Annotated in this window: 35 protein-coding genes, 1 pseudogene and 1 other annotated feature; of the genes and pseudogenes, 20 read left to right on the top strand and 16 right to left on the bottom strand. The window is 40.2% G+C overall.

Translation table 11 applies throughout. The features are described 5' to 3' along the window. Positions 1 to 449 precede the first annotated feature (449 nt). A complete protein-coding gene (locus I3254_RS02470) occupies positions 450 to 872 on the top strand; it encodes a DUF4172 domain-containing protein (protein WP_227522987.1) in 423 nt (140 codons plus the stop codon). Positions 873 to 1099: 227 nt separating this feature from the next. Here the strand turns inward: I3254_RS02470 and I3254_RS02465 are convergent, their stop codons facing one another. Next, a complete protein-coding gene (locus I3254_RS02465; protein WP_238050901.1) occupies positions 1100 to 2080 on the bottom strand; it encodes a GlxA family transcriptional regulator in 981 nt (326 codons plus the stop codon). Between the two features lie 227 nt (positions 2081 to 2307). On the opposite strand from I3254_RS02465, the gene I3254_RS02460 reads away from it, so the two are divergent. The 4 genes from I3254_RS02460 to I3254_RS02445 all read left to right on the top strand — a co-directional run bounded on the left by I3254_RS02460 (position 2308) and on the right by I3254_RS02445 (position 7511). Further along, on the top strand, positions 2308 to 3564 hold the full coding sequence (locus I3254_RS02460) for a M24 family metallopeptidase (RefSeq protein ID WP_346015366.1): 1257 nt from the start codon (positions 2308 to 2310) through the stop codon (positions 3562 to 3564). A gap of 280 nt (positions 3565 to 3844) precedes the next feature. Next, positions 3845 to 5308, top strand: a complete 1464-nt coding sequence (locus I3254_RS02455) for a sodium:solute symporter family protein (RefSeq protein ID WP_238050897.1) — start codon at positions 3845 to 3847, stop codon at positions 5306 to 5308. Between the two features lie 222 nt (positions 5309 to 5530). Then, positions 5531 to 6484 (top strand): EamA family transporter, encoded by a 954-nt coding sequence (locus I3254_RS02450; RefSeq protein WP_238050895.1) that lies wholly within the window; start codon positions 5531 to 5533, stop codon positions 6482 to 6484. 799 nt (positions 6485 to 7283) lie between these two features. Beyond that, positions 7284 to 7511, top strand: a complete 228-nt coding sequence (locus tag I3254_RS02445; RefSeq protein WP_075107579.1) for a helix-turn-helix transcriptional regulator — start codon at positions 7284 to 7286, stop codon at positions 7509 to 7511. Between the two features lie 1144 nt (positions 7512 to 8655). On the opposite strand, the gene I3254_RS02440 is transcribed toward I3254_RS02445, so the two are convergent. The 6 genes from I3254_RS02440 to I3254_RS02415 all read right to left on the bottom strand — a co-directional run bounded on the left by I3254_RS02440 (position 8656) and on the right by I3254_RS02415 (position 13238). After that, complete coding sequence (locus I3254_RS02440) at positions 8656 to 9330, bottom strand: hypothetical protein (protein WP_179798462.1); 675 nt, start codon at positions 9328 to 9330, stop codon at positions 8656 to 8658. Positions 9331 to 9365: 35 nt separating this feature from the next. Next, complete coding sequence (locus tag I3254_RS02435) at positions 9366 to 10205, bottom strand: DUF3658 domain-containing protein (RefSeq protein WP_179798461.1); 840 nt, start codon at positions 10203 to 10205, stop codon at positions 9366 to 9368. 296 nt (positions 10206 to 10501) lie between these two features. Next, a complete protein-coding gene (locus tag I3254_RS02430) occupies positions 10502 to 11029 on the bottom strand; it encodes a hypothetical protein (RefSeq protein ID WP_238050893.1) in 528 nt (175 codons plus the stop codon). Between the two features lie 39 nt (positions 11030 to 11068). Next, the gene (locus I3254_RS02425; protein WP_238050892.1) at positions 11069 to 12055 is read right to left on the bottom strand and encodes a hypothetical protein; all 987 of its coding nucleotides are present in this window, start codon (positions 12053 to 12055) and stop codon (positions 11069 to 11071) included. A gap of 199 nt (positions 12056 to 12254) precedes the next feature. Then, complete coding sequence (locus I3254_RS02420; protein WP_238050890.1) at positions 12255 to 13070, bottom strand: zinc-binding dehydrogenase; 816 nt, start codon at positions 13068 to 13070, stop codon at positions 12255 to 12257. Positions 13071 to 13079: 9 nt separating this feature from the next. After that, positions 13080 to 13238: a hypothetical protein gene (locus tag I3254_RS02415; RefSeq protein WP_238050888.1), complete on the bottom strand. Its 159-nt coding sequence runs from the start codon at positions 13236 to 13238 to the stop codon at positions 13080 to 13082. A gap of 168 nt (positions 13239 to 13406) precedes the next feature. Here I3254_RS02415 and I3254_RS02410 point away from each other — a divergent pair, with 168 nt between their 5' ends. Together I3254_RS02410 and I3254_RS02405 are read left to right on the top strand one after the other, a co-directional pair. Beyond that, positions 13407 to 14300, top strand: a complete 894-nt coding sequence (locus I3254_RS02410) for a LysR family transcriptional regulator (RefSeq protein WP_179798457.1) — start codon at positions 13407 to 13409, stop codon at positions 14298 to 14300. A 233-nt stretch (positions 14301 to 14533) separates the two neighbouring features. Next, on the top strand, positions 14534 to 14758 hold the full coding sequence (locus tag I3254_RS02405; RefSeq protein ID WP_238050886.1) for a hypothetical protein: 225 nt from the start codon (positions 14534 to 14536) through the stop codon (positions 14756 to 14758). A 126-nt stretch (positions 14759 to 14884) separates the two neighbouring features. Here I3254_RS02405 and I3254_RS02400 read toward each other — a convergent pair whose 3' ends face one another. Then, positions 14885 to 15760 (bottom strand): LysR family transcriptional regulator, encoded by an 876-nt coding sequence (locus I3254_RS02400; RefSeq protein ID WP_238050884.1) that lies wholly within the window; start codon positions 15758 to 15760, stop codon positions 14885 to 14887. Between the two features lie 258 nt (positions 15761 to 16018). On the opposite strand from I3254_RS02400, the gene I3254_RS02395 reads away from it, so the two are divergent. The 6 genes from I3254_RS02395 to I3254_RS02370 all read left to right on the top strand — a co-directional run bounded on the left by I3254_RS02395 (position 16019) and on the right by I3254_RS02370 (position 23122). Then, complete coding sequence (locus I3254_RS02395; RefSeq protein WP_238050882.1) at positions 16019 to 16897, top strand: ABC transporter ATP-binding protein; 879 nt, start codon at positions 16019 to 16021, stop codon at positions 16895 to 16897. A gap of 56 nt (positions 16898 to 16953) precedes the next feature. Next, on the top strand, positions 16954 to 18636 hold the full coding sequence (locus I3254_RS02390; protein WP_238050881.1) for an iron ABC transporter permease: 1683 nt from the start codon (positions 16954 to 16956) through the stop codon (positions 18634 to 18636). A 77-nt stretch (positions 18637 to 18713) separates the two neighbouring features. After that, positions 18714 to 19700, top strand: coding sequence for an ABC transporter substrate-binding protein (locus I3254_RS02385; RefSeq protein WP_179798452.1), 987 nt, complete (start codon positions 18714 to 18716; stop codon positions 19698 to 19700). Positions 19701 to 19808: 108 nt separating this feature from the next. Continuing rightward, positions 19809 to 20945 (top strand): TIGR03364 family FAD-dependent oxidoreductase, encoded by a 1137-nt coding sequence (locus tag I3254_RS02380; RefSeq protein ID WP_238050880.1) that lies wholly within the window; start codon positions 19809 to 19811, stop codon positions 20943 to 20945. Continuing rightward, positions 20945 to 21718 (top strand): phosphonatase-like hydrolase, encoded by a 774-nt coding sequence (locus I3254_RS02375; protein WP_179798450.1) that lies wholly within the window; start codon positions 20945 to 20947, stop codon positions 21716 to 21718. The genes I3254_RS02380 and I3254_RS02375 overlap by 1 nt, the downstream gene beginning before the upstream one ends. Before the next feature lie 235 nt (positions 21719 to 21953). Further along, positions 21954 to 23122 (top strand): IS3 family transposase gene (locus I3254_RS02370; RefSeq protein WP_238050878.1). Its coding sequence is split into 2 segments (ribosomal slippage): positions 21954 to 22230 and positions 22230 to 23122, totalling 1170 coding nucleotides; the frame shifts between segments, so codons are not numbered across the junction. Next, positions 22229 to 22345: a sequence feature (AL1L pseudoknot), on the top strand. Its footprint overlaps the gene before it by 117 nt. A 213-nt stretch (positions 23123 to 23335) precedes the next feature. On the opposite strand, the gene I3254_RS02365 is transcribed toward I3254_RS02370, so the two are convergent. From I3254_RS02365 to I3254_RS02345, 5 genes and pseudogenes are all read right to left on the bottom strand, one after another. After that, positions 23336 to 23914 carry a biliverdin-producing heme oxygenase gene (locus I3254_RS02365; RefSeq protein ID WP_179798448.1) on the bottom strand — a complete coding sequence of 193 codons (579 nt, stop codon included), beginning with the start codon at positions 23912 to 23914 and terminating at the stop codon, positions 23336 to 23338. A 142-nt stretch (positions 23915 to 24056) separates the two neighbouring features. After that, complete coding sequence (locus I3254_RS02360) at positions 24057 to 26543, bottom strand: TonB-dependent hemoglobin/transferrin/lactoferrin family receptor (RefSeq protein WP_238050877.1); 2487 nt, start codon at positions 26541 to 26543, stop codon at positions 24057 to 24059. A 236-nt stretch (positions 26544 to 26779) separates the two neighbouring features. After that, positions 26780 to 27220 carry a YbaN family protein gene (locus I3254_RS02355; RefSeq protein WP_045456021.1) on the bottom strand — a complete coding sequence of 147 codons (441 nt, stop codon included), beginning with the start codon at positions 27218 to 27220 and terminating at the stop codon, positions 26780 to 26782. A 614-nt stretch (positions 27221 to 27834) separates the two neighbouring features. Beyond that, positions 27835 to 28269 (bottom strand): annotated as a pseudogene (locus tag I3254_RS02350) (recombinase family protein); the annotation flags it as partial. 350 nt (positions 28270 to 28619) lie between these two features. Next, positions 28620 to 29510, bottom strand: a complete 891-nt coding sequence (locus I3254_RS02345; protein WP_218870039.1) for a LysR family transcriptional regulator — start codon at positions 29508 to 29510, stop codon at positions 28620 to 28622. A gap of 157 nt (positions 29511 to 29667) precedes the next feature. On the opposite strand from I3254_RS02345, the gene I3254_RS02340 reads away from it, so the two are divergent. The 6 genes from I3254_RS02340 to I3254_RS02315 all read left to right on the top strand — a co-directional run bounded on the left by I3254_RS02340 (position 29668) and on the right by I3254_RS02315 (position 37149). After that, positions 29668 to 30057, top strand: coding sequence for a RidA family protein (locus tag I3254_RS02340; protein ID WP_179798446.1), 390 nt, complete (start codon positions 29668 to 29670; stop codon positions 30055 to 30057). Between the two features lie 59 nt (positions 30058 to 30116). Beyond that, on the top strand, positions 30117 to 31592 hold the full coding sequence (locus I3254_RS02335) for an aldehyde dehydrogenase family protein (RefSeq protein WP_179798444.1): 1476 nt from the start codon (positions 30117 to 30119) through the stop codon (positions 31590 to 31592). Positions 31593 to 31699: 107 nt separating this feature from the next. Further along, positions 31700 to 32689 carry a membrane dipeptidase gene (locus tag I3254_RS02330; protein WP_238050875.1) on the top strand — a complete coding sequence of 330 codons (990 nt, stop codon included), beginning with the start codon at positions 31700 to 31702 and terminating at the stop codon, positions 32687 to 32689. Positions 32690 to 32885: 196 nt separating this feature from the next. Next, complete coding sequence (locus tag I3254_RS02325; protein ID WP_238050873.1) at positions 32886 to 34565, top strand: BCCT family transporter; 1680 nt, start codon at positions 32886 to 32888, stop codon at positions 34563 to 34565. 135 nt (positions 34566 to 34700) lie between these two features. Then, positions 34701 to 36440: a hypothetical protein gene (locus I3254_RS02320; RefSeq protein WP_238050871.1), complete on the top strand. Its 1740-nt coding sequence runs from the start codon at positions 34701 to 34703 to the stop codon at positions 36438 to 36440. Next, positions 36424 to 37149, top strand: coding sequence for a DUF3726 domain-containing protein (locus I3254_RS02315; protein ID WP_179798438.1), 726 nt, complete (start codon positions 36424 to 36426; stop codon positions 37147 to 37149). Before I3254_RS02320 ends, I3254_RS02315 begins: the two co-directional genes overlap by 17 nt. A 59-nt stretch (positions 37150 to 37208) precedes the next feature. Here I3254_RS02315 and I3254_RS02310 read toward each other — a convergent pair whose 3' ends face one another. The 3 genes from I3254_RS02310 to I3254_RS02300 form a co-directional block, all read right to left on the bottom strand. Continuing rightward, complete coding sequence (locus I3254_RS02310; RefSeq protein ID WP_238050869.1) at positions 37209 to 37517, bottom strand: hypothetical protein; 309 nt, start codon at positions 37515 to 37517, stop codon at positions 37209 to 37211. Between the two features lie 172 nt (positions 37518 to 37689). Continuing rightward, positions 37690 to 41028 carry a tyrosine-type recombinase/integrase gene (locus tag I3254_RS02305; RefSeq protein WP_238050868.1) on the bottom strand — a complete coding sequence of 1113 codons (3339 nt, stop codon included), beginning with the start codon at positions 41026 to 41028 and terminating at the stop codon, positions 37690 to 37692. Next, a complete protein-coding gene (locus I3254_RS02300) occupies positions 41015 to 43501 on the bottom strand; it encodes a hypothetical protein (RefSeq protein ID WP_238050866.1) in 2487 nt (828 codons plus the stop codon). The genes I3254_RS02305 and I3254_RS02300 overlap by 14 nt, the downstream gene beginning before the upstream one ends. Before the next feature lie 1064 nt (positions 43502 to 44565). On the opposite strand from I3254_RS02300, the gene I3254_RS02295 reads away from it, so the two are divergent. Further along, positions 44566 to 45036, top strand: a complete 471-nt coding sequence (locus I3254_RS02295) for a hypothetical protein (protein ID WP_238050864.1) — start codon at positions 44566 to 44568, stop codon at positions 45034 to 45036. The last annotated feature ends 229 nt before the right edge of the window (positions 45037 to 45265 follow it).

Below are 45265 nucleotides of genomic sequence, written 5' to 3'. Positions count from 1 at the left end.
GGGTTTGGGCTATAAAACGCCAAGACAGGTGTGGTTTGATTTTTATCGTCAAGCTGCGTAACTAAAATCTCCCAAGTTTAAGTCTACGGGATTGACGGCAGGGGTCAATCACCCTCTACCATGTCAAAGTAGGTCGACTAAAGTACATGTTGTGACAATGTCTTACATGTATTGATATATATAGCCTGTATATATTGTACGACTGAATAATTACAATGTAAATTGTAATAGAATAAAATTTAACTCGTATTTAGGCACTGTGTTTTTATAGTATTTTTACCTCTACTCAAGCCCTTATTAGAATAAAAAATATGTGTGTTCGTTGAAAATCTATTCTTATTGCATCTACTATTGTCATTTTTGAGTTTCTACGTATTGTTTCTACTACTTATTCTCTGCATATTATAAGGAGATTACTGTCCTAATCTCTGCATATTTCTGAGGAACATATGAAGCATGTTACTTATATTCATGAACATCTAAACTGGACTGAATGGCAATGGTCGGACAAAAAGCTATTGCCACTTGTTAGTCGTGTGCGGATATTACAAGGCCATTTACTAGGAAAGCTGCTAACACTAGGGTTCGATCTGAATGTTGAGGCACAATTAGATGCGGTGACCTTAGAGATTATCAAAACTTCTGAGATAGAAGGTGAGACACTAAATGATGAGCAGGTTCGTTCTTCAGTTGCGCGGCATTTAGGGCTGAATAATGCCAGTATGCCAACCAATACTCGTGAGATCGATGCAGTGGTAGAGATGATGCTAAGTGCTACCTATCATTATCAACAGCCGTTATTATTAGATGATCTACTCGGATGGCATCGAGCATTATTTCCAGATGGATATAGTGGGCTTTATGTGGGCTAGTTTTAGGTGTGCTATCTGGTGCACAAAATGAGCAGCAGCTGGTGAAATATGAACCTGATACAGTGTTAAGCAAGCTGACTGAATTAAAAGCGCTTATTTAACTCAAAGCTAGGTTTAAGCTTCAAAATATACAACAGAGCAGTAAAGCCATAAAAGTAATGACTTTTATGGCTTTTTTTAATTTTGGAGAGACCATTCTTATAGTTGCTGCGCCAAGATTAAATAGGCTATACCAGCTGATTCTCTTGTCTGTAATGGCTTGGCGTCATGCCATAGTTTTTTTTGAAGGTGCTAGAGAATGCACTGTTATCGATAAAGCCGCTTGCTAGTACGATTTGGCTAATAGGCAGCGTAGTATGTTTAAGAATATATTTGGCGTGTTCAAGGCGCAATCGCACGTAATACTGTTGCGGTGAACAACTAAAATTTTTGTTAAATATGCGCTGTAATTGTCTACTTGATAATCTAAGATGACGGGCAATATCCTTAACGCTTAAAGGCTCTTCAAGATTGGTTTTCATCAATGCAATAGCATCTATTACATTGGTATAGCTACTGCTCAGTATTTTTGGCTTGGGCATATGCTGTACGTAAGTAGGCTCACGTATAGAGGTGATAATAAACATGTCTTGTATCTTGGAAACGATATGATGACCATGATGCTTATTGATGATATGTAAAGTCATATCCAATGCGCAAGCTCCACCTGAACAAGAATATAGCTGCGGTGCTATTGTAAATATTTGGTCATTAAAAATAACACCTGGATAGCTTTCTTGGGCTACGCTGATGTTCTCCCAATGCAATGAGGCTGCTTGCTGCTCAAGTAAGCCCGCAGCAGCCAATGCTAGCGCTCCTGTACACAAACCGCCAAGTGCAATATCCCGTACTGCCAATCGCTGAATTAAGGTAATGAGCTTACTAGATTCCAAGTAATCTGTTTGGTGTCCTCCGCATACAAATACCAAGTCGCAGGTTAATAAGTAGTCGAGTGGTGCAGTATGACTTAACTTAATACCGTTACTACTACTGGTTTTATTGTCATCGAACCCTGCCACCACCCACGAGTATAAGAGTTGCTCGCTCACATAATTCGCCATTCGAAGTGGCTCAATGATATTGCTGAACGCGAGCATGGTAAAGCCATTGATCAGTAGAAACCCAATACGCCTAGGCTTGTCTATCATCTTTTCCGTTATCTGAGTCATTTTTTGTCGCCTTCAGAACATACCTAAAATTCTGGCTAATGTTAAGTTGTTTGTCTATATGTCCGATTATAAACATAAAATGTCGCTTATGAAAAAATACCTTATTAATTTTACCTCTATTATCGAACGTGTTCTCAGTTAATTATTACCTACTTTGGAGACGTTCCATGTCAGCACTAAAAGACCTTACTAGCACGTTATCTTCTACAGATTTTTCTCGAAAATCGATGAATTCATTAAACCTAACCTCTTTAGATGGCTCATTAGATAATCTGCATCTCCCAAGTCTAATCGAAATTAAAAACGGCCAGAAAGTGCAACCGACTTTTAGTCATCAAGAATATGCAAATCGTCATGAGAAACTTCGTGAGTATTTAGATAATCATGGCATTGTGGCGGCGCTTTTCACCTCGATACATAACATCAATTACTACTCTGACTTTATATATTGCTCTTTTGGGCGACCTTATGGACTAGTCGTTACTTCAAAAGAAGTTGTGTCAATCTCTGCCAATATCGATGGTGGACAGCCTTGGCGGCGTACTGTGGGCGACAATAATATTGTTTACACTGATTGGCAGCGTGATAACTATTTCAAAGCCATTGCTCAACAAATTCCTCATCACGGACGTGTAGGTATTGAGTTTGATCATTTACCAATGGATCGCTTTGCTAAGCTCAAAGCTATCTTACCCAATATAGAGTTTGTTGATATTAGCCTAGCATGTATGACCATGAGAATGGTTAAGTCCTCTGAAGAGATAGCGCTAATAACAAAGGGTGCTCAGGTCTGTGATATTGGTGGAGCTGCATTGGTACAGGCTGTTTATGATGGCGTGCCCGAATACGAAGTTGCCTTGGCATCTACACAAGCGATGGTGAAGGCTATTGGTGAGCAGTTTGGTCAAGTGGAACTCATGGATACATGGACATGGTTTCAGTCAGGTATTAATACGGATGGTGCCCACAATCCAGTGACCAATCGTCTTGTCCAATCGGGTGATATATTGAGTCTTAACTGTTTTTCTATGATAGCAGGCTACTATACCGCGCTTGAACGCACATTGTTCTTGGATAAATGTGATGCAGATTCACTACGCTACTGGCAGATAAATTGTGAAGTACATGAAGCAGGTCTTGAGCTTATCAAACCTGGCGTGCGCTGCTGCGATATCGCACATGAGCTGAATAAAATTTATGCAAAATACGACTTATTAGAAAAACGCAGCTTTGGTTATGGCCATTCTTTTGGTGTGCTCAGCCATTATTATGGACGCGAGGCAGGACTTGAGCTACGTGAAGATATTGAAACAGTGCTTGAGCCAGGTATGGTCATCTCTATGGAGCCGATGATTATGATTCCAGAGGGCATGCCGGGTGCTGGCGGTTATCGAGAGCATGACATTTTAGTCATCAATGAGACGGGCGCTGATAATATCACAGGCTTTAAGTACGGCCCTGAGCATAATATTATCGGTCGTTAATGTAGGGGGGTGTCATCAATAAATACTGTCTATATCGAGTGGGCTACCATGAATAATTTTCTTATTTTAAGCTCACCAACATAGATGATGATGCGCCTCGCACGATGCAATTATTTTCACATTTTACTTATTAAGGAAATAACATTATGGACCTGTTTCTTAACAGCTGGACGTTATTTTGGTTCTTGACCATTAATGTACTGACGCTATTACTGGCAGTGAGTTATTTCTTCGTAGAGCGTCATAACAAGTAATGTAGTAAACGATACGAGGAATCGACATGTTTATTAATTGGATGATATTGTTAGCAGCAATTGCGCTTCTCATTGTATTGGCTAGTAAAGCGTCAAAAGTCATGTCAGCAGATGAGGAAAGTGGTTTTTTAGTAGCCGGTCGCTCATTAGGGCCTTTTGTTATGGCAGGTACTGTCGTGGCGACTGGGTTTAGTGGTTGGGGCTTTATGGGTTCACCTGGTGCCGCATACCAATACGGGACGATTGAGCTTTTAGGTAATTTCTTTTTTGCACCAGCCATGGTCGTCGCCGTACTATTCTTTGCGGTCTATTTGCGTAATAGAGCCATGAAGATGGGTAGTAGTACCATTCCTGAATTTATCGTTAACTTGCACTGTAATGATCGAAATTCAATATCTGCTCGCACTTTGCGTATTGTCACGTCTTTGGGCATGATTATATTTTTGACCGTATTTTTGACGGCTCAGATTAGAGCGCTTGGTATGTTAGGTAGTAGCTGGCTCGGTATTTCACCTCTTCTGGCTTCTGCGCTTTTATTGGTAATTATTACTATTTATACCATGGCAGGCGGATTGCTCGCCGTTGCTTGGACCGATACTTTTATGGTGATTGGGATGGCCACTGCTGCCATTTATATAGTGGTTCAAGTGTTCACTGACATTCCGTTAGCAGATATGATGACGCAGCTGAATGCGATAGATCCAAACCTTGTCAATCCAGAAAATTCTAACCCATATGGTAATGCCAAAGCTTCTGTTTTTCTAGTATTTGTCTATGCGCTTATCTTTAGTACTGCATTGCCCTATATGTCAGTACGTTTTTTGGCGATGAAATCTAATATCAGTATTGCCAAAACAGGCTTTTATACGGCCATTCTAGGGTGTATTTTGAGTTTGGTGCCTATCGTTGGCTTATATGTTCGTATCAAAAACCCCGGTCTGATCAATCCCGATGAAGCAATGCCTTGGTATTTAGCCAATGCTATTCCAAGTGTAGTGGGCAGCGTGATCACTTTGTTTATTCTTTTTGCTATGAAATCTACGGCAAACTCTATCTTGCATACCTTATCAACTGCTGCCTCACATGATTTGCGTTTGGCAGTATTTGACAATAAACCTCGCACTGAGGCTGAGCTATTGAAACTGAATAGATTGTGGGTCGCTATTGTGGCTGCTATCGCCTTCATTTCTACCTTCTTCTTACCTGAAGCGATGCTTAGCTATCTAGGAATATTCTCTAGCGGTACCTTAATGGCAGCTTTATCTGGCGTGCTTTTAGTGACTATCTTTTATAAAGGCTCAACGATGGCTGCTATTGCCTCTATTATCATCGGTGCTGTTTGTAGTAGTTATCTCTTAACATCAGGTATTGTCGGCTGGGTAGAGGGACCTCTTATCGGATCAGCTGCATCAGCCATCACTTACTTGGTCGTTAGTGTGTTGGTTCCTAATAGAGTCAAAGCCATATCAGAAGAATCTGTCAGCGCTTAGATATAGATACTTATATTTATGAATACTTAACAGAGCCTAAACTAACCGCTGAGTTTATTGACTGATAGTCATAAATTCAGCGGTTTACGTATTCAGTAAGGCTGGCAAGTATGAGTTGTATAGATAAGCTAATGCTGATTAACACTCAGTTATTTTGTACCAGTTTATATTTACTCAATGATATTACGAACATTTTATGTTCAATAATAGAGGTGACTAGTCGTGGAAGTATTGAAAACCAGACCTATAGCGGTTGATGTCAAGCCATGGATTGGCACCATACAAATTGTCATGGCGGCCATATGTTGGGGCACACTTGGTATATTTTCGACTTATCTTAGTCAATTAGGTTTTAGTAGTTGGCAAATTACGATATTGCGTATCATAACGGCAGCTATTATTGCTATAACGATGTTGCCTAAGATCTGGAAACCATTAAGTAGGCTAACACTCGGTCAATGGTTTGGGCTTGGTCTACAATCCCTAATTGGCGTACTGGGTATGACGGTTTGCTACTTATTTGCAGTGCTTCATGTGGGAGCAGGCACAGCAGTCGCATTGCTCTATACGGCGCCGGTCTTTAGCTTGATATTCTCGCACCTGTTATTAGATGAGCGAATTACTTATAAAGCTGCATTATTAGCAGTTGTAGCAGTGATTGGCGTTGGTATGACTACGATGGGTGGCACTACTGAAGGGAAGTTGGGTATTGCCGTTGGGCTGCTCTCTGGCGTTTGTTACTCTTTGTATGGTGTGCTTGGTAAACGCGCCATGCATCATAAACACTCTGCACCGCTTGTCTTTTTTACGTCAATTTTGTTCAGTGGCATTGTATTATTGTTCATTCCTACCACGTATACAACTTATTATAAGCTGATACAGCTTCCCGTTATTAGCTGGATATATGTACTGGGCTTATCTTTGGTGGGTACGATTGCACCTTTTGCATTATATATGAAAGCATTAGAAAAACTACCAGCCACACGCGCGTCAGTATTTACTATCTTTGAACCTTTGACCGCAATATTTTTGGCAGTGTTGCTCCTGCATCAAATGTTATCAGGTGTTCAATATATAGGTGTTTTTTTGATTTTGCTCGTTGCTCTATTAAATGGGCTAACAAATTCGACCAATGTACAACTGCCGAGATGGTTTAGAAGACAAAAATTATCGTAATTTAGTTTTATAGACATTATTATTTATAATACAACTATCTCAAATCAGTTGCTGAGCTCTCAAAAATATTGAGTTGCGCTACGAGTTAATAGACAGTTATTGAAAGCACTCTAAATATTGAGTATATAGCTTAGAGCTCGATTCCTGTATAGCGCATCGATCACGATTGCATACTATTTTCGGGCTTGTGAAGCGCATTAGTCAATATAAGGTGAATTAAATAAATGGCTCATTTGGATATGATAGTCAGTTCAAAATAAAACTGTTTCATGATATGGGCTGTATCTCTTTTATTCTGGATTGACTATAGCCAATGTTTCAAAGGCAGCATTTTTTTGGCAATCTGTTGCTTCTAAAAAATAATTTGATATAAGAGCTACGACTCTAATGGCGGGATGGTTATCATTTCTTCTTAAAGTATGCAGCGTAGAAACTCAGCTCAGATGAAATAGGTATATTCTGGTATATTCTGGTATAAGTTACTGAAATTACTTATTATTTTATAATAATTACTTGCAATTTCTGTAGATAACAGTAGATTAAATTATATAAGATTTCAGTAAGTATGATTGGATTTCACTATTTATGAAAAAGACTTACCTAAACGATATAAAGCAAAAAGAGCTAAGTGTTCATAAAGCTAATATTGGCTACTATAAAATATTTAATCACCTTATTTTGCCTTACATGTTAAAGAGCGATATTGAATTTTGGACTCGAATTCAGTGTTCGCAAGTGTTTCAAGTAGAAAAGCAAGGTAGTAGAGGGTATTTATTCTACGACAATTGGAGTTTGTAAGATGATAGTTAATCATCTCCCAACTTTACTAGCTGAAAGAAGGCTAAAAGTAGCGGATGCCGTACGAGCAACAGGGGTAAGCAAGACGACATTACATAAGATATATAACGATCAATCATCTAGAATTGATTTTGATACTATAGATAAGCTTTGTGAGTATTTAGAAGTAGAGGTGGGGGATATTTTTGAATATGTAAAAGAGGATAAAGAGAAAAATACTCAGAAATAGGTTTTAGCTTACAGTTTAAAGTAGAGGTCAAAAAGAGGGTTTTAATTTTAATGGTTTTTAAGGGTCGGTCACGTTTTGGTCACCATTTGGTCACCATCACTTTTTTGAATGATTTAAATCTGATTGCATAATCATGACTATGAGGTGATATAAGAAAGTATTTTTCGCTACAGCCCATATATTACAGACAAAAAAAGCCCCAATCTTAAGATTGGGGCTTTTCGAATCTGGTAGGCGTAATCGGATTCGAACCAACGACCTCTACCATGTCAAGGTAGGTCGACTAAAGTACATATTGTGACAATATCTTACATACATTGATATTTAAGGCCTATAGATATTATACGATTGAATACTTACGACGTAAATTATAATCGAATAAAATTTAACTCGTATTTAGGCACTATATTTTTATAGTATTTTTACCTCTACTATATTGTTGGATTAGACCAATAATATTGAAAGCGAATCCCTAAATGATAAGTAAGTAGAGCCTTCTCATGCTTGATATTCAGAGAAAGGTGACAGGAGGGCTATCTGCTGCTTTTGAGGTTGATATAGTAATGGAGACTATTCAGTCGGTGATAGTATTAAATATCTATAGTTTGAAGACCAAAAAATAGACTATGGTCTAGCCTGTTTTCTACAGTGATGAGAGGATTAGTTACTACAAGATAATGATTTGATAGAGAAGGGCATGATGCAAAAATCTGAGGCTTCAGGACGTAATACGAGCTATGAGTTAACTCTGGAGAGGTTTTATAATGTCAAGTCTATCGTGTTAAGACAAGGTATATGAGCAGATTCCTGTTAATACGCTTGGTTTATAAAGTGCGGTTCTAAGGTTTCTTCAGCATAGCTCAAATACTTTGCTGACTAATTTTTATAGCAAGCTCAGCACTAAAAAATGGGCGACAATAACCAAGTGCTCTATAGACACTGCACTACGAGATATTAATGATTTAGTAGAGAAGGGTATGATACAAAAATTTGTAGCATCAGGGCGTAGTACGAGTTATGAGTTGGTTCTATTATAAAAATCATATTTTTCAAGTCTACTATTACAGAAAATAAATAGTCTGTTAATAGGTTTAAAAGGCTTTATAGACGGTTCCGCTGGGATATACCCAAAGCCAATAAATAATTATTCTACAATCACATTTTCAATCAGGGTCATCTCTTCGCCCACTTTAAACGTCAGGTCGTGAAAACTGGATCTGACATTTTTATTTTGGTCAGTCTCTGTTGGGTACTGACGTATGTTGATATTAACAGTATCTTGTCCATCATAGCTTATCGCAGTCAGAGTGCTGTACTTGCCTAGGAGCTGTTGATCGTATTGAGTAATATTATTGGTAATATAATCTAGCTCGAAAAATCCTAAATACAGTGAGTTGCTGGGTAGGTTTGGATTATCTAGAGTAGACAGTGTTTCATCTGACACAGCGTTACTATTGGTTAATGTATAAGGAACGATGAACTTAACAATATTTTGATTTTTTGAGCCATTTAATGCGGTGATATTTCTATAGTCCAGTGACACTGAATAATTTTTATTATCTGCTAATACACCTCTCACATACGGTTTGCTATCTTGGCTGTCATTGGCACTGACAAACTCAGTTAACGCCACTTGATTCTTGTGGTCAGGAAAAGTGATATAAAACTGTCTATCAGTTTCGATACTAAACAGTTTCTGCATGACTTCAGATGGCTCTTTCTTTAATTGACTTTCTAGTCTTGTATTAGCGTACTGGCAGCCACTTAGCGTGACTAATGTCACTAACGAGATGATTGAGCCAGATTTCAAAACATTCATGATATTTTCCTAGAATTTAGGGCTGGTGATTATGATTAATCTCTGACTCGAACTTGTAACTGACGCGGCTGATCCAAATCTCCTTGATACTCAAGACTGGTATTTTGGATTAAATAGTAGACTCGAGCGATAATGAAAGTGTCTGTAATAAGCTGCTCACTTAACCCCAGAACACGGCCAACCAATGCCATCATTAATACAAAATTTCCTTGACCTTGTTCTTGGCATTGCGTCAGTATTTGTTTATCAAAATAATCTTCACCAACAGATTTGACTTCGTTGCTCTCAAAAATTCGCAATAAGCTGTCAGGTCGCTTCGAGGACTTAACGAGCGTTTGCCATAGTTGTGCATATTGCACGCAATCTACGGGATTAATCTTTTTTTCTTGATTATGCAGGAAATCTAACATTTCAAGAGAACAGGCACCCACTCCACGTAGCATATGAGTAGAGAGGTTATAGTCGTTAATACTGATATGGTAGAGTTTATGCTCATCAATTATATGGCAACACAAATAGAGTAACGACCGTTCAGGCGCATTATCTCCATGCCATATAACCACTTTGTGGTAATGAGTAAAGTTAAAGTGACATAATTTACTGATGTCTTTAGTAATATCTATTAACCATTGATCTTCAATAGTTGCGTCAGCGAATTCTTCGAGATGCGCTATTTGTAACATATCAAATAGATAGTTGGCTCGTTGGTTTAACAATTGATGATCATTGACTTTATTACCGTCATATAAAGGGCCAATGGCCAAATAGTCATCAAAGCACAATACTTGGTTTGTACCATCAAGCTTATTTTGTTCGAAATAATGTTTTAAAGTGCCAGAAGCTGATGCGCCGTTAACAATATGAAGGGTAAGCATGACGTATGTCCTGTTTGCAAAAATGAGCATCAAAAAGAAAAGTTTAATTTTTCATCGAGCACTGTTCTTAAGCTTCTTTATCTATGATTGCTTCGCTTATTCTTTATATATTGTTTGACTGAAATAATAATTAGAGCGATCAAAATTGGATAAATAATGAATATATCTACTCTTATTATCGCTCCAACTTGTGTTCTAGACCATATACCTATATAAATTTCCCATACAATACAAAAGACTATGGCGATTATCGTTGCCATTTGCACTTTGGTAATTTTTTTCACAGGTTTTCTCTCTTATTTACTCTCAAGATAGGTTGAAAATGCAGAAGTATGTGCAAATATTTTAGATTGCTCATCCCATCTCCAGTATTTTCGCGTTTCTTCAGTATCGCCTGTTGGGGTCGGAATTACCCATACTGACGTTAAAATATTGCTTTCCTGTTCAAATGTAACATATGTGCCATTACCACCCCATTCTTTATCTTCTGGTAAAGGGTAAACCATACCATTTCGGCTATCCACCATCGCACCACTGACACAACCTGAACCACAGCCCCATGTTATTACTACGTAATGGCTTGCAAAATTTACGTCCTGTTTCGCATACTCCTTACTAATTACAGTTCTATAACGTTTTGCAATTGGATGACTGTCGAAATTTATATTCGATTTTTCGATAGCTATTGGTTTAGCTTTTACCAGCGCCGTCTCTTCAAGTACAGTATCAATAGCGGTAGTATGCATAAGATCCGTATTTGTACAAGCAGTTATGGATACAGTTAATGCTAAAATTAACTGTATTTCAAAGTTTTTATATAGCACTTGCTTTATCCTATTATCCAGTAAACTTTTAAGAGGAGTTTAAAACTCATTAACCGTGTCAACTACAAACTGACGAGAAGCTTCCCCATCCTTCATATCATACTGAATTTGGCGTGTTTTACCTTGTGGATTGGCATTGCTATCGTCTTCTAAATAGAGTGGGAAACGTCTAACCAATACATTCTCAACCAATGCAAACGCATCGTGCCCCATATAACCTTGTTTGAGTGTATCAGTCAGCTCTGGATAAGAGACTTCACTCCATGACAGCCCTTTATTACTCGAATAAGCAACCACGTCACCATATGAGCCACTACCCACGCTTTGGGTGAACACCAGAATTTCAGGATATCCATCGCCATTCATATCACCCACATCAGCACTAACAACAGGATCGCTAATTGGTCGCTCGATAATGTCTTCGCCCATTGGCTGGATTTTTAAGACATAACCACCATTGCCGTCAGAGGTACTGGTCACTTGAGTAGAAAAATCACCATAGTTGAGTGAGGTAGCGTATTGCGAGTTATCCACTTGTCGAGTATCCAGCGTATCGTTTAATTTTTGATATACGCCACCAAGCGTTGCACCGCCGCTACAATAAAAAGCTGTTTTTTGTAGATAGGCTTCTTCACCTTCAATGGATAAGCTATTGTCATTAAAGCGCAAATAAACGGGGTTATTATCTACCCAAAACTGATACCGTCCATCATGAGCTTTATGAAGTACGGTGTCTAATGTACAAGTAGGTTTCTTTTTGTCTATGCGAGAACGAATAGACACACTAATAGCATCTTGACCAGCATCACGTACGCTGATCGCAAACCAGTCATAACCCTCGTTACGCTTTGTATAGCCATCTGTGACGTAATCGCCCGTTATATTGTTAGTATACTTATCGGTTGAGGTTGTCGTCGGTAGGTCGTTTTGTAAAACCGTTGTTGTCTCAAGGCCCTGTGTATTAGTGTTCTGGCACGCAGTCAGACTTAATAACAGCACGCTTGGCAGTAACGTTTTTCTCATCATAATTTTTATTCCTTCAGAAGATCGTTATATGGGCCATTCATAATAAATTTATGACAGCCCACATCATTTAGCAATTTAAAAAACCATTATCCATTCTTGGCGTGGAATATTGGTTTTTACCCATTTCTCTCGATGGGGTCTAAGTCAGGGCACTAGGATAGAGGAGTTCAAAGCCTGTGACCGTGTCTATTCGGTAACCTTACCACTCTATAGTAAGCGTAATTTTACCCACTGCTTTACCTGATTCAAGGTGGTCATGCGCGCGCGCTACCTCCCAAATAGAGTAGTTACTATCATCTATGATAGGCGTGATTTTGCCACTATCGACCAGCTCTGCAATCATTTTCAGGATACGACCGTGCGATTCATGGTTGACGCCATGAAATAATGGGATGAGCACTAAAACACCGTGAAAGGATAAGGCTTTGAGAGCAACTTGCAATGGATCAGCAATCGGTAAAATAGTGGCGACATGGCCATTGAATCTAACTGCTTGAAAAGATTTTCGTATATTATCACCAGCTACTGTATCAAAAACTTTGTCAAAACCCACGCTGTCAGTATACGTCGCCACATAGTCATCAACCTCCGCTGTTGTATAATCCACTAGATGATCCGCGCCTAGTGTTTGTGCTAGTGCACGATTAGCAGGAGAGTAGGTAGCAGTGACTGTCGCGCCAAGTACTTTTGCTAGCTGAACGGCAATATGACCAACGCCCCCTGTTGCACCATGAATCAGGACATTATCGCCTTCTTTGACATTCATCTTTTGTACGAGTGCTTCATAAGAAGTGAGTGCGACCAACGGCAAGGCTGCAGCTTGCTTCATACTGAGTGTTTTAGGTTTTTTAGCCATTAAACGCACATCAACTAACATGAATTCAGCAAGTGCACCATCAATACCGTTGAGGCCACCAGCCATACCATAAACTTCGTCACCAACACTAAATTCAGTGACGTCGGCACCTATCTCGCTCACAATACCAGCTACATCACCGTGTAGTATCTCTGGCAAATTCTCCGACTAAGGCAGCTCGACTGAGCGCAGCACGGTATCAATAGGGTTCACACTAGTGGCTTTCACTTCCACAACCATATGACCTAGTGTTGCCGTTGGTTTTGGTTTTTCTTCCAATTGAAAAACTGCAGTTGTACCGATTTCTTTAATGATCATCGCTTTCATGTTATTACCCTTTACTGGTGTGAATGTCTTATTGTTTGTTTCAGGACAATAAGTTTAGACGTTGCTAATCCAGCAAACCATTACCCAGTAAACAAATTACTTTTGCTTTTTGAGCAAGCCATGGTTACAGTTAAATGGAATACCTATCAACTTAATAGAGGAGTGGCAATGAGCTCAATAAATCGACTGGCATACTTCAATAGTGTTGTCGAAACCGGTAGCATTTCAGAGGCCAGCCGCATCTTTGATGTACAGCCGTCTTCCATTTCACGGCAGTTAGCAGTGCTTGAAAAGGAGTTGGGCGTACGTCTGCTCAATAAAACGACCAGAAACACCAGTTTGACTGAAGCGGGGCACAAATATTACGAATACTCTCAGCGAATTGTGTCAGAGTTTGATAATGCCAAAAGAGCCGTTAATGACCTGCAAATAATGCCACAGGGTAAGCTGAAAATCAGCATGACAGTCGGTTTTGGTGAAAGCATGGTATTACCGTTAATACCGAAATTTATGTCGTTATATCCAGATATTGATATAAAAATTGAGTTAACAGAGCGGGTTGTGGATCTTATAGAAGAAAATATTGACGTAGCTATTCGAAGTGGACGCTTATCTGATTCGACCATGATTGACAGACGCTTGGTATTTAATGATTTTCTACTGTGTGCAAGCCCCCAATATTTAAAAAATAATGGCACGCCTCGTAGGATTGACGATCTAGCTGATCACCAATGTATCCGATATGGTTATAACGGTTGGAAAGAGTGGTTTTTGATAGCAGAAGATCGTAAAAAGTTGATTATTAATAGTCAGGTTTCAGTGAACTCAGTGAATGGTCAGAAGCAGCTGGTATTGAATCATACAGGTCTGACGCTAATACCACTGTGGGCTGTTAAAGATGAATTGGCGAAAGGGTCATTAGTTCAAGTCATGCCAGATCATGTTTTTAGTCCCTATGAAGAACTGAGTGCTACTTACGCTATTTATTTAAAGCGAGATATGGTTTCACCAAAAACACGTGTTTTTTTAGATTTTCTAGTAGAACAGATGATAGTGATTTGAGTTTGGATCTACAGCTTGATCTCACAAGTTTTTATAGTCAACGACAGATAAATTCACTTTCATGAATATTGATAATTTTAAAGACCGAGTATGAATAGTTTATGAAAAAATAGGAGCGCGCCCAATCCGCGTATTATTTCATATACGATATAGGCCTAGGCACTCATGACTTGATGAATGCTTCTAAATTTAAAATGACTTATTATGCTTAAATATGAGCCTATGGAGCTTTTATGACGTCTAAATTATTTGTTAGTGGCTCAATTATGCTGGCCCTTGCTGCACTGTCTGGACTGATGGAAAGCTTGTTTTACGGTGACATTGGTTCTGATGGCGTGCTTCAAGAAAGCCTGTTTTTACCTCTGACTTTTATTTTTTTAGCCTTAGCACTAATCCTTTATTGCTTATCACTAATCATGCAGGCGAAAACAAGCGTGACCGGTACTCAAATGAACTAAACACTTACTCCACAACCACATTAATTGTTCCCAAGAGATCAATTATGATAAATGGATTTGATGCAGAAAACTTACTTCGCAAGATACGTATATATTGAAAACATTAGGATGCTTTTTTCAAATAGTCTAACCAGAGGTATCTAAAGAGTTCATCAAAGCAGTCACCACTAAGTTGTTTACATTTTTGAGTGAAAAGACCACCTCATCATAATCTGAAGGTAGCTCCGCAATGGCTACCTTCACAAAACCACCTTTTCTGATCGCGCTTTCGCTCCATGCAAATCCGACACCTAAGTTCTGGTAAACCGCATCGTAAACACTTTCTTGGGTGTTTACGATATAGGTAGGGGTTATCTCTAAATTAATTTTTGCTAGTGCCTCATTTATAAGTTTTTGAGTGGTAGAGCCGTGCGTGCGGAATATAACGGTTTCGGTCGCTAATTCAGTTAAGCTTATAGATTCTCTTGATGCAAAAGCATGGTTCGGTGAGCACAAAGCAACAAGCCTTTGGGTAGCACATTTCTTAAACTGTAACTTGTCACTTTTTGGAACATTTGCAAGAATACCAACATCTACCTGACCGTTAACCACTCTACTAAACGTTTCATGGAAATTACCAAAATAGATTTCAGTCTGTAGCTTGGGATAGCGCTTACTAAACTGCCTAATAATTTCAGTGCCCGGCAGCGGGCTGCATAGACCCACCTTCAATATAGCTGATTCAAAAACTTTACTCCTTTGAATCAGCTGATCTAGTTCATCTTCAACTGCTTGCACTTTACTCGTTAACGTTCCAAGCTCTAAGCAGTAATCTGTTGGCACAAAGTGCCTGCCACGCTGCATAAATAGCTTAAACCCAAGATTGTTTTCAAGCGTAGATAATGCTTGGCTAATGGCAGATTGAGACACACCCAAATGTTTAGCCGCCTGCGTGTAATTACCTTCCTCAAGCACAGAGTTTAAGATATTTAGCTGATTATAGGTGTAAGGTTTTTTCGTCATATGACCCCCGTTTTTCATATAGGTTTCAGTTGCAGAGACTGTCAGGCTTATCTCTGGGAAGTACGAGAAGTTATACACGATAAATAAGACTGAATGATTAAATGTATAAGCTAACCTTATATTTGACACCAAACTGTCATATTCATCTTCTATATTAGTTACGTGTAAACGATTAAAGCATTGAACAATTTATTTCAGTGTATCTGCTTGAGTTATTACTCACTGCCAACCCCACAATATAAGTTTGGGCTGAAAATTATGTTAGAACTAAGAAATGTGACTAAGAAGTATGATGGCAAAGTTATTTTTGAGGATATCTCCCTAAAGGTAAATAAGGGTGAGATTGTTTCAATATTGGGCCCATCTGGCTGTGGGAAAACCACGTTGCTGCATATTATTTTAGGTCTAACCGATATTAGTTCTGGTCGACTTGCCTATGATAAGGAAGACATCACACGTGTGCCTATGAAGCACAGAGGTTTCAATATTGTATTCCAAGACTATGCGTTGTTCCCTAACTTGAATGTAAAGCAGAATATTGAATATGGGCTACGTAATAGACCTAACGTCAGCACACAAGCGGAGGTTAATGAGCTGGTTGACCTTTTGGAGATTAAGCCGCATTTGAACAAGCGAATCAGCCAGCTCTCTGGTGGGCAAAAGCAGCGTGTTGCATTAGCGCGTACTCTAGTGATGAAGCCGAAAATTTTATTATTAGATGAGCCTTTATCTGCCTTAGACGGGGTTATTAAAGAGACCATTAAGGCACGTATTCGCGAGATTGCAGAGCGTTATGAGCTAACCACTTTGATTGTGACACATGATCCTGAAGAAGCGATGACACTCTCTGATCGCATTTTGTTGTTATCAGACGGCAAAGTAGCTCAATATGCCAAACCATCAGAAATCATCAAAAACCCTGCCAATGATTTTGTTAAGAGCTTTATCTTAAATCAGCTCAATATCAAACGTCGTAATATCTTGAGCCTATTTGATACGGACGATGCGCCAGCTGATCCATTAGAAAAATACACTCAAATGAGACCTGTGCTAGATGGCAGTTCAGTCACTGAAGATATCAATTCCATAATCCAGCGCACAGCTGCTAAATCCATTAAAGATACCTCCAAAGGTTAATCGCACTAGGCCAATGCTGGTCTTTCAAAACTTACTTATTTTGCGCGTAGGTCATTATGAAACTTAATAACTCACCGCTAATGAAAGCTTCGTGGCTTTTCATTGGTGCGCTATTTCTCGTCTTTATGTTTGTGCCTTTGGGTAAAATGTTGGTGCTGTCATTTAATGTGGCTGATGGATTAGGTATAAGCCACTATGTCGATATCATCAGCAGTAATGACTTCAGACAAGTGATGTTAAATAGTTTTTTTGTCGCCATTGTTAGTGCGATGAGTGCCACCTTTTTGGCATTTATCCTTGCTTATACGGTGCACTGGACTAACTTGCCAAAGGGCTTTAAACAAACCATTAAGCTTGCATCACTCTTTCCCATGCTATTGCCAACAGTGACTTATGGATTTGCCATTATTTACACCTTTGGTAAGCAAGGTCTGCTCACCAAGATAATTGGCTTTCAGTTGTTTGAAGACATATATGGTTTCTATGGTATGTGGCTTGGCTACACCATCTATACCTTACCAATAGCCTTTTTACTGCTTAACAATACCTTTCAATATTTGGATAAGAAGTTCGTGATCGTATCAGAACTGATGGGCGATTCACGCTTACGCCAGATAGATATGACGGTCATTCGTCCCTTAATTGGCACGTTTGCAGCCGCTATCATTCAATGCTTCTTTTTGGCCTTTACTGACTTTGGTATTCCAGCCTCTATTGGTGGTCAGTATAAGGTTATAGCCACTGAGCTTTATACCCAAATACTGGGTGCATCTCCCTCGTTTGAAAAGGGCTCTGTGGTTGCCTTGTTCATGTTAATCCCCTCTGTCTTGAGTATTCTACTGCTTTGGTATGTGGCTCGATTTAATGTCAGGTATGACTCAGTAGAGCATTTTGACTTGCCTACCTCTAAAGTCAAAGACAGGATTCTTGGGGTATTGTCCAGTGGCATTTTGATTTCACTGTTATTCGTATTTGCTGTGATATTCATCATTCCATGGATTAAGACATGGCCTTACGAGATGGCGTTTAGTACAGACACCTTTACTAAGGTGATCGAGTCCTCGAACCTAATGCGAGTGTATAAGAACTCACTTATTGTCGCGACCTTAACGGCTGTTTTTGGCACTATTATTACCTATGTTGCCGCGTTGATATACGAGCGCTCAGGGTTATTCAAGATAGGGAAGTTAACGATCGAAAGCTCAGCATTAATAACCAATACAGTGCCAGGTATGGTTATTGGTATTGCTTACCTGATGGTTTTCTCAGGCTCATCGATATCGAACACCATCTTCATTATTGTGATTAGTAATATCATTCATTACTTCTCGACACCTTATCTCATGAGTAAAAATGCACTATCAAAAATGAACCTAGGTTGGGAGACCACAGCTTCTTTACTTGGAGACTCATGGCTACAGTCTTTACGCCGAATTGTTGTACCCAACTCAATATTTACGCTTATCGAAGTAGCATCGTACTTCTTTATCAGTGCGATGGTCAGCATCAGTGCTGTGATATTTATTTCAGGTGCAAAGACGATGGTGCTTACTACAAAAATTGTTGAACTACAGCACTTCGCCCGCTTTGATGAGATTTTTATATTGTCGCTGATGGTACTACTCACAAATATCACGGCATTAATATTCTTCGCAGTGGCGCGATATCTTTATACCAGAAGCATTAATGGCACAACAAAAATAAAAGTGAAAAAAACCACAGTGACGACGGTCGCTTAGATATTTCAAAACAGTTTAGGCCTTAATGTGATGAAAACTAATTTAATTTTTAACTATTCAAATAATCAGGGAAAACAATGAATTTATTTAAAACGATAATAACGGGATTAACTTGTGGAGTTTTAGTAGCAGGTTGTGGGTCGCAAAGCTCGGGAGATACGGCTGGCGAGGAGGTGATTATTTATAGTAATGCTGATGAAGAGGCAGTCGAGGTTATTCAAGAGGTGCTTGATGAGGCAGGCTTTGAAGGACAATACATATTTCAATCATTCGGAACAGGTGAGCTTGGTGGACGACTATTAGCAGAAGGAAAAAATATTGAAGCTGATATGGTGACAATGAGCTCATTTTATATCGAAAGTGCTCAAGCAAAGAACCCAATGTTTAAAGCGTTAGCATTTACGGCAAATCCACAGATTGCGACGCCTAATTATTATGCACCGATCCTCAGCTTTACGGGTGCCATCTTACTCAATACCAAAGAGATGGAAGCCAATAATCTCCCCATACCTACCAGTGCCAAAGACTTAGCGAATCCTATTTATAAAAATCAAATTTCTATGGTTGATCCAAATGGTTCATCAACTGGTTGGTTGTTTGTACAAGACATTGCTGCTGAATATGGCACCGATGCTGAAGGTCAACAAATCATGAATGCTATTCGTGAAAATGCAGGACCTAATTTAGAGCTATCTGGCTCTGGTCCTCTTAAAAAGGTAATGGCAGGTGAGGTGCCTATCGGTTTCGGTCTACGTCATCAGGCAGTCGCTAATAAGGCAAAAGGTTTACCAATTGATTTTGTTGATCCTAGTGAAGGTAATTACACATTGACTGAATCGGTTGCTGTTATTGATAAAGGAGAGAAAACCAATCCTAAAGCAATGAAAATGGCTGAGTTAATTGTCACTAAAGCTCGCCCACGTTTATTAGAAATTTATCCAAATATTGTGTATGACGGTGAGACAGTAGCTGCTGAAAATCAGATTGATAACTCTAAGACCTATCCAGAGCCATTAACTGCCGAGCTGTTAGATAAGCACCGTGCTTTTTTCCATGGTGAGTAATTTTAGTTGAATCAAAATAATGCCCATTCATGCTTAGCTATATTAGTTCATAGGTTAAGCAAGTAGAGGGCTAATTAATAAAGATATATGGGAAGAGCAGGTATGACAATGAGCAAAATACTTTCTGATAAAACATACGATGTCGTTGTAGTAGGTGGGGGTATCGTTGGGCTGGCAAGCGCCTACGCCGCCGTTAAAAAGGGGCTGAGTGTTGCGGTTGTAGAACGCCAATCTCAGAACAAAGATGCTTCTGTTCGTAATTTTGGATTTGTGACCGTTAGTGGTCAGCGTCGAGGTGAGCATTGGCAACGCGCCATGCACTCTCGTAATGTTTGGGCCGATATTGCGCCAAAAGCAGGTATTCAGGTAGAGCATATCGGTCTGCATATGTTAATGCAGCGACCTGAAGCGGTAGATGTTGCACAAGCTTTTTTAAAGACAGAAATGGGTGAGGGGTGCCGACTACTGACACAGTCTGAAATTAATGAAGCCGCGCCTTATCTGAACAAGGGAAAAGGGGTGTTATATAGTCCTCATGAGCTTCGAGTGGAGTCTAATACTGCAGTCGCTAAGCTGGCTCATTGGTTACAAGAGACGCAGAGTGTGAATTTTTACAACCATACTACAGTGACTTCAGTGGAATTACCAAAAGTGCATACCAGTCGCGGTGTACTTAATGCTGAGCACTGTGTGGTCTGCCCCGGAGCGGACTTTACTGGCTTATATCCAAACGTGTTCACTAAGACAAAGGCTAAAATGTGCACGCTAAATATGATGCGAGTCATGCCCAAAAAAACATTTAAATTAAATGCTGCTGTCATGTCAGATTTAAGCTTTGCCCGTTATGATGGATTTGCTCAGTTACCTGAAGCTACGGTACTAAAAAGCTTACTTGACGATATTCAAAGTGTAGAGCGTCAAGCAGGTGTCCACCTAATTGTGGTTCAGTCTGAAGATGGCTCACTAATCATTGGCGATAGTCATGATTATAGTGATAGAGAACTACCGTTTAGAGACACTCAAATTGATGATCTAATCATTAATGAATTTAAGCAGGTGATGGATATTGGTGAGATGGATATTACTCAGCACTGGTTGGGTGTATATCCAAGTGCAGATGACGTGGTATTTAAGGCATCACCTGAAAAAGGCGTGGTGGTCGGTGCAGTCACCAGTGGTACAGGGGCATCAACAGGTTTCGCATTTGGCGAAGAGTTAATTGAATTGGTATTGGAATCAAAGTAATGAATACAGCAAATAATAATATAATGAGCAGCAGCTCACATGGTGATAGTTTAAACAGTATTAAAAACAAATTTTTTGATATTAAGCTCTGTGTGTTTGATATGGCTGGCACAACAGTAAATGAAGGTAACCTAGTCTATAAAACCGTATGTAATGCCATCAATGAAGCACTGAATAGCGCTGGCAAGTCAGATAAACAAGTGAGTCTTGAGTTATGTTTAGAATATGGTGCAGGGAAAGAAAAACGCAACGCCATCCGCGATATTTTAAACAGGTTAGATTTATCTGATGCTTGTATTGAGTTGTTAACGGATACTGCGTTTGCTACCTTTAAAAACAGTCTTGCAACTGCCTATAGCAAGGAGACCTTATCTGAGTTTGAAGGCATGTCAGAGTTGTTCGAGCAGTTAAAGGTGAGCGGTCGTAAAGTGGTATTAAATACAGGATATGATGCTAAGACTGCTAATAAAATTTTAACTATCTTAGGTTGGTCTGTGGGGGATCAAGTAGATGCATTAATAACAGCCGATGATGTAGACAATGGCCGTCCAGGCCCTGATATGATTACTCTTGCAATGAAACAGGTTAATATTGATAACTCACAGCAGGTGTTAAAAGCAGGGGATAGTGGTATCGATATTGAAGAAGGTAGGAATGCAGGGTGTGGGCTAGTTTTAGGTGTGCTATCTGGTGCACAAAATGAGCAGCAGCTGTTAAGATACTCACCTGATGCAGTTTTAGACAAGCTGACTGAATTAAAAGAGCTTATTTAGCTTAAAGCTAGGTCTAAGCTTCAAAATATAAAACAGAATAGTAAAGCCATAAAAGCAATGACTTTTATGGCTTTTTTAATTTGGATAAAATATCTCAGATTCTGTGTAATTGACGTTTAGGTTAAAGGCTTACTGATACAGTCATCAAACATAAAGCGATCTAAAACAGACGTCCAGTCACGGATTGAACCGCCCCGGAATTGTCGGAGACTCAACATTCTGAGAGAATACGACAATGAAAAAACAAACCTACACTCCTGAGATTAAAGAACGCGCCGTTCGCATGCTGATAGAAGCGTTGGGCGACTATCCCTCCACATGGTCAGCGATTCAAGCCATTGCCCCTAAGATTGGCTGTACGCCTGAAACCCTGCGGTCGTGGCATAAAAAACACATCGATCAAACTATTCCTGCATCGGTGCAAGCGCAAAGTGATAAAGAGCGCATCAAGGAGCTTGAACGCGAATGCAGAGAGCTCAAGCAAGCCAATGAGATCATACGTAAGGCTGCCGCTTTTTTCGCCCAGGCGGAGCTCGACCGCTGACTAAAATCATGATTCAATTCATCGACGATCATAAGAATAATTATGGGGTCGAGCTGATCTGTAGAGTATTACCGATTGCCCCATCAACCTATCACCGTGCTAAAGACTTGGAGAGCTACCCTGAAAAACGCTCACTGCGCAGTCAGCATGACGACTACTATCTCAGCGAGATTAAACGCATCTGGCAGGACAGCAAATGCCGTTACGGTGCGCGTAAAGTATGGCAGCAGATGAAAGCTGACGGGTTAAAGGTTGCTCGGTGTACCGTAGAGCGATTAATGAAGCAGTATGGCCTACAAGGCGTCTGGCGTGGCAAAGGCAAGATTACCACCAACAGCCGTGACGACCAAAAGCGCGCTGATGACTTAGTCAATCGTAACTTTAGCGCTTATCGTCCTAACCAGCTGTGGGTTGCAGATTTTACCTATATCAAGACGACAAGCGGCTGGGTCTATACCGCTTTTATTATTGATGTGTTTGCCCGTGCTATCGTTGGTTGGAAGGTATCTAATCGTATGAACACCGATATGGTGATGGCGGCATTAAATCAAGCCATAACAGATAGAAACAATCCCAAAGATGTCATTCATCATAGTGATCGCGGCGTTCAGTACTTATCCATTCGCTATACTTCTAGGATGACGGATTCTGGCGTCATTGCCTCTGTTGGTACCAAAGGTGATTCATACGACAATGCGTTGGCTGAAACGGTTAACGGGCTGTATAAAACCGAGGTGATTCATTATTTAAAGCAAAACTGGACTGATGGGAACGATGTTGAACTGGCAACCCTTGAATGGGTGGATTGGTTCAACAAAACCCGTTTGCATAGTAAAATTGGTTATGTGTCGCCTTTTTAGTTTGAAAAGCGGTATTATGATAATTTAACCCTGTCAGGCATCGCTGCCTGACTCAAGTAAATCACTCTCCGATAAAGTCGGGGCGGTTCAGTTTCCTCAGCATAGCTCAGTGATTACTCAATATGGCATTAAAAAACCGAACGTCTGCTTTAAGGCGCGTTCGAATTACATTGATGACCATGTATGTCAGCAACCATTCAATCTAAATGACCGTTACACCGTTTCTTCAGCATAATTTACTTGTCGAATGACCCTTTTAAAAAATGCAAAGGCATCTTCAGCTCCTTTTAATGCTTGTTGGCGTTGTGTTAGTGTCAATTCTAAGCCATCTAATTGCTCTTTAAATTTACGCCAATGCACCATTCTGCCATCTTTATGTGCAGATAGGTGTTTTGCACCATGAGTACTTGTAAGTTCAATTTTTTGAGCTTCTTTATATAAAATTGCGGCGCCTAAATTTGAACCTTCAGAGCAATAAAGCCAACCAATAGATTCAAACTCACTTGGACTAGGTATAGCCTCATCGACTAACATAGTCTTAACGTGAAGGTCTTGCATGTCCATGGCTACTTGTTCTAAGCGTGATAGACTATTAAGTCCCTTAATCTTAAGGTTTAAGCTGGGATTCTCATAGATAGGTTTCAAAACTTCGTGAAAAGCATTTTGTGCTTGTAAAAATTTACTGTAATTTTCTATAGAGGCAAATGGTTCCATAGATAAAACGAGCATGTCAACACTATCATGTGTTTGGCGGGAGTGCTTTTTTAATGCTTCACTAAGAGGTAAGTTCATCACTGTTTCCTATATTTATTAATTTAAGGGGCGCTCTCCCATTTCATCCTATTTAGTTAGCTTTTTTTAGATTGAGCGCACGCCAAAATATTTTTGGGTTTTTATTGATAGTTTTTTATGTATTTTATCCAAGACATATGGGCTAAAATTCGTAGGTTAACCCTACTTTGTAATTTCTTCCTGGTGCCGTAAATCTTTCAATGCCAACCCCTTGGTCATCTACCATAGAGTTGACGTTTAATTCTGCTAACGAACGCAAGTTGTCCCATGGAACATATTTAGCATTAAATAAATTAAACACCCCTGCTGATAGTTTTAAATTAGAACCTAGTCTTTTACTGCCATAAACATCATATACATAAGCCGATTTAGACTTATCAATGTGCTTATAAGGAGCAATGACATTTTCATAAGGCATGTTATAACCATTTGATTCTAAGGTAGCTACTTTTGCGTCTTCAGCATGTTTTCTGCCTAAATACCTTAGATTCGCAGACAGTTGCCAATCCTTTTTAGGGGCTTCATAACCTAACCCGAATGTGACATTCAAAGGCTGAGTCGCAAGTAAGTTGGTTCCTTTATCAGTTTTATCTTTGGCATAACTTAAATTAGCAATTACTCGAATATCTCCTTCTAGGTCAGCAAGCTGTCCAACATCCCATACGCCTCCTAAACGCAATCCATAAGTCTCTGCGTCACCAATATTTTGGGCGCTGAGTATATTTATAGAAAGGGGTGAACAAACCGATTGGCCGGTCGAAAAATCTTCATAGCATCGTTGTTGTTCCTCTTGAGAATTCAACAAACTGATAAAGTCACTATATTTAGTATAGAAACCTATAGCTGTAAAACTTAAATCTTGAAACTGGCCAGACAAGCTAAGTTCATGATTGATAGATTTCTCAGGCTTAAGATGAACATTGGGCGTCAAACTGTTTCCCATCATCTCAAATGCTGAATACATTTGGCTGGTAGCGGGTGCCATGAATCCTGTAGATAGCTGATACTGGGTCTGTAAATATGGGCTAAGTTTGTAGTTTATGGAAAACATCCCTCCTATATTGTCCATTTTATTATTGTGATCAAACTCGCCATTCTCATAATCAATACGTACCGGATAATATTTGCTCGCCTTCTCGATGCCTTTTTTATTGATTTCATCCATATAGGGTTTGTAGTTATAATTGTCATACCGAAGTCCAATCGTCGTATCGAGCTTTTCCGTTAAATTTATTTTGTCTTGAATGGCCACATTGAAGATATCTTGCTTCACTGAGGGCCCAATAAAATCGTACCAAGAACTGGGGTTGCCTGAAGAAGGAATATAAGTTTCTTCTAAGGTCAATCTATGGTCCGTCTTTGCATATTTTGTATTAACTGACAAAGTATGAGAGCCTAGCTTCTCAGTTTCTAACGGTAAGCTTGTTGCCTCTATACTTAGTTGTATGGTTTTGTCCTCTTGAGGCCGATGCTTCACTCCATCTACCCTATAAGAGTCAGATCCCCATACTTGGCTATAAGTTTCTGTATTAGCCACTCCTGTAATTTTTTGCTGAGTTAAAGTGGTATTGACCTCATCTATGAACTCACTAGTAATAGGTAGGTATCTATGACTGATGCCATAACTTTCTAATTCTGCAGTATCCTTACCAATTCTTGAAGCAAAAGTCTGTCTGGTAAAGTTATTGGATACTCTATCCGTTTTTTGTTTAGTGGCATGAAAACCTAATCGGTTTTCTTCGTTCAAATGGAGGTATAACTTTGCTAACGTTGCCTCTGTTGTATAACTTAATGGGTCAGGTAATATTGCTGCTGTATTAGATCTGTATCCTGTAGAGGGATATTTATAGTCTGGATCATTGATAAAATCATAGGCAGGATCTAGTTTGTTTTTATCGAAATCTAACATTCGGTGATTTTTTGTTTCATGTCCTTCACGATGCACATAATTAATTATTGCCTCAACCTTATCGTTTTTCCCTGCTAAACCAAAAGCGTTACTAAATTCTTCATTGCTATTGCTATAACCTGTTTTGATATAACCACCAAGTTGACGATCAGGTCTTATTAAATCTTCTGGGTCTTTGGTCTTGAAACTAACAGACCCTCCCATTGCACCACTACCAGAATTAAAAGAGTCCGCCCCGACTTCAAACTCCACCTCTGACAGAAGCTCTACATCGGGTGAAAATCGACCCTCAAACATATATCCATAAGCTGAAAATATTTCATTGACTTGCTTATCTGGCAAGCTAACGCCATCTAAGTTTAAAGCTACCCTATTGCCATCTACCCCTCTGATGGCGTAGCCATTGCTACCATATCTTCCTGCATCTGCCACACTTATATCAGGGTTATAACGGACTAAATCTTTATCACTGTCAATTAGGTTGTCTGATATCGTCTTGGCCGTTTTAAGGTCGTCCCCTACATTTATAGGGGGCTGCTTATTAGCATAAACAGTTATCGTGTCCATATGTAACATCGGTAAGTTTTCTTCTTGGTGCTGAGTATCCGCAATGGCTGATTGATACATCAAAGTTCCAACAAGAATACTTAATAGGGTTTTAGACTTACCTTTAAGACTAGGTATATATATCGACTTCTTATAAGTTGAATCCTCGTGCATTCCAAATTTCCTATAGTAAAAATAAGCACAATTTTCTTCACATCAGCCTCGTCGTCAAAGGAAATAATATTAATTGTTAATAACATTGCTGATAGTTTCTTCATATAATAAAACAATATAGTTACATTGTAAACGATAATCATTAACAAATAGGAAAATATATTATCTTAGAGTATTTTACTTTTTGCAAAGGCTTAGCAAGGAGTCAGGAAAACGTCTTGTAATAGTAGGAAAAATTAAGCGTCCGGCAGTCGAGACATCCACACAGTAACAGTGATGCATATTGCGCATGTAACCCAAGCAAGCCACTGCAAACTATCAGAAAATCGGTAAAACAACATACCGCATGACATAGCCATCATTGACCAAGCCAAATATTTTGCCTTACGAGGAATAGCTCGATGCTGCTGCCAGTTCTTTACCATTTCACCGAACACTTTATGTTTGAGAAGCCACTGATTGAATTTATCAGACCCTTTAGCCCAGCATGCTGCCGTTAGTAAAATGAAAGGGGTGGTAGGTAATACTGGAAGAATAATACCGACTAAGCCTATGAAGAAGAAAAAACCGCCTAGCGCCATAAATAATATTCGTATTATGCGGTTATGATGAATTTGGTTGAGCATTACTTTTTTTTGTAAATTCGATGAATTTGTTGAAGGTTGCACATTGTTCATAAGAAAGTAGCTCGATAATTAAAGAGTAGCAGCCAGTTATTTAGCGAACTGCGAATATTTTTATTAGAGAATAAACTGTATTTGCAGGTAGTTTTTTACAGATTATTGTAAATGACAATCATTCAATTATCAAAATTATGATGTGTTACTACCCCAATCATTCCAATGAATGAGTGTTTTACGATTTATATTGAATATTTTTGATAAAAGTAGGGCAGTATTTTTTTATGTGAACTAATAGATACTTATATTACAGACCTATACTATCAATCCTGTAGAACTTGACTTAGGGGGTTTTATTTACGCAGTCTGATAATGAAAGTCAAACCACATTTTTCTTGGCGTTCTATAGCTTAAACGCTATTGAATCCTACTGCTAGCATAGCCACTATCTTGCCTCGGGGCGTAATACTGCTTCGCTTCCTCCTTCCTCATTTAAGAAGTCTCATTCATCCTGAGCTGCCTAGCTACTTTGCCGTTGTCGTTGTCATCTGCTAGTTTTTGACAGTTTCAGTCATAAAAGCGGCACTATGAGTCCTGGTTATCTTAGTCATGATAAACGCTCTATTAAGTCTTTAATTTACCAAAACGGGTTCTACAGTTTTTTCAGCATAGCTTAATCCCTGCTTGATACGCTCTCTACGCTTGTCGTTATCAAGCTTTGCCATCGTTGCTAACAAGTCGATCAGCATATGGTTAATCACTGTTAGGATATCACCTGTCATGCCCATACTTACCGTATGCGTGGTTGGTAGATCAGCCACCACCAATCGTAAGCCTTTATCTTTGATACGCTGCTTTAAGATCGCAAAATCATCTTGAGATAGCCGGCTTAATCTATCCACGCTTTCAACCAGCAGAATATCGCCTTCTTCAGCATCATTGAGTAACAGAGTGAGTGCTGGTCTATCAAGCTTCGTACCACTGAAATGCTCAACGTACTCAACATGGTTATCATCATAGCTTTGGCTAAAGCTAATCAAGTCAGACAACGCTCTCTTAGCGTCTTGATCCTTAGTACTGGCTCTCACATAAATACGAACGGTCATAACGCCCCCTCTATTACTTAGACTTAATCATTAATGTTTATTGATAATAGCAGGATATTACTATCATTTGATAATAGAAAAAAGTCTAATGATAGATAGATTATCATTTAAAGGTTTTATATTTTGGGTATAGGCTAATGATAGGAAAAAAGCACAGCAGCCAGTCTTATAATTCAAAAGTCTGTTATAGATAGTTCCATGCTAACAGTCTGCTTTGAATAGTCTGTCAATAGCTTTGAAGAGTGAAGTAGCTGGTTCCGCTAGGGTATACCCATTGAGATCATTTGTGCTGCAACCAAAGGTTCAAGTCTTTAACCAATCAAGTAATCAGTGATTTTATTGTCAATAAGCTATAGTAGGTAGTGTTTCTGCACATAGTGAACACATAACTCATAGAAAGCCTGAGCAGGCGGAGAAATAGATTTATCAGCGAGTTTAAAGATACCAATCTGCCTGTTTAAAGTGGGCTCAATTAAATCTATCCAAACTAGTTCCGGCTCATTCGCAGGGAAGGCAAGCTTAGGCAAGGTAGTGATACCCAGATCATTACGTAATAAAGAAAATAGCGAGGTGATGTTTTCTACTGTATATCTGGCCCTGCGATTGAGCGCTTCGGCTGGCGTGTTTTCGAGCAATCTGCAAGTGCCATTATAAATAAACGGCTGCGCCATGAGTTGCTGCCATGTTAGCCCTTGCGTTTGATTTAACTGGTTGTTCAGCTCATTGCTTTTCAGACAGACCACGCCAATCGGGTCTGATATGAGTAAAGTAAAATCGATGTTCGTTTGATCAATACTGGTGCAATTACCCAGTGCCAAATCAATTTCTCCGGCTAACAATCGATTGGCCACACCGACAGAGTTATCATCTATCAGTACAATCTCAATATCAGGATATTTTTTTGAGTATTCAACCAATACGCTAGGTAACAATTTAGTCACTAGCGACGGTACGCTTGCAATCCTAATCTTACCTTTTTCGCCAGACGCAGAAGCTTTTAGGTCGTCTTCTAGCGCCTGATAAACGCTAAGAAACTGCTCAATCTTTGGTAAGCAGGTTTCACCGAAAGGCGTGAGCAGGGCTTTGTTTCCTACTTCAAATAAACGCTGTCCTAAGGTTTTTTCTAACTCCTTTATCGATGCTGACAAAGCAGCTTGCGAGCGATTGGCACGATCAGCCGCCGCACGAAACCCTCCTTCTTCCACGACAAATAAGAAATGACGCAATTGCTGTAGCTTCATACTCAGACCATCCAAAACTATTCTTTAATAATCTATCCTAAATGATAGATTAAATCTATCAAAATCCAAATTTAATTAGTTAGATTTATCGTGCCTACTTGGGTAGGATACGTCTATACCAATTGCCGCCCAATCATAGATCAAAGGATATGACGACATGACGACTCACTCAACCAAACAAGCCATCAAAACCTCACTTTATGCGTCTAAAGCCCCTTTAGAATGGGCAGTTACCAGCAATGGTACATTGTACACTGCGCAGATTCCTATCGATGAAAATGGTGATGTGGTTGCAGGTGGTATTGAAGCGCAAACCCGTCAAACGTTAGACAATCTCAAGCACACACTAGAATGTGCCAATGTTGGCATGGATTCGGTGCTACAGGTCATGATCTATGTGACCGACCGCGACTACCTAAAAACCGTCAATCAAGTCTACGCCGAATATTTTGAAGCACCTTACCCAAATCGTGCAGCGCTCGTGATAGCAGGATTGGCTCGTGAAGAGATGCTGGTTGAGTTGGTCGTATATGCCGCTGTGCCTTAAATTTTGAATGTACTCTAGTCAATAAATCAAATATTTAATACTTTATCAAGGAAGCTCTTATGTCAGCTCACACCGCCCAACAGATATTACAGCAAGACCCAACCAAATCACTTTACATCAACGGTGAATGGCAGGCAGGCGTAAATACCATTGCCAATATTAACCCATCTGATATCACTGACACTATCGGTGAGTTCGCCCAAGCCAGTGGCGATCAAGTCAAAGACGCTATTGCTGCCGCCCGTCACGCTCAGCCAAAATGGGAAGCGACTCCTTTAGAAAAAAAGCAGTCTATCCTACAAGCAATTGGCGATGAAATGATTGCTCGCTGTGATGAGCTAGGTACGCTGTTGTCTCTTGAAGAAGGTAAGCCGTTTGCGGAAGGTCGCGGTGAGATTTATCGTGCGGGTCAGTTCTTCCATTACTATGCAGCGGAAGTATTGCGTCAAATGGGTGATACGGCTGATTCAGTGCGTCCTGGTGTCAAAGTCGAAGTCACCCGTGAAGCAGTTGGTGTGGTCGCGATTATCTCACCTTGGAACTTTCCAACGGCTACCGCTGTGTGGAAGATCGCGCCAGCGCTAGCGTTTGGTAACACAGTCATTTGGAAGCCTGCGAATTTAACACCAGCCAGCGCAGTGGCATTGGCCGAAATTATCCATCGTCAAGGCCTGCCAGAAGGCACATTTAACTTACTATTGGGTGGCGGCTCGTCAGTCGGTGATGCGCTCATCAATTCTACAGATATTGATGCCGTCAGCTTTACGGGCTCTGTACCAACAGGCCGCAAAGTTGCGGCTGCTACTGCGCCAAACTTTATCCGTTGTCAGCTTGAGATGGGCAGCAAAAACGCCTTGGTCATCGCTGACGATGCCGATTTGCAAGTTGCTATCGATGCAGCAGTGGCTGGTGCGTTTGGTGGTTCAGGGCAGAAATGTACGGCTTCTTCACGTCTTATCGTGATGGACGGTATTCACGATGCGTTTGTAGACGGTGTGATTGCCAAAATGAAAACTTTGAAGGTCGGCCATGCGCTTGAAGACGGCATATTCATGGGGCCTGTCGTCGATGATAAGCAGCTGGCATCAAACATGGATTGGATCGAAAAAGCCAAGCAGTCTGGAGCTCATTTAGCGTTTGGCGGTGAGCGTTTAGAGATGCCACATGACGGCTACTATATGTCGCCGACGTTGTTTACTGAGACGGACAACAGCTGGGATATCAATCAAGAAGAGGTGTTTGCACCGCTAGCGTGTGTCTTACGTGTCAAAAATCTAGAAGAAGCGATTGCGATGACCAATGATACGCGCTTTGGTCTGACGGGCGGCATCATCACTCAGAGCTTGCGTAGCAGTGCGATATTCAAAGAGCAAGTACAAGCAGGCTGTGTCATGGTCAATCTAGCAACTGCGGGTACGGACTATCATGTACCGTTTGGTGGCCGTAAACAGTCAAGCTTTGGCCCGCGTGAGCAAGGTCAATATGCCAAAGAGTTCTATACCATCGTCAAGACCGCTTATCAAAAAGCGTATTAGAAACCTTATTGATAAGCATGTTAGCCGCTATCGAAGCGACAGGGTGTAAACACGCACTCAATAGCAAATGATAGCGGTCACTTATAAAAGTATTAAAGGGAATTGATATGTACCAAGACCATATCGTCATTGACGGATTACAGTATAGCTATTGGGATCGCGATTATTTTAAGATGCTGCAAGCCAGTGGTATCAATGCGGTACATGCCACCTTGGTCTATCACGAAGACGCTCGCCAAACCACAACTCGCTTTGCTGAATGGCATGCACGCTTTGAGCAAAACTCAGATCTTATCTTGCCCGTGTACTCAGTTGCTGATATCAAGATGGCAAAAGATCAGGGTAAAGTTGGCATCTTCTTTGGTGCGCAGAATTGCTCACCAATCGACGATGAAATTGGTCTGATTAGCGTGATGCGGCGTTTAGGTCTATTGATTATGCAGCTGACTTACAACAACCAGAGCTTACTGGCGACAGGGTGTTATGAGCAGAATGACAGCGGCATTACCCGATTTGGTCAACAGGCCATCACTGAGATGAACCGTGTCGGTATGATTATTGACATGTCACACAGCGCAGAGCGTTCAACGCTTGAGGCGATAGAGGTATCATCGCGCCCGATATGTATCAGCCATGCCAATCCGACCACGGCTCATGAGGCCTTGCGTAATAAATCAGATACGGTCATCAGTGCCTTGACCCAAGCAGGCGGGTTGTTAGGGTTTAGTTTATATCCATTCCATTTGCCAAACGGTAGTGACTGTACGCTTGATGATTTCTGTACTATGATTGCTAATTGCGCTGATAAGTATGGCGTGGAGCATTTAGCGATTGGCAGTGATTTATGTCTTAATCAACCACAAGCTGTACTTGAGTGGATGCGTAATGGACGTTGGTCAAAAGCGATGGACTATGGCGAAGGCAATGCCAGTAATTCAGGTTGGCCAGATACTTTGCCATGGTTTGCAGGTAAAGACGGTATGGAAAACATCTATAACGGTCTGCTCAAGCATGGTTTTAACGAAAGCGATGCTGGAAAAGTCATCGGTCAAAACTGGTTTGATTTTTTAGAGCAAGGTTTAAAGCCTTTGGCTTAACTAGCTATTTAAAGAGTCATTTTAATCAATGGTTGCTCGAAATCGCTATAAGACGACAGTCGTGTTATAGCGCATATCCATTTGAAGTAGGTAATTTAAATTAGATAGGTATATATAGTGAGGTCGTTTGATCACATCCTCATTGCTACCACTCTGATCTAAAACGCAACGTTAGCATAGTATATGGAGCCACATCATGGCCGACTTAAAGGGATTTAATCAAAATGAGCAAGGACGCTCAACTCCTGTTAATCAAGGAACAAGTGAGTCCGAAGCCGCCGCTATTTCTACCGACACATTAGGCCTTAAAAATCCTGCGTTTTGGTACAGTGGCGGATTCATTGTAGCCTTTGTTTTGATGGCAATTTTTGCAGAAGCGCGTTTGGCAAAAATAGTCGAAGTGGGCTTCTCGTGGTCCGTCAAAATATTTGGACCTTTTTGGCAAATATTGCTACTAGCGACCTTTGTTATTGCTTTGGCAGTCGGTGCTGGCCGTACAGGTCGCGTGATTTTAGGCAATCTACCCGTACCTGAGATAGACAGTTTCAAATGGATGGCTATTCTTTTCTGCACACTATTGGCTGGGGGCGGGGTTTTTTGGGCTGCCGCCGAGCCAATCGCGCATTTCGTTTCAGCACCTCCTTTATACGGTGAGTCAGCCGATCTACAGCAACGCGCTTTTAACGCATTGTCTCAATCATTTATGCATTGGGGGTTTTTGGCGTGGGCGATTGTAGGTAGTTTAACCGCGATTGTGATTATGCATCTGCATTATGACAAAGGCTTACCGTTGAAGCCTCGTACGCTTCTTTATCCTATGTTTGGTGAGCGTGTACTCACTGGCCAAACGGGCGCAATCATCGATGCTTGCTGTATCGTTGCAGTGGCTGCCGGTACTATCGGTCCTATTGGTTTTTTGGGATTGCAAACCAGCTATGCGCTGAATGAATTGTTCGGTATTCCCGATACGTTCACCACTCAGCTAATCATCATTGTCTTTGCCATCGTACTCTATACGTTGTCTGCGATCAGTGGCCTAACTCGTGGTATGCAGCTACTCAGCCGCTTTAACGTCATTTTGGCTTTTGCGCTGATGGTCTTTATTTTGATATTTGGACCGACCAATTTTATTGTCAACGGCTACATTCAGGGTGTGGGTACGATGATTGACAACTTCGTTCCAATGGCAACCTTTCGCGGTGATGAGGGTTGGCTGAGTTGGTGGACGGTATTCTTCTGGGGTTGGTTTTTAGGTTATGGTCCGATGATGGCGATATTTATCGCTCGCATCTCACGTGGTCGCACTATTCGTCAATTGATTACCACCGTCTGTATCATTGCGCCGCTTGTCACCTGCTTTTGGTTCACTGTCGTTGGTGGCTCTGGTCTAGCTTTTGAAATTGCCAACCCCGGTAGTGTCAGTAGCGCCTTTGAGGGTTTTAACTTGCCAGGTGCGCTATTAGCCGTCACGCAGCAACTGCCATTTCCTTTGATCACCTCGATATTATTCTTAATTTTAACTACAGTGTTTATCGTTACTACGGGCGATTCGATGACTTATACCATCAGTGTCGTCATCAGTGGCGAACGCGAACCAAACGCCATGATTCGTACCTTTTGGGGCATCATGATGGGTGTGACGGCGATTGTTTTAATCTCTCTAGGTTCGGGCGGTGTGACCGCGTTGCAGTCTTTTATCGTTATCACCGCAGTGCCAGTCTCTTTTGTATTGTTACCTTCGTTATGGAATGGGCCACAGATTGCTCAGAAAATGGCACGAGAGCAGGACTTGTATCGTCCTAATAAAGTAGAGGTAAGGCACAAAATCAGTGAAGAGAAACAGGCTAAGAAAAAATTGGCTGAAAAAGTTAATTGAAGCACTAAATCACTGAACGGTAAATAAGAAACTAGCCCTCATCTATACCGCTGACTTCTTATTTATCGATAGATATTATCATTGAGATTATTAACGAAGCTGCTGGCTCAGTATATTAGGTAAGGTAGTGAAATTATGAATATGGTTTATGCAAGTAACGAAAACATTAACGTCAAACAACCTTCGCTTAGTACGGGTTTTCGTACTCGTGACGTGATTATGAATGCTGAAAGGTTAGGCGCAATGCACCAGACTCGTATCAGCTTCGTGCGCACATTACTCCGTAAAGTTGACAAAGAAAAATGGACACTCAGCACGCACTTGTGGGATTTGGATGAACAAGGCTATGGCAAAGTTATCTATCGCCTAAATACCCCAGAGCACCTGTATCATCTGGTGGTGTTCTGCAATGAGTTGGCTGATGAAGAACGTAACGATAGAGTGATTGCCCAAAAGTGGGATGTGACATTTGGTCTGGTCTTTGGTGAGATAAGCGAAGTGTTGCTAGATAATTTGCAAGCTAATGTGCCGCTACAAGAAGCAGGTCGCAATTCTAATATGGTGATGGTGCTGGCACGAGCAAATAAGAGTGTACGAGTTTTTGATCATATCGCTAGCTCACTCGCCGTTGGTCGGCAACCAGATTTAGATGTATTAGCTCAAGTCGGCTACATCCTGCGTACCACTGCCGTCTATGGCAACGGTAAATTCGGTATTTATGACTTTAAACCGTTAGATCATAGTGCAGACTTTGATCAATCGTTTCGAGCGCAGATGTGTGCCGTGTATTTGCTACGTGAGTTTAGTTTAGATTGGGTTGATTATTTGGCACAGCAAAAAGGTGGCAGCAACGCAGTCAAGCTGCATCCAGAGATTAAGCGTTATTTGGGGATTGGTAATGCCACTGGTTTGGGTATGGCGCCGTATTTGATTAACCACCCTTGTGTGGTTGATCAATGGCTGACCACCCGTGAGGAAGCACTGCAAGCGACATTAACCTGTCAGATTGAACCCAAAGAAACGGCGCATTTTGCCAGTTTAATCAAACGTGCTATTCAGCACTTTGGCGAGATTGTCACCATCAATGAGCAGCAAATAGAACGCAATGAAACGGTCGTCACAGAATTAATGGTACTACAAAACAATTTGATGACTACTATCAATCACTATGTGACGTGGGCGGAGTTCTTGCAAGTGCACCATGATTTGAGTCTTGAGAGCCAAGAGGTCATCATTTCTTGCTTGATGGAGCTGTATCCTGAGCGTGTTGATGCGTTTCAAGAGAAAATAAATGCCGATGAAAGCTTGTCGTTACCGAAGGGCAAGGTGATTCAAGATTTGATTGATGTACTGGAGCGACACTATCAGTGGGCGATCAATATTGATTTTAGCCAGCCTGATAATAGTCATTGGTTTTGGTATCGTTCGGTGGATAAAGAAGAGCCACGCCTAGGTGTGCGTGGGCAAGAGGTAGGCGCAGATCGTGAGCTTGCACTAGACATCGCAAGGCAAGCAAACAAGCTGTACTTCGCGCTCAAACAAGTCAACGCTCAACAATTGATATCTGAATTTATTTTAAACCAACCAAAGTACCGCTCAATTGCGCGCCGTGTTTGGACAATGGGGCATAAACAGTTGGGTGATATTCAGATGAATGTCTTACATAAAGACGCGTTACCTATGCATCTGTTACGGTGTAAATTGTCTATGTTTGGTGCGACCAAGTTTGATCCGAGATCAGATCGCTGGGTCAGAATCACCTTGTTCCAAGGCGCACCTTTATTTGCAGAAGTGCATAGTGATGAATGGCTGTTTCCTCTATTACCCGATTTGTCGACAGAGCAGGGAGGTTTGACTCATGATCGTATCGCATAATGAAATCGTAGCAATGGTGTATAAAGCCTTTACTGGGATGCATCGAGAAGTTGGGGAGGCTGATGTAATCGCTACGATGGTTGCTGAATTACAGATGGCAGGCTTGGATGGCGTCAGACACTTTAACAATGCCAGTCCGTATATTTTAACCGAGAGCGATACGCCAATTGATATCGTCCATCAAGATGCTAAGGCGATGCGTTTAGATTTGCACGGTAGTAGCTTGGCGTGTCACTTACCGACGATCATCGATTACGCTCTTGAAAAAATGGGTGCTTCTGCACACTTTCATATTTACTTGCAGAACTGTCATAATCGCTGGCTGGCCTATAGTGAGCTGGTAGGGCTGGCGGCCAAAGGCTATGCTTGTTTGGCCAAATGGGATAACGGCTCTGTGCCCAAGCATACGTTATTTACGTTGAATCAAGGGTTTGTCTATCCTGACCTTTACTTTTTTGACAAGGCACAGTCAAATTACAATACCAATGATATGGTCATCGAGATTGCGACTCAAAACTTCGATATCGAACATGATATCCAGCATTTCGACCGTAAAATATCGACAGATGAGCTGTTTGAAACCCATCAGCGCGCATGGAAAGAGGGTATCTATGTCGATGACGAACAGTGGGCGATACTCAAAAAAACAGCAGCAGCTATATTAGTTGAAAATAGCGAAGCATCTAGTCGCGGCGCGGGTGGAGTATAGGTTATAGTGTGTCGCAACAAAGGTATAATTCTATGAATATCTAGCATTGCTCAGCCTCTTCACTCAAGAAGACGACACTCTTCACTCAATGGTGGCCAAGTAAATTCTTCATTATCACAATTCATTAAAATGGCATCGTTAGTAATCCCATCTATTGTACCCCTTAGCTCTTGTAGGCGTATTCTCAAAGAAATAAGACTGCAGTGAGCATTTTGGTAGCTCTCTGATTCTAGACTAGATAAAGTTTGCTCGACATACTGATTGATGCCATCAATCATTTCGTTGGCATCTTTTTGCCATTCAAAGCTGTAGTCAGCATCAAGAGAATCCAGATCATCAATTTTTTTTAGATTGATTAAAGTATCCATAAGTCTGCGTAGGTTATTAAAATCTAGGCTCGATATAGAGGTTTGTGATTTACTGTTGTGCACCAAGGAAGCTCCTACGAATGTTATTGACTAATAAAAATAATATTTTTTGTGGTATCGCCATCAGGCAAATCTATAAGTCATTATGACAAAGGACGCTAGTACAAGAAGCTTAATTCGCAATAAATAATGTTTCATCTGTAATCAGCATCATATGCACAAAAAACCGTAGTAGTGGTGAGTATTGCCACTTGTTAGTCCGTTCCCTATGCTCTTGACTAGCAATACCGATATGGAGAGCATTTTTCGAGTCATTAGATTGCTGCTTAATGTCTTGATAGTCAGTAGATGACATAGTTTCCACCAATAGATTTTTGTTGCTACTCACCAGCCAACGTTTCAAAGGCAGCAATTTCTCAGCAATCCCAATGAACCGCTGCAATTCTTTTTTATCTTCTTTTCTAAATGGTAGGTATGCTCTGCTAACAGACAGTTTTTCACGACATATCTCAATAAACCAAGTCCAATCAGTCCCTGACTTTTCTCGTAGACGGTAGGCATTACTTAACAAAAGCGATAGCAATCTTAAATCACTTTGGTATTGAATGTTCAGTGGGCTTAAGATAGTAGTTTCTGAGTCTATGAGCTTTACAAAGCGAGGTTTACCACGTTTGGTAGTGATAGCGACAACTTCGTTGGCACGTTTTATTAAAATGTTCGCATCGTGAATAGAAATATTTGCTAACTGGGCTGCTTTACTTAAAGGTATCTCTTTATCATAGGTCTGTAGTAGCAGCTGTACTCGGTTTAAACCATAACGACCAAACAGCTCATTATTAGCTGGCGTATTAGTACTCAAGAGAAATTGCTTATCACGGCTTTCGATCGTAAATTTCGGTGACTTGCGTTTGCCCTCTATGATATTTTTAAATAGAAGTGTACGTATACTAGGTATGATGACGCTACTATTACTAACAGTTGCATTATTCTCCTTAAGCTTTTTGTTCGTAAAACCTATTACGTTATACAGCGTCCGCTCTGGCAATGTTATATCTGCTTTACTAAGTGCATAGGTCGCCATCAGCGTGGCAAAATGGTTGTAATATTCAAAGCTCCGCTCAGGTGATAGGTGCCCCATAATACCTGAGAGAGCATACCAGCGATCTTGTGCATTGATATGCTCTCCGAGTATGCCTTGTTTGATGCGAAGTACGTCGCTTTCGTCATAATCGGTGAGGGCTTCTACGAGATCTGAATGGCCTACTAGCACCAGAGATAGGTTACTCACTGCCGTATGCCTAAACCCATGAAAGGTATGCTCTGCTACATTATCATCTATCGATACGTCTTTTAAGACTCGTTTAAGTAACTGCAACGGAACATGGTCATCAATAGGGCGTTGCTCTGATGATAAGGTAAAGATAAATTTGTTTGAATTGTCGCCAATATTGGTTTGCACAAAGTTAATAAAAAAATTCAGCTCATTAGGTTTGAGGAGAGCAAATAAGGAAACGCGGCGAATACTACTTTGAGTCTTAGTTGGACGGTAGCTATTGGGCCTGATCACCACTGAGGGTGTAGCTGCCTTTAGACCTTCAATATCATTATACTTAAGTCCCAACAACTCTTTTTTGCGCATCCCAGTACGATAGACTAAGATAAATAAAAGCGCGAACATCTCCCGCTCCAATATATCTACAGAACCCAGTATCTGCGTAATAATGGCTTGGTACACTTGCGGTGATATCAGCTCCGCACGTACACGCCGACCATTTTTGGCGTGTTGAAAGTTCACGGAGGGAAGGTTGTATTTGCTCTTAGCAAAATTGTGCATACTCTTTAATAAATTGGCAGAGTATCCAATGTCAGTATTGTTTCGTACGACAGCTTTGTATTCTAAAATATCTTCATAGAGCTCTTCAAACTCTTCCTCTGACCAAATATCAAGCGGCTGCGCTGTTGTAAAATACAACCATTCATAGCCTATGGTTTTAATATATTTCAAAATAGTTACGTTGTTCGGTGGTGCTTCTCGGCTTAGCAAACTGAATACCCAATCTAATAAAATCTTTTCACTTAAATCATCGTATTGCTTATAACGTTTTTGTACTCTTTCGATAAGGGTAGGCGGCTTTTTACTAGTTTTTTGCTTTTTCTGTTTTTCATCCATTTTGAAGTCTTTAGTGAGATTTACAATCAAATCAGACTTTCTAACCTCTATCTTTTTGGTGGAAATGTTAGTTTTTTCTTTTTGATTAGTAGAGTTTTTGCTGATAGACAGCGTTAAAATATGTTCTAGATCATAAGGTTCATTTGTATGCTGATATTTCTGATTCAAAAACCGATAAAAGTCCTGCGTACTCAGTCCTGCAGTGTTATGCATACCTCGCAGTACCCCAACTGAGGCATGATCAATATCAGCGTCATCGAGACCCTCCCAGTAATAACTGGCGTAACGTAAAAACCTTAGAAAGGGAAGCAAGTCAATATTTAAAGGCTTGATCAAATCAGACAAAACCATGGTCAAGTATTGTTTGATCTTATCTTCTGACAGCTTGGCAATGATATGTGTGGTCTCTGCTGGACTGCTGCTTTTATGGTAATTCATCAACCAACACTGACTGACCATATCTACAACGATTTGCTTGGTGTTATAAAGCTTGTCACTACCTTCTTCGCGCTCGTTACCAAAGCGCTTTTGCACAAAGCGCGGCGAGACCATTATCCTTTCTTTGATAAATGGCTGATACTCTTTGGCGAGCAATGAGGTAAGCCACCCTTGTAGCATTTGCACCTCATTGATACCGCCATATACAATTCCTGAGAATATCAGCCAGCCAATAATCTGATCTTGGCTATAATCGGCTGTTTGCTCCCAATTATGCTCTACTGCGCGAACAATTTTGACTAGCACCTTACCGTTTTTAACCCAGCTTTTATCAGTAATTAATGGGTTAAACTTTATAGGCTGTGGCGCGATTATCTTAGGATAGTGATGCTCAGCAAGCATATAGTGCTTATTTTGATAATCGATAAACTGACTAACGGTTTGCCATGCTTGTTTTAGTGTTTTGGTAGTTTTATAAGCTTGAGAAATTTTATTCTGAACAATCTCTTGAAACTTATCGAACCCTTCGCCCGATAAAGGCTTTAGCTTTTTATTAAAATCACGCTGAAACTGACCTAGCATCTGGCTTTCTGGTAACCATAACTCATCAGCAAAACTTACAGGGTTCGGTATAGCTAAAAAGGTGCGACTATCTGGCCAAAGTACTTGTTCGTAGTGCCCGTAATATTTATTAAAAGATTGGACGAACCTAATGTTGCCAGGATGTATTTCAAGTAAGAGTTCCCACTGGGTCTGTAGATCTACTAATAGCTGTAATTCACGTTTTCTTGCAGGGTTACTATCGTTAAGTAGCGAAGGATATGGTACATAGCGCTTTTTTCTACCATCAAATTTTGCTAAGCCATCAATAATTTTTGGCAGATGAATATTATCTATTAGCATGATCTACCCCTATATGTCTTCTCTGTATACGACTGAGTTTAGAATAGCTTTTAATTTCTATAATATTTAACCCTAAATACCCAGCCATCTGCTCAAATATAGGTGCAACACGCCTGATATCTGCTTTACTGCACGATGAGAAACGTCCCAATACTTCTTGTCGAGATTTTTCATGACCAATAATAGTGTTAATGAGTGGAAGCTGAACGCCACGTTTCTCAAGCTGCGTACGTACGAAGTGCCTTGTCCAATAAGGATTGGCATCAATAATATCTTTAGTCATATGATAGGCATCACCGCGCTTAATATCTTTTAAGTGATTTATACTTGCAGATAAGAGCTTTAATAGTGCTTCATCGTTACCTAAGCCAATATTCTTAATAGTTTCGCTGATTTTCTGATTTGATGGATGTCTAGTTTCATAGTCACTCAAATAGTTTCTATATTCTATTAGAAGGCGTACAACAGTAGGGCATAATGGAATTAGCCGATCAGTTTGCACTTTTTTAACGGGTTTATCATTGATAACAAGCCAGCCCATATCGAGATCGATATCGCACATTTTTCCAAGACCATTATTTGGTCGCACGCCAGTTAAAAGGCAAAAGACAAACCATACAAAGAGACTGGTTCTATTAAAGTGCTCCTCATCGTTTGAACTTTGATCGGTCCAGTAATTCATCTCATTTAAGATGTCGCAAACTGTTCCAATCTTCAGCGCAAATGCTGAGCCCACCGTATATTTATGCCAAGGGGTGATATAATTTAAGTCAAAGTCACTATGACTATTAAATACGCTCAATGCTGATTTATAGTGTGCAAGGAGTTCCTCACTGGTATGGCTGCTGTAGTACATTGCTGGAGCATGAGGCGCGGCCGTGCGGCAAATAATATCGGCGATATGTGCATGGCAATTTGGCGTATAGCGAGAGAGTACGACGTGTAAAGCCGTTTCTATTCGATTGACTGAAAGGTAAGATAGACCAAGGCTACCACGTAAGTCAGCGAGATAAGCTATAAAGTCCGCTTTCACAGGCAATTTGCAAGCAATCAGGTTATCAATTAGCCATAAGGGTAGTGGGATTTTGATGTCATCAGAGTGGTTTTCGTAATCTTGCTTTGTCAATGTCTGACTAATAGGGCGTTTAGTAATACCAAGGCTATGTTTGATGTAAGCTCTTTTATCGTATATACCAAAAATACTAGGATGTCCGATATAACCTGATATGAGCAACGATTTAAATGGAAGACCAGTGAGCATTGAGAGTAATAGAATACCAGCGCAGACTTTATACGTTTCTGCTTCTGGTAAAGACTTGGCGTCTTGGTGTAGTGCAGCAAACAGTGACTGGTAACCAACAAGAGGGAGCAGTCGTGTATTAGAATTGAGCGCAAGATTGCGCTGAGACATATAGTTTTGCTGCAGTGACAAATCAATATTTTGTAGTGGTATAGACTGTTGTATGAGAGGGTCAGGATAGTTGTCGTAGCTAATATATGGTGCTTCATTGTGATCGACATACTCTTCGAAACTCGTTGTTAACCCTTCGTGAGTTTCGGTATGGGCGTCCAAAAACTCCAGATCTACAGCAGTAGTATTATGCTCGATATCATCCGGTGTACTGCTCCAGTTATTATCGCTATGTGTACTACCCCAGTTATGAGCCAACGTATTGGGACCAGCCAAATATATCGGAGTATCATTGGATAATTTTATAGGCTTGATACTGTTGTTTTTTGGTGGTTTTTTACGCTTAGGTTTTGCTGCCTGTAAATTATATGCGTGCTGGTAGGCAATCGTTATCTTATCTATTTGACCAAGCTTAGCCTTTGCTATAGATTCTTCGTTTTTTGCTTTGACTGAGTCACTAATAGGGTTGTTAGTTAATGCCTCAAATTCACCTTTTTTCTGCTCTAATAGATTATTGAGAATGGTAGATATGTACTCCACACTTATGGTCATCTGAGACAAGTCGGGTAGTTCACGCCAAATCCACGTTCGTCTTATAGAGCTTGAAAACTGAGCTTGTTTAAACTGCATTAATATATTATCAGTGTGCTTTTTTATACCATTCGGCATCAGCAGTACACTTGTGTGCATTGCTATAGCTAGCCAAATCAGGTTTCTTCTTAGAAAATCATGGGGGACTCTGTTTATAGGGTTCTGCATGAGAATGAGTAGCTGCATCATCAGCGGCTTTTGTGCCAGTGCTGATTTGCTAGTCTCCATATAGCGGCGAGCCACTGGTTGCTTCTGTAATATCTGTACGATACGCTCGAACAAATTTTGGACAGAGTCATCCGGATATACATAGCTATCATTTACCGAAATCACTATGGCAGATATGGCAGCTAAAACTTCTTCTGGATATGTAAATGTCTCATCATCGTTAAGTGTATTAACAATATCTGTCATTGCTTGCGCACTAAGATACTCTGGCTGTTTATCAATACTTTCAGTATTTTCCATCATAAAACACTCTCAGAAGGACGTCTATGATAGGTTTGCTCATTGATGTTTATGAGTTGACAAAATGTAGTGATAGGAAAGGTATTCTTGTTGAATAAGTCTTGATTGATACTCGTAGTTAAAATCTCATTTAAGCAACTATAGATAAGTTTTATGTCTAAGCTCTTTTTATACCGTCCGATGATGTCAATCAATTCATAAAAAGGTATGCCAAACACCAACTGATCTTCACTTATGCTACCTATACTCACATCTTTTCTGGCTGTCTTCTGATCTATTTTAAATGATTTTAAGAAGTAGTAGAGTTCGAAATTATTGACCATCGACCACACTGTCTTTTCTTTAATAAATAATGTAGGTCTGAAGAAGACTCGGTTTTGCTCCATTTCTATATTATGACTACCCATTGAAGGTCGAATATGATTAACGTAAATATCGAACAAACTAATGATATCTGGATGTATCGTCACTGTGTTTTTCTGAAGCTTAGCTATTGATATCCTATCCATATCTTCCTCAATTATTCAGTATCTTGTAGATGACCTGCTCTTTACATGTATCCTTTAGCTGACCTCCACTAATACTTTACGAGGACCAAATAATAATTGAAAGCCAATTTGTGAGGTTTTGGGGCAAAGACTTAAATTAAGCGACAGCGAATGACGTTTTGCGATACTTTTAAGCTTTTGCAAGCAATCTACGATAGTTTTATTTGAAATGTCTTGGAATTTATCTTTTAAGGGCAGGTGAGATAACTGGAAAACTTAAGAAGTTTTTACATGACCTTCGTAACCTAAAAGAAGGTGTAGTAGGTATCTGACAAACTAGTAGAGTAAAAAATTTTGAGGTTATGACTATCTATCATTTTTAACTTAGCCTTAATTTTATTGCATTAACTATTAGTAATAGGCTATATTCTATTCTTATTATTAAACACTAGTTTATTATTTCTATCATGAACTGTTTAAAACTTGGTATGCAGATTCACCAAGAGAAGTTTTTAGAGAGGAAGCAGAAATAGCAGAAGGTAGATAATTTTACAAATATATGAATATAAGCGAACTCCTATGAATAATAAACTATTAACAGTAGTCGTATTATCAATACTGCCACTATCAAATACTGCTATTGCAAAGCCTTCCTCAACTAAGGCTAATACAGCAACAGTATACGGTAAGCCTTACTATCCTTCCGATTACACGCCAGAGATGACTGTCTATGCGAGAGATTTAAAATCGGGAAAAACATACTCTGTCAACGTCCCAGATAGTGCGCCACGATATAAAATAAAATTACCTGCACCTGCCACTTACGTATTCTTTTCATGGACAAAAGATAGACTAGGCACCAATGGTGACGATCCTGAAGGCCTGTATAGGAAGGTAGGCGCATTATACAGTTACTGTAGTGCAAATGAACTCGGATATAGCTGTGAAGATCATTCGCCAATGCCAGTAAAGTTAAAACCAAACCAAGTAGTTAGAGATTTTCAAATATCAGATTACTACTACGATAAAGATCAAGTCCCTCAGCCTTAAGCAAGCATCTGCTAAATAAAAATTAATGGAATCTAGCTAATGAAGACGTCAATAAATTTAATATTATTGTCTTTAGGACTGCTTGCATTTGATACCAATGCTGCCAATTTTAACCACAAGGGTATACAGAATGGTGCTACCTCATCATCTTGGGTGTAATGGACAAAATTCATGCTAAAAAGTAGAAGGTAGTCGCTAATGGACATAATTCATGCTATTTAAGTGACTT

This window comes from Psychrobacter sp. Ps2 (genome assembly GCF_022129405.1).
Lineage (GTDB): Bacteria > Pseudomonadota > Gammaproteobacteria > Pseudomonadales > Moraxellaceae > Psychrobacter.
The sequence above is the reverse complement of the archived record's forward strand: the minus strand, read 5'-3'. Positions and strand labels throughout refer to the sequence as shown.

Excerpts from the sequence above, each read along its gene's own strand:
- I3254_RS02330 (WP_238050875.1), top strand. The coding sequence starts at position 31,700 with ATGTACCAAGACCATATCGTCATTGACGGATTACAGTATAGCTATTGG.
- I3254_RS02315 (WP_179798438.1), top strand. The coding sequence starts at position 36,424 with ATGATCGTATCGCATAATGAAATCGTAGCAATGGTGTATAAAGCCTTT.
- I3254_RS02455 (WP_238050897.1), top strand. The coding sequence starts at position 3,845 with ATGTTTATTAATTGGATGATATTGTTAGCAGCAATTGCGCTTCTCATT.
- I3254_RS02445 (WP_075107579.1), top strand. The coding sequence starts at position 7,284 with ATGATAGTTAATCATCTCCCAACTTTACTAGCTGAAAGAAGGCTAAAA.
- I3254_RS02390 (WP_238050881.1), top strand. The coding sequence starts at position 16,954 with ATGAAACTTAATAACTCACCGCTAATGAAAGCTTCGTGGCTTTTCATT.
- I3254_RS02375 (WP_179798450.1), top strand. The coding sequence starts at position 20,945 with ATGAATACAGCAAATAATAATATAATGAGCAGCAGCTCACATGGTGAT.
- I3254_RS02440 (WP_179798462.1), bottom strand. The coding sequence starts at position 9,330 with ATGAATGTTTTGAAATCTGGCTCAATCATCTCGTTAGTGACATTAGTC.
- I3254_RS02335 (WP_179798444.1), top strand. The coding sequence starts at position 30,117 with ATGTCAGCTCACACCGCCCAACAGATATTACAGCAAGACCCAACCAAA.
- I3254_RS02355 (WP_045456021.1), bottom strand. The coding sequence starts at position 27,220 with ATGAACAATGTGCAACCTTCAACAAATTCATCGAATTTACAAAAAAAA.
- I3254_RS02435 (WP_179798461.1), bottom strand. The coding sequence starts at position 10,205 with ATGCTTACCCTTCATATTGTTAACGGCGCATCAGCTTCTGGCACTTTA.
- I3254_RS02465 (WP_238050901.1), bottom strand. The coding sequence starts at position 2,080 with ATGACTCAGATAACGGAAAAGATGATAGACAAGCCTAGGCGTATTGGG.
- I3254_RS02305 (WP_238050868.1), bottom strand. The coding sequence starts at position 41,028 with ATGCTAATAGATAATATTCATCTGCCAAAAATTATTGATGGCTTAGCA.
- I3254_RS02400 (WP_238050884.1), bottom strand. The coding sequence starts at position 15,760 with ATGACGAAAAAACCTTACACCTATAATCAGCTAAATATCTTAAACTCT.
- I3254_RS02405 (WP_238050886.1), top strand. The coding sequence starts at position 14,534 with ATGACGTCTAAATTATTTGTTAGTGGCTCAATTATGCTGGCCCTTGCT.
- I3254_RS02460 (WP_346015366.1), top strand. The coding sequence starts at position 2,308 with ATGAATTCATTAAACCTAACCTCTTTAGATGGCTCATTAGATAATCTG.
- I3254_RS02310 (WP_238050869.1), bottom strand. The coding sequence starts at position 37,517 with ATGGATACTTTAATCAATCTAAAAAAAATTGATGATCTGGATTCTCTT.
- I3254_RS02395 (WP_238050882.1), top strand. The coding sequence starts at position 16,019 with ATGTTAGAACTAAGAAATGTGACTAAGAAGTATGATGGCAAAGTTATT.
- I3254_RS02360 (WP_238050877.1), bottom strand. The coding sequence starts at position 26,543 with ATGCACGAGGATTCAACTTATAAGAAGTCGATATATATACCTAGTCTT.
- I3254_RS02340 (WP_179798446.1), top strand. The coding sequence starts at position 29,668 with ATGACGACTCACTCAACCAAACAAGCCATCAAAACCTCACTTTATGCG.
- I3254_RS02295 (WP_238050864.1), top strand. The coding sequence starts at position 44,566 with ATGAATAATAAACTATTAACAGTAGTCGTATTATCAATACTGCCACTA.
- I3254_RS02345 (WP_218870039.1), bottom strand. The coding sequence starts at position 29,510 with ATGAAGCTACAGCAATTGCGTCATTTCTTATTTGTCGTGGAAGAAGGA.
- I3254_RS02325 (WP_238050873.1), top strand. The coding sequence starts at position 32,886 with ATGGCCGACTTAAAGGGATTTAATCAAAATGAGCAAGGACGCTCAACT.
- I3254_RS02410 (WP_179798457.1), top strand. The coding sequence starts at position 13,407 with ATGAGCTCAATAAATCGACTGGCATACTTCAATAGTGTTGTCGAAACC.
- I3254_RS02425 (WP_238050892.1), bottom strand. The coding sequence starts at position 12,055 with ATGATGAGAAAAACGTTACTGCCAAGCGTGCTGTTATTAAGTCTGACT.
- I3254_RS02380 (WP_238050880.1), top strand. The coding sequence starts at position 19,809 with ATGAGCAAAATACTTTCTGATAAAACATACGATGTCGTTGTAGTAGGT.
- I3254_RS02300 (WP_238050866.1), bottom strand. The coding sequence starts at position 43,501 with ATGATGGAAAATACTGAAAGTATTGATAAACAGCCAGAGTATCTTAGT.
- I3254_RS02320 (WP_238050871.1), top strand. The coding sequence starts at position 34,701 with ATGAATATGGTTTATGCAAGTAACGAAAACATTAACGTCAAACAACCT.
- I3254_RS02470 (WP_227522987.1), top strand. The coding sequence starts at position 450 with ATGAAGCATGTTACTTATATTCATGAACATCTAAACTGGACTGAATGG.
- I3254_RS02365 (WP_179798448.1), bottom strand. The coding sequence starts at position 23,914 with ATGAACTTACCTCTTAGTGAAGCATTAAAAAAGCACTCCCGCCAAACA.
- I3254_RS02415 (WP_238050888.1), bottom strand. The coding sequence starts at position 13,238 with ATGAAAGCGATGATCATTAAAGAAATCGGTACAACTGCAGTTTTTCAA.
- I3254_RS02385 (WP_179798452.1), top strand. The coding sequence starts at position 18,714 with ATGAATTTATTTAAAACGATAATAACGGGATTAACTTGTGGAGTTTTA.